The following is a 48,479-nucleotide window of genomic DNA, read 5'->3' on the forward strand; positions in this document are numbered from 1 at the left end:
AGGTCGGGTTCGCGGTCGTCGGCGCTGGCCGGGAGCACGTACTTGTAGGCCTGGATGCCCCCGGGTCGCCGGGTCAGTGGCAGGATGACCGATCCGTCGCTGCACGTGATGGGGCGCAGGTTGATGCGGGGATCGCCGGTCGGGGGCGCGCCGACGAGCTCGTCGAGCGTCACGCCGTGGACGCGGGCGAGCGGGAGGAGTTGCTCCAGCGTGGGGCGACGCAGGCCGGCTTCGAGCCTGGACAGGGTGCTGGCGGAGATGCCGGTCTCCGCGGCGAGGTCGGTGAGCGTGATGTCGCGGCGGAGCCGAAGGTGTTTCAGTCTTCCTCCGACAGCGTCCAGGGTGCGGTCCGGCTCATCCATGTCGCCAATTTTGCCATTCGGCAAGAAGTTTTGCGGATCGGTGGGTGAGCCGGTCACAGTCGCTACCGAGATGCGAAGGAGCAGGTAGATGACCGAGCAGCACGAGTTCGACAAGGGCTACTGGGATAGGCACTGGCACCAGGTGCACCATGATCATGCGGGTGCCGTCGGCGCGGCTCCCCCGCACCCGTACCTGGCCCGTGAGACCGCCGGCCTGACGCCCGGCACGGTGTTGGACGCCGGCTGCGGCACCGGCACGGAGGCGATCTGGCTCGCTTCGCACGGCTGGCAGGTCACCGCTGTCGACATCGCATCCGCCGCCCTCGCTCTCGCCGCCGGACGCGCGGCGGACGCCGGGGTGCCCGAGCGCGTGCGGTGGGTGGAGGCGGACCTGACGACCTGGGAGCCGGGGACGCAGTTCGATCTGGTGACGACGCACTACGCGCACCCGGCGATGCCGCACCTGGCCTTCTACGACCGCATCGCCGGGTGGGTGGCGCCGGGTGGCAGCCTGCTGATCGTCGGGCACCTGCACACCTCGGAAGCCACCGGGCACGGCCACCACCCACCGGAGGAGGCATCGGTCACCCTCGCGGACATCACCGCGGGCCTGGACAGCGCCACCTGGGAGATGGTCACCGCCGAGGAGCACCGCCGCTCGATGCCCGGCCGGGAAGTCCCGCTGCACGACGTGGTCGTCCGCGCCACCCGACGCCGCTGAACCCGCCGCTGCCGGCCGTCGGGCGAACCTGACCACCCGACGGCCGGCGGCACGCTCACACGTCGGGGTCGACGGCCGGGCAGCTGGCACCACGGGCGGGCACCACCTGATCGATCAGGTAGGCGTCGACGGCTCGTTGCACGCACGGGCTGCTGCTGTAACTGCCGTGCCCCCACCCCTGGTAGGTAAGCAGAGCGCCGTGCCTGCCCAACTGCCGGGCCACAGTGCGGGCCCAGTCGTACCCGCTCGCCGGGTCGTGCACCGTGGCGGCGATCAGCAGTGGCACGTCGGTGCGGACCCGCAGTCGGTGCTGCGGGTTGGCGACCGGCGACGGAGTGCCCAGGCAGGTGACGAGCGCGAACAGGGCCGGCGGATACCGCAGGTCCGGTGCGAGCAGGGCCGCCCGGCGCACGTGTGCGTCGTACTCCCGGTAGTCGCGGACGGGCAGGCTCCAGTCCTGGCAGAAGACCGCGAAGGGGTACGGCGCGACGGCGTCGACCGTCGTCGTGGCGTCGGCCGGGGGCGCGGTGGTCGGCGAGGCGGCCGCGTCCATCCTGCCGAGCCAGTCGGCCAGCCCGGGCCACCGCCACGTGTCGTAGAACCTCTTGTGGGTGAGCCGGGCCAACTCGAACGGGGTCAGCACCACGCCGGCCCGGTCCGGGTCGGTCAGCGTGCCGCTCTCGGCCCGGGCGCGCAGCCCGGCCCAGATCGCCCGTACGTCCCGTCCGTTGAGCCCACAGGCGGTGGACCGGTCACACCAGGCGACGAACTCGTCGAACGCGTTCTCCGCGGTGACCGCCTGGCTGTCGAGGAAGGCGCGAGTGCCGAGGCTGTGGTCCATCGAGGCCTCCAACACGACAGCTCGGACCCGGTTCGGGTACAGCTCCGCGTACCGCTGCCCGAGCAGCGTGCCGTACGAGCTGCCATGGAAGGTCAGCTGTCGCTCGCCGAGCGCGGCGCGGACCGCGTCCAGGTCCCGGGCGGCGCTGGTCGTGTCGACGTGGTCGTAGAGCGCCCCGGTGCGGGCCCGGCAGTCGGCGCGCAGCAGCGCGTTGTTGGCAACTGTCGCGTCGAACTGGGCCTGGTCGGCGATCAGCTGCGGCTGCCGGGCGAGCAGGTCCCGTGCGCAGATCACCGGGTGGCTGCCGCCGGTGCCGCGCGGGTCGAAGCTGACGATGTCGAACCGGCGGCGCAGGTCGGCACTGAACCGGGAGCTGCCGTTCACCACCCGGTCGACCCCGCTGTCGCCCGGCCCGCCGGGCCCGAAGACCAGCGCACCCTTGCGGGTGGCCTTGTCGGCGGCCCGGCGAGCCAACGCCAGGTCGAAGCGCTCACCTCGGGGCTGGTTCCAGTCCACCGGCAGCGACAGGGTGCCGCACTCGGCATCCGAGTCTGCGGCGCAGGGCCGCCAGTCGATCGTCGGGCCGGGCTGTGGTCGGGCGGCGGCGGGGCTCGCCGGGGTCAGGCCGGTGGCCGTGAGGGCCAGGGCCACCGCCCAGCCCACTGCGGATTTGCGTACGCGCAGCATGAGGTGCTGTCCTCTCCTCGAAGGAGCGTTACCGGTGAAGCTCGCCCACTGGGCGAGGTGATGCTGCTTCCACCCGGGCCGTCGAGTAGCCGCTCGACGGCCCGGGGCCTCCTGCTCTCAGCGGGTCACTCGACCTCGAGCAGGACACGCTCGAGCTTGGTCATCCGGGTTTCCATCCCGCCCAGCCGCCCGTCCATCGCCGCGAGCAGTCGGGCGTTCTCGGCCTGGGCCTGGGCTGCCGTCTCGGCCAGCCGGCGGTAGTCGTCCGCGCGGGCCAGTTCGAGCCGGGCCCGGCGGGTCTTGGCCAACTGGACGACGGTCACCGTGAACACGCTGATGATCAGGGCGAAGATGCCGATCGCGCCCACCACCTCGGTCCAGTCGTGCTCGCTCATCGGCCCGCTCCCGGCTGCTCGACCGAGCGGGGCACGGTCAGCGTCTCGACCGCCGCCGCGATGACCCCGGGGGTGAGTGTGAACGCGAACGGCTTCACCTCGTAGTAGTTCATGGCCTTCCCGTCCCTCGACAACTCCAGGTTGGCGGTGACCAAACCGGCCGCCGCCAGCTGCTCATAACCTTCCCTCGCACGTGCCAATGGAAGTTAGCAGGTAGAGGCGTGCGGCTGTGGGTGCCGGAAGCGGAATCAGGGGGATCTCAGGGTCACGGAAAGCGCCGGACAGACAGAACGCCGGGCCGGTGATGATCACCGGCCCGGCGTGCAATGTGCGTCGTACGTCAGCTCTTGAAGGCGTCCTTGATCTTCTCGCCGGCCTGCTTGAGCTTGGCCTTGGACTGGTCAGTGCGACCCTCGGCCTCGAGCTGCTCGTCGTCGGTGGCCCGACCGGCGCCTTCCTTCAGCTTGCCGGTCGCGTCCTCGGTGGCGTTGTTGATCTTATCGTCGATACCCATTGCCAACCTCCATTGCAAGCGTCGCTACAACACCAGCAATACCCCGGCTATCACCGGTCCAACCATTCCCCTCGTCACAGTCCGCGATCGGCGGTGGCCGAACGGAACCGTCGCAGCCGCAGACTGTTGGCCACTACGAAGACCGAGGACAGCGCCATCGTGGCACCGGCGATCATCGGGTTGAGCAGCCCGGCGGCGGCCAACGGCAGGGCCGCCACGTTGTAGCCGAAGGCCCAGAACAGGTTGCCCCGGATGATGCCGAGCGTGCGTCGGGACAACCGGATCGCATCCACAGCGGCGTCCAGGTCGCCCCGGACGAGAGTGAGGTCGGACGCCTCGATCGCCACGTCGGTGCCGGTGCCCATGGCCAGCCCGAGGTCGGCCTGGGCCAGCGCCGGGGCGTCGTTGACCCCGTCGCCGACCATCGCCACCGACCGCCCCTCGGCCTGGAGCCGCTTGACCACGTCGACCTTCCCGGCCGGCAGCACCTCGGCGATCACCTCGTCGATGCCCACCTCGGCGGCGACCGCCCGGGCCACTGTGGTGTTGTCCCCGGTCAGCAGGACCGGAGTGAGCCCCAGCGCGCGCAACCGGGCCACCGCCGCCCGACTGGTCGGCCGCACCACGTCGGCGACCGCGAGCACGCCCCGGGCCCGCCCGTCCCAGCCGGCGACGATCGCCGTACGGCCGGCGGCCTCCGCGTCGCGCACGGCCCACTCGACCTCCGGCGGTACGTCGATGTCGTGCTCGCGCAGCAGCCGGGCCCGACCGACCAGCACGACAGTTCCGTCGACAGTGCCGGTCACGCCCAGCCCTTCGAGGTTGCGGAAGCCGGTCACCGAAGGCAGGGCGCCGGCCTCGGCGGCACCCGCGGCGACGGCACGGGCGATCGGGTGCTCGGAGGCGGCCTCCACCGCACCGGCGAGCCGGAGCAGCTCGGCCCGGTCCTCCCCGCTCGCCGGCACCACGTCCACCAGCGTCATCCGGCCGGTCGTGACGGTGCCCGTCTTGTCCAGCACCACGGTGTCCACCCGGCGGGTCGACTCCAGGACCTCCGGCCCCTTGATGAGCACACCGAGCTGCGCGCCCCGGCCGGTGCCGACCAGCAGCGCGGTCGGCGTGGCCAGGCCCAGCGCGCACGGGCAGGCGATGATCAGGACGGCCACGGCAGCGGTGAACGCTGCGGTCGGGCCGGCTCCGGTGCCGAGCCACCAGCCGAGGGTGCCGACGGCCAGCGTGATGACGATCGGCACGAAGACGCCGGAGATCCGGTCCGCCAGCCGCTGCACGGCCGCCTTGCCGCTCTGCGCCTGCTCGACCAGATCGGCCATCCGGGCGAGCTGGGTGTCCGCGCCGACCCGGGTCGCGGTGACCACCAGTCGGCCGCCCGCGTTGATGGTGGCGCCGACCACGCCGTCGCCGGGGCCGACCTCGACCGGCACCGACTCACCGGTGAGCATGCTGGCGTCCACGGCGGAGGTGCCCTCGTCGACCACCCCGTCGGTGGCGATCTTCTCCCCGGGACGGACCACGAACCGGTCACCGACGACGAGCCGGTCCACCGGAATCAGGGTCTCCACCCCGTCCCGCAGCACCGCCACCTCCCTGGCCCCGAGTTCGAGCAGGGCGCGCAGGGCGGCACCGGCGGTCCGCTTGGAACGGGCCTCGAAATAGCGACCGGCCAGGATGAACACCGTCACCCCGGCGGCCGCCTCCAGGTAGATGTTGCCGGCACCGTCGGTGCGGGTGATGTCGAAGCGGAACGGGTGCGTCATCCCCGGCATCCCGGCGTCGCCGAGGAAGAGCGCCCAGAGCGACCAGCCGAACGCCGCCAGGGTGCCGAGCGACACCAGCGTGTCCATGGTCGCGGCGCCGTGCCGCAGATTGGTCCAGGCGGCCCGGTGGAACGGCAGCCCACCCCAGACCACCACCGGGGCGGCCAGGGTCAACGACAGCCACTGCCAGTAGTCGAACTGCCAGGCCGGGACCATCGCCAGCAGGACCACCGGCACGCTCAGTGCCACCGACACCCAGAGCCGGGTACGCGGGCCCTTCAGCGGGTCCACCGACTGCTCTTCGGCCGGCGCGCTGGGCAGTGCGGCCGTGTAGCCGGTCTTCTGCACGGTCTCGATCAGGTCGTCCGGCGTGACGGCGTCGGCGTACCGGACGGTCGCCTTCTCGGTGGCGTAGTTGACCGTGGCACTCACGCCGTCCATCCGGTTGAGCTTCTTCTCGATCCGGGCGGCGCAGGCTGCGCACGTCATCCCGCCGATCGCCAACTCGATCCGGTTCGGCGCCTCGGGCAGTGGTCTGCTGCTGGTGGTGGTCATCGTCTGGTCCCGTCAGTTGTGCCCGTGTCCGGGGGTGCCGTGGTCGGCGCCCCCGGTCGGTGCGGGTCCGCTCGGGTCGCCCCCGGTGGGTGGGGCGTCGGCCGCTGGAGTGCCGGCCGCTGGGGTGCCGGCGACGACGGTGAACTCGGCGGTGTGCACCGCCCCGCCGTGCCGGAAGTCGAGGTAGAGCCGGTAGCTGCCAGCCGACGGCACCTCGGCGAGGAAGGTGACCGCGGGGCCGGGCCGGGTCCGCCCGTCGCCGGGAGTCCCGTCCGGGTGCACGTGCAGGTACGCCAGGTCACCCCGGCGCAGGGCCACCAGGTGCCCGTACGCGCCCAGGTAGGGCTCCAGGTCGGTGACCGGCTGCCCGCCCCGACTCACCGTCAGGGTCAGCGGTGAGGTGCGGCCAGGCTGCGGCGAGCCGGTCAGGGTGACGGTGTAGCCGTCGACGGTGGTGCTGGTCGAGGGGGCGGGCAGCGGCCGTTCGGTCAGCTCACCGGGGACGGTCACGTCCACCCCCAGGGTCAGCGCCTCGCCTCCGGTCGGGGTGAAGTCGGCGAACGCCCGCCACAGCCCGGCACCGGCCAGCGGGGTGTCGACCCGCCAGGTGCCGTCCGCTGCCAGCTCGGGGTGCACGTGACGGAAGCCGGAGAGGTCCCGCCGGGCGACGATCAGGTGCATCTGCTTGTCGTGCGCCACGTCGTACCGGGTCACCGGTTGACCGTCCGGCCCGGCGATCCGGAAGGCGAACTCGTCCTCCGGGGCGTCGACCGGTTCGAGGGTGTAGCCCCGGTCGGACACGAGCAGGCCGCCGGGGAGCCGGTCGGTCGTCTCGTCGTGCTCGCCCGTCGCATGGGCGCCGTCGCCGTCGTGCCGGCCCTCGACCACCGGGGCGCGGTCGACGACCCGGCCGATCCCGTACGTCGTGCCGAAGACCGCCGCGAGGCCCACGGCGAACCCGGCCAGTCTCGTCACGGTGCGCATGCCCGCCCTCCGATCACGCGTCGACGAGGTCGTAGCCGGCCTCGTCGACGGCAGCCCGGACAACTGCCGGGTCCAGTGGCTGGTCGCTGCTGACGGTGACCCGGCCGGCCGCGAGGTCGACCTGGACGTCCTGCACGCCCGGGATCGCGCCGACCTCGGCGCTCACCGCGCTGACGCAGTGCCCACAGGTCATGCCCTGCACCTGGTACGTCGTGTTGACCATTGGAACGCCTCCCTGAACGGATTACCCGTACCCGGTGGGGGTATCCCACCCGAAGACGACCGTACCATACCCCCCAGGGGTACGCTATCCTGGTTCGCATGACCGCACCCACCCCGATCCGCGGGTACACCGCCAGCAAGGACCAGCTGCTCACGCGGCTCCGCCGCGTCGAAGGGCAGGTCCGCGGCATCGAGAAGATGGTCGACGACGACCGCTACTGCATCGACGTGCTCACCCAGATCTCCGCCATCCAGGCCGCACTCGACAAGGTGGCGCTGGGGCTGCTCGACGGGCATGCCCGGCACTGCATGCACGAGGGGGCGGCCGAGGGCCGGGCCGACGAGATGGCCACCGAGATGATGGCGGCGGTCGGCCGGCTGATGAAGCGCGGCTGACGCCCCTCAGTCCAGCGCCGGGTCGAGACGGACGCGGCGCAGCAACTGCGCGTTGAGCGCCACCACGATGGTGGACGCGGACATCAGCACCGCTGCCACCGCCGGGCTCAACGCCACGCCGGCCCAGGCCAGCACACCCGCCGCCAGCGGCAGCGCCACCACGTTGTAGCCCGCCGCCCAGGCCAGGTTCTGTCGCATCTTCCGGTACGAGCCCCGGGACAACCGGACCACGGCAGCCACCCCGCGCGGGTCCGAGGACGCCAGCACCACCCCGGCGGACTCGATCGCCACATCGGTGCCCGCGCCGATCGCGATACCGACGTCCGCTCGGGCCAACGCCGGAGCGTCGTTCACCCCGTCACCGACCATCGCCACGATCAACCCTCGCCGCTGGAGCTCCGCCACCCGGTCGTCCTTCTCCCCCGGCAGCACCTCGGCGAAGACCTCGTCGACACCGGGCCGGAAACCGACCTCGGCCGCGACCGCCTCGGCGACCGGGCGGGCGTCACCCGTGATCATGGCGATGGTTCGGACGCCCTCGGCACGCAGCTCGTCGACGGCCCGCCGGGCCTCCGGACGCACCTCGTCGGTCAACACGAACGCGCCGAGCACGGCGTCCGGCAGCCGCACCAGATGCAGCACCGCCGCACCCCGCGCCGACCACCGCTCGTTCGCCGTCACCAGCTCCGTCGGGAGCGACAGGCCCAGTTCCCGCAGCAGCGCCGGCCCGCCCACCGCGTACTCCGTACCGTCGATCGTCGCCTGCACACCGCGGCCCGGCAGCGACCGGAACCCGGCGGCCGGGACCGGGCCTGCGTGTCCGGCAGCCGCCACGATCGCTCGGGCCAACGGATGTTCACTGTCCGACTCGACACCCGCCGCGATCCGCAGCACCTCGTCCCGCCCGTTGCCCGGCACCGTCACCACGTCGGTGACCGCGTGCTCGCCCCGGGTCAGCGTGCCGGTCTTGTCGAAGAGAACCGCGCCGACCGTCCGCATCCGCTCCAACGCCAACCGGTCCTTGACCAGGATTCCGGACCGCGCGGCCAATGCGGTGGAGAGCGCGACGACCAGGGGGATGGCCAGACCCAGCGCGTGCGGGCAGGCGATCACCAGGACGGTGACCGCACGCACCACCGCCTCGTCGGGCTGACCGAGCGCGGTCCAGACCAGCACGGTCAGCACGGCGGTGCCGGTGGCCACGTAGAACAGCGCCGCGGCGAAACGGTCGGCCAGCAGTTGGGTCCGCCCACCGGAAGCCTGGGCCTGCGCGACCATGCGCTGGATCCCGGCGAGTGCGGTCTGCTCACCCAGCGCCTCCACACCGACCCGGATCGCCGAGTCGGTGGCGACGGTGCCGGCCACCACCCGATCACCCGTCGACCGGGCGACCGGCCGCGACTCCCCGGTGATCATCGATTCATCCAGCTCGGCGCCGCCATCGATGATCCGCCCGTCGGCCGGCACCCGCCCGCCCGGGCGGACCAGCACCACGTCACCGACCCGCAGACCGGTCACCGGCACCGCCTCGACCCGGCCATCCGCCGCCACCCGCTCGGCCTCGTCCGGTAGCAGCGCGGCCAGCGCCACGAGCGCTCCCCGGGCCTGCCCGATGGCCTTCATCTCCTGCCAGTGCCCGAGCAGCATGATGGTGACCAGCGCGGCCAACTCCCACCAGAAGTCCAGGTCGAAGACGCCCACGCTGGTCGCCAGGGACGCGGTGTACGCCACGGTGATCGCCATCGCGACCAGCAGCATCATCCCGGGCGCCCGGTCCCGCACCTCCCGGACCGCACCGACCAGGAACGGCCAGCCGCCCCACCAGAACACCGCCGAGCCGAGCACCGGACCCACCCAGGAGCGGCCGGGAACGTCCCAGCTCAGACCCAGCTGGTCCCAGACCAGGTGGCTGGCCAGGACCACCGGGATGGTGAGCGCAAGGCAGACCCAGAAGCGACGACGGAACATCGCCGGATCGTGCCCGGCGTGCTTGTCGTGCCCGGCGTGCTTGTCGTGCCCCGCTTGCTGCGGGGGCGCGGCCGGGGTGGCGTGCCGCTCATGGCCGGGATCGGGCGGTGATTGAGCGGGCATGTCTCCAACATGCCTGGCCGGGGACCGGCACGCGAGCGGTTCGGCGGCGACACTCCGTCACGACCTGCGTCCCCAAGCCGGGCTGGTTAGCATTCCCCACGATGACCCCCCGCATGCCGCTGCACGAACGGGCACCGGCGCCGCCACCCGGTGGCGTCGCTCCTGGCCGCCCGGGCCGGGCACTGACCATCCGTGATCGGATGGTCGTCGGTCAGCGATCCGCCGCGTCTCCCGCCGCGATTCCGCAGTGCGGATGAACCGACCGGCCCACTGACACGTACCCCGCACCGGATCGTTGGGAGTCTCGCCTTGGGTTCCGACCACACCCGCCCCGCTCCGTCCGCCCCGCCCCGGGTCCGGCGGATCCTCATCATGACGGTGGTGCCCCTCTTCGTCGCCACCGTGCTCGCAGCACTGCTGCTCTGGCCGCGCGGTGGGGCACCGGAGACCGACGGCGGGGCGGATGTGCCGCGCTTCCCCGGCACGGTGACCCGGGTGGTGACCGAACCATGCCCGCCGACACCGTCGAGCCCGGAGGGCACACCACGCGTCGGCGGCGGGCAGTGCGGCACTGTCGACGTCCGGGTGGACGATGGGCCGTCCGCCGGCCAGCAGGTGCAGACACCGGTGCCCGACGGGCCGGGCGCACCCCGGGTCGCGGTCGGCGACGAGGTCATCCTGGTCGAGCTGACCGATCCCACCGATCCCAGCACCAGCAACTGGAACATCTCCGAGCACCAGCGTGGCACCCCGATGCTGTGGTTGGCGGTGGTCTTCGCCGCGGCGATCGTCGCGTTCGGTAGGTGGCGGGGCCTGGCCGCGCTCGCCGGGTTGGCGGCCAGCTTCGCCATCCTGCTCACCTTCGTGCTGCCGGGCATCGGCGCCGGCAAGTCACCCCTGCTGGTGGCGGTGGTGGGTGCCGCCCTGATCATGTTCGTGGTGCTCTACCTGACGCACGGGGTCACCGCACAGACCTCGGTCGCGGTCCTCGGCACCCTGGGCAGCCTGGTGCTGACCGGCGTGCTCGCCACCATCGCGACGGCGGCAACCCACCTCACCGGCTTCGGCAGCGAGGACGCCACCACGCTGTCGATGTTCCAGGGCGACGTGGACCTGCACGGTCTGCTGCTCGCCGGGATCATCATCGGCTCGCTCGGGGTGCTCGACGACGTGACGGTCACCCAGGCGGCCACCGTCACCGAGTTGGCGCACGCCAACCCCGGCCTGACCCGGTTGCAGCTCTACCGGGCCGCGACCCGGGTCGGCCGCGCGCACATCGCCTCCACTGTCAACACCATCGTGCTGGCGTACGCGGGCGCGTCGCTGCCCCTGCTGCTCCTGCTCACCGCCGACGCGCGGCCGATCGGGCAGATCCTCACCAGCGAGTTCCTCGCGCAGGAGATCGTCCGCAGCGCGGTCGCCACCCTCGGCCTGATCGCCGCCGTGCCACTGACCACCGGGCTGGCCGCAGTGGTGACCGCGGCCGGGCGCACGGACGCCACACCGTCCACCGACGCTTCCGCCCCGCGACCTCAGCCGGACCGGGCGGAGGCACTGGCCGCACTCATCTCTCCGCGAGCGGGTCGCTCCGACGAGCCGGAACCGACGCGGACCCCACCCCCATCCACCGCCACCGACGGGTGGCCGGAGCCGAACAGGAGCACGGATACGGCATGGTGACACTCCTCAGCGTGACCAGATCGGGCGTCCACCCTGAGAACCACGTCACTGGTCACTCAACGCTATGGCGAAATGACGCTTTTGGTCGGCATCCAGGCGTAGCTCACACGGCCGACTCTCGGGTAACCTCGCTGCCGGTTACCGATGAAGGCGCGAAGCGGCGCCTGCGGTGCCACCGCCCAATCGCCAACCGGCGAATCGGGGACCCAGGTACGTGGGGTGAATCCGCGTCAGCGGTAGGGGCCACTTCCGCCCCGAACCCGTCAGCTAACCCGGTCGGCGGTCGACGGAAGGGAACATTGTGACGGCACCCCTACGCCGCTGGTTGACACCCGTGGTGGCCGTGATCGCCGCATTGACCGTGCTCGCCGGGCCCCTCCCGGCCCACGCCGCCCCGACGACCCCCACACCGTCCGGGCACGAGGAGGACGGCGAGCCGCAGCTGCTCACCGACGTCATCGAGCAGGCGAACCGCGACTACTCCGCCGCCAAGTCCCAACTGGACAAATCCAAGAAGCGGCAGTTGGAGCTGGCCCTGGAGGTCGACCGGGCCAAGGCCGACCTGGACGCGTTGACCCCACAGGTCGGGCTGATCGCCGCCCAGTCGTACCGGACCGGCCGGATCGGCGCGCTCGCGATGCTGCTGGAGAGCAAGGCTCCCGACGCCTTCGTCCAGCGCGCCGCGGTGCTCGACGAGATGAACATGGTCAATGAGAAGAAGCTCGCCGAGGTCAACACGGTGAAGGCCCGCGCCGAGCAGGCCAAGCTGGCCCTCGACGCGGAGGTCCGCGAGCAGCAGAAGCAGACCGCCCTGATGGCGAGGCGGAAGAGCGAGGCGGACAAGGCGCTCTCCCTCGTTGGCGGCAAGGGCTTCACCGGCGGCCTGGTGGACGCCACCTCGAAGGTGGCCAAGATCGGGCCGGGTCGCACCGCCGACGGTAACTGGAAGCCGCAGTCGTGCAGCGAGAATGACCCGACCACGTCCGGTTGCGTCACGCCCCGCACGCTGCACGCGTACAAGGAGGTCAAGGCGGCCGGCTACAACCGGTTCGTCGGCTGCTACCGATCCGGTGGGCCGTGGGAGCACCCGAAGGGCCGTGCCTGCGACTGGTCGCTGCAGAAGAGCGGCTTCGCCCCGTGGCACAACGATGACACCCGGAGGTACGGCAACAACGTCGCCGCCTTCCTCATCCGTAACGCCGACCGGCTGGGCATCTACTACGTGATCTGGAACCGGCAGATCTGGTTCCCGGCGACCGGCTGGAGTTCGTACAGCGGGCCGTCGAACCACACCGACCACGTCCACATGTCGCTGCTCTGACCCGCTGAACCCTCGCCGAGGGCCGTTCCGCGTCGCGCGGAGCGGCCCTCGTCGCGTCAGGCGGCGGCGGGCGCGGCCGGGTCGAGGGGCCCGGCCTCCTCGCCGAGCGTCGCGAAGCCGGCCGGCACGGCGGCCACCGGGCGGACCGCTCCGGCGGCGAGCCGGTACGACACACCGACCACCGCGCACCGCCCCTGCGCCACCTCGTCGGCCAGCACCGGCGACTGCCCGAGCAGCGTCTCGACGGTCTGTGCGATGTGGATGTCGACGATGCCGTCGATGTCCTGCACACCCTCGGTCTCGGCCCGGCGCAGGCTGGGCAGCACCGCGTCGACCACCGCCCGCAGGTGCCCCTGAGGTTGGGTGCCGGTCGTGGCGACCTCCCGGGCCGCCTGCACCGCACCGCACGAGTCGTGCCCGAGCACCACCACCAGCGGGGTGCCCAGCACTGTCACCGCGTACTCCACGCTGCCGAGCACCTCGGGGCCGGCGGTGTGGCCGGCGGTGCGGACCACGAACAGGTCGCCCAGCCCGCGGTCGAAGATGATCTCAGCGGCCAGGCGGGAGTCGGAGCAGCCGACGATCACCGCGAACGGGTGCTGCCCGTCGGCCACTGCGGCCCGATGCCCGGCGTCCTGGTTGGGGTGGCGGGGGGCGCCGCCGACGAAGCGCCGGTTGCCGGCGACCAACTCGGCGTACGCGCGGGCCGGCTCGCTCAGCGCCGGGGCGCGGTCGGTGGTCCGCTGCGGGCCCGGCTGTCCGCCGGGCGTTCCGGAATGACTCATCCCCGCACCTCGTCTCGACGCATCTGACCTGGTCAACCGGCTCTTGAGCCGGGCCGGCGGCGGGCGCTGGCTCGGCTTTTACGGTCACACGCACCGTAAGATGCGTCAAGGTATACGTGATATGGATTTCATACGTTGACCTCAGCTCGCCCCTGGGTAACGCACCTCGGGCAGGGCCGACGAGACTCCTCGAGGGCAGGGTCGGCATCCGGAGAGGCGGTCACACGATGACGAAGACGGCGGCGGGCGACACCGGTGGTGGGCGGAACTGGACGTTCCTCACCAATCACGGGCACGTTCTGCTGGCCATCGCCCGCGACCCCACCGCCCGGCTGCGGGATGTCGCCGCCGAGGTCGGCGTGACCGAACGTGCCGCGCAGGCGATCGTCGCCGACCTGGAGGCGGGCGGATACCTGCACCGCACCCGCGTCGGGCGGCGCAACGAGTACACCCTCAACCCGTCCGGTCGGTTCCGTCATCCCGCCGAGGCCGACCGCCAGGTCGGTGCCCTGCTCGCGCTGTTCGCCGATCCGTCCACCGCGGAGGTCGGCCCCCAGGCCTGACCCTCGGTCGCCGGGCCGCTGCCCGACCGGGCACAGCGGTAATCTCTGCGAGTGCGCGAATGCCCGCCGTTGAGCGCGACCACCCTGTCCCGTCGTCCCGTCACAGCGGTCCTCAGTGGAGCGCTGGCGGCTCTGCTCGGCGCCGGCCTGGTGGCACCCACCCCGGCAGCCGCGGCAGCGCCCTCCTGCGGCCCAGCCAGCGAGGAGAGCCTGACGGAGACGCCATGGGCGTTGCGCCGACTTGAGCCGTCCTCGGCGTGGCCACTGTCCCGGGGCGCCGGCGTCACGGTGGCGGTGATCGACTCCGGGGTCTCCGCGACCCATCCGCTGCTCAATGGTCAGGTGCTCGAAGGCCGCGACTTCAACGATCTGCCGGCCAACCAGGGCCAGTGCGACCTGGTCGGGCACGGCACGATGATCGCCGGCATCATCGCCGGCCGGGAGGGCACGGGCGTCCCGTTCAGCGGCATCGCCCCGGCTGCCCGCATCCTCCCCGTCCGGGTCCTGCCGGACCTCAAGGACACCAACGACCCCGACCTCCCCGGGCAGATCGCCGCGGCCATCGACTGGGCGGTCGAGCAGGGCGCCGACGTCATCAACCTGTCCCTGACCACCGTTCCCGGCCCCGAGCTGACAGCCGCCGTCGAGCGGGCCCTGGCCAAGCGGGTGGTGCTGGTCGCCGCCGCCGGCAACCGGCAGGAGGGCCAGCAGGACAGACCGGGTTACCCGGCCGCGTACCCCGGGGTGATCGCCGTCGGTGGGGTCGACGAGCAGGGCGGTCACGTGGGCAGCTCGATCAGCGGCGACTACGTCGACATCGCCGCACCGGGGTTGAACATCATCGGGCCGGCACCGCAGGGAGCCGGCTACCGCGGCGAGCCGAACGGCGGCACCAGCTACGCCGCCGCGTACGTCTCGGGGGCGGCCGCGCTGGTCCGGGCCGCATACCCGGACCTCAGTCCACAACAGATCGCCGAACGGCTGGAACGCACGGCCGACAACCCACCGGAAGGCCACAACGCCGACATCGGCTACGGCATGGTGAATCCATACCGTGCGGTGTCGAGCCTGCTGGGCACCCGGACGAACCCGCCCGCCGGCGCCCTCCCGATGCCCCCGGCGCAGGACGACCCGCTGGGCTGGCAACGCCCCGCCGCGATCTGGGCGGCGGCGGTCGGTGGCCTGCTCACCGTGCTGCTGCTGATCGCGCGACCGATCGTCACCCGTGGTCGCCGACGGGGCTGGCGCCCGGGCCGGCGCACCGACTCAGCGGCTGCCGGCTGACCGGCGCCGCCGCACCGAGGCCAGATACAGTGCGGCTCCGGCCCGGATCAACCGGACCGGAGCCGCCCCGCCGAATGCCTCAGCCCCACACCTTCGAGTTGCTCATCTCGGTGGTGAGGTAGTTTTCCCGGGCGATGCCGACGGCGCCGCCGATCTCGTTCAGGATGCGGTTGATGTCCTGGACCGCCGCGTCCCACTTGGCCTGGTGCTGCTCGTAGGCAACCCGGTCCTCGCCGTCCCAGTGGAGCTTGGTCAGCATCGACCGCAGCGTGTCGAGCTTCTCCTCGAGGGTCTTCGAGATGGCCTGCATCTGCTGGTTGCTGCTCTCGAGGACCGCATAGTCAACTTTGATCGTCACGATTTCCTCCTCTGCTGGCTGCGGATCACGGGTTGAGAGCAGAGTGGAACTTGTCCAGCATCTGCTGCTGCTCTTCGTCGTTGACCTGGTGCGTCGTACCCGACTTGTCGAGCAGATCGGCGATGTTGTCCATCGCCGTCAGCAGCTTGCTCGTGTCTTCGCTCCAGCGCGTCATCAGCGACTGGAAGCCCGTGGACGCCTGGCCCTTCCATGCCATCGCCAGGTCGTCGACCACGTTCCAGAGCTTCTTCAGCTCGCCGTCAACCTCGCTGCGCGTGGACCGCACGTCACTCGCGGCGGTATGCAGAGTCGCTGCTTCGACCTCGAACGCCATGCCTCACACCCTTCCGTCATGTTGTGGTGGCGGATTCGCCGCACCCCTCCCCCGCGGCAAGGCAGCAACACCCCACCGACGGACACTCCAGTGAAGACCGTAGCCGAAGCAGACCAGCCCTCGCAGCCCTGACCGGCGACGTCCGATGGATGGTGGTGAATCGGACCTGAGCGGCCGATCACCTCGCACCGGACGGCGGACACCGGTCAGGACGGCTCCGCCCAGGCGGTCTGGATCAGTTGCTGGCCATCACGCCGTCGGACGAGGGTGCCGCGACCAGGCGGCTGCGGGCTCGGCCGCAACGTTCCGAAGACCGCGCCCTCCTCCCGGTTGCCGGACATCAGCAGGCCCGGTGAGTCCAGTTCGCGCAACCGTTGCAGCACCGGCTCGTAGAGCGCCCGGGACACCCCGCCGACCCGACGTGTGATGACCAGGTGCAGACCGATGTCGCGTGCCTGCGGCAGCAGCTCCTGCAGGGCGCTGAGCGGATTGCTGCCACCGGAGGCGACCAGGTCGTAGTCGTCCACCAGGATGTACAGGTCGGGGCCCTTCCACCAACTGCGGTCGCGCAGCTGGGCGGTGGTCACGTCCGGGCCGGGCAGCCGGTTGGACAACGCGCTGCGGATCGAGCCGAGGCCCTGCGCGAACGCCTGGTTCGACGGGGCGTAGTCCAGCAGGTGATCACCCTCGACCGCACCCAGCAGACCACGCCGGTAGTCGGCGATCACCAGGCGGGCCTGCGCCGGCGTGTACCGCTCGGTGATGCCCCGGGCGATCAACCGCAGCAGGTTGGTCTTGCCGCACTCCGCGTCGCCGAAGACCGTCAGGTGCGGCTCGTTGACCAGGTCCAGGTAGACCGGCGCGAGTGCCGACTCGTTGACACCGATCGGCAGGCCAGGTGCCGACCGGTCGATGAGCCGGGCCAGCTCGGCCACCGGAAGCCTGCGCGGCAGCAGCCGCACCTTCGGCGCCGGACGCCCCGGCCAGTTGGCCGCCACGTGCCCCGCCAGGGACAGCGACGCCTCACTCAGGTCTTCGATGTCCCGACGACCGTCGATGCGCGAGATGGCCGTGAGGAAGTGCAGCTTGTCGCGCGTCAGACCGCGACCGGGCGACTTCTCCGGCACGTTCGTCGCTGCCCGACGATCGATCTCGGACTCCGACGCGTCACCGAGGCGCAGCTCCAACTTGGTGCCGAGCAGATCCCGCATGTTGATCCGGATCTCAGCCCAACGCACCGCCGTGAGCACCACGTGCACGCCGAAACCGAGCCCCCGGTTGGCCAGCGTGGTGATCGTCTGCTCCAGCTCCTCGTACTCCTGGCGCAGCGTGTTCCAGCCGTCCACCACCAGGAACACGTCGCCGAACGGGTCGTCCGCGAACTCACCGGCGGCCCGGCGACGACGGTAGCTGGCCACCGAGTCGATGCCGTGCTGGGCGAAACGCGTCTCCCGGTCGTCCAGGACGGCGACCACCTCGGCCACCGTCCGGCGGACCGCCTCGACGTCCCGACGACCGGCCACCCCCGCCATGTGCGGCAACCGGTCGAGACTGCGCAGCGCGCCCCCACCGAAGTCCAGGCAGAAGAACTGCACCTCACGCGGCGTGTGGGTGAGTGCCAACGAGGCGAGCAGCGTACGCAGCATGGTGCTCTTGCCACTCAGTGAGCGGCCGACGATGACCACGTTGCCGCCGGCGCCCGCCAGCTCGACCATCATCGGGTCACGGCGCTGCTCGTACGGTCGGTCCACCACCCCGACCGGTACGGTCAGCCGCCCCCGCCCGGGCCAGGACGCCGTGCACAGCCCGTAGGTCGGGTCGACCGCCAGCGCGCCGAGCAGCTCGCCGAGGCCCGGCGGATCGGCCAGCGGCGGCAGCCACACCTGGTGGGCGGGACGCCCTCGACCCTTGAGCTGGTCGATCAGCACGTCGAGCATCGCCACGGCCTTGCCGTCGGCCGGTTGCTCCGGCTCGGGCGTGGTGGCCACCGGCACCTGCGGGACCTGGGCCGGAACGAAGTCGAGGCCGTACGGCACGATCCGTCGCTGCACCAGCGCCTGCGACGCGGAGGCCTGCTGCCCCGGCGCCCGGTACGCCCCCGACACGTACGCGGCCCGGAACCGCAGCATCGTGCTCGTGTCGGTCTTCAGGTAACCGTGACCGGGCGCGTTCGGCAGCTCGTACGCGTCCGGGACACCGAGCACGATCCGGCTCTCCACAGCGGAGAAGGTACGCAGACCGATCCGGTACGACAGGTGAGTGTCCAGACCGCGGAGCTTGCCCTCTTCGAGTCGCTGGCTGGCCAGCAGCAGATGCACGCCGAGCGACCGGCCCAGTCGGCCGATCATCACGAACAGGTCGATGAAGTCGGGCTTGGCGGCGAGCAGCTCGCTGAACTCGTCACAGATGATCAACAGGCTGGGCATCGGGGCGAGCGGCTCGCCGGCCGCACGGGCCTTCTCGTACTCGAAGCGGGAGACGTAGTTGCCGGCCGCCCGCAGCAGCTCCTGCCGGCGCACCATCTCCCCGGCGAGCGCGTCGCGCATCCGGTCGACCAGCGGCAGCTCGTCGGCCAGGTTGGTGATGACCGCGCTGGTGTGCGGCAGCGCCTCCAACGAGGCGAACGTCGCGCCGCCCTTGAAGTCCACCAGGACGAAGTTCAGCTCCTCCGACGAGTGGGTCACCGCCAACGCGGCCACCACCGTCCGGAGCAGCTCGCTCTTGCCCGACCCGGTCGCACCGATCACCAGACCGTGCGGGCCCATGCCCTCGTGCGCCGACTCCTTGAAGTCCAGCTCGACCACGTTGCCGTCCGGGCCGACACCGAGCGGGATGCGCAGCCGGTCCCGGTGACCCCGCGGTCGCCAGGTGTTCTGGACGTCGACCGTCGCGGCGTCACCCACACCGAGCAGGTCCGGCAGCTCCATGCTGCGGGCCAGCGGCTCGTCGCTGCTGGTCTGCTGCTGGGAGAGCCGGTACGGGGCGATCTGCCGGGCCAGCCCTTCGGCGGCCTCGGCGCTGAGCTGGTCAGGTCGACCCAGCGGCGACGACGAGCTGCCCCGGACCAGGTCGAGCGAGCTGCCGTCAGCCACGTCGAGGCAGAGCAGCCAGCGGCCCGCGTCGCGCGGCACCGTCCCGGAAAGGTCGATCACGGTGGTGCCGAGCAACCCTGGCCCCACCAGTTGGCAGGTCGGTGAGACCTCCCCGCCGTCGATGACCACGACCAGGTGCGCGGCGGTGGTCAGCGGCTTGGCCTCGGGGGCGAACCGGGGTCGCCCCGCCAGCTCACCGGCGAGCGCGGCCTCGGCCTCGGCCAGGCTGGCGAAGACCAACCGGCGCGCGCCGGCGGCGTCCGTACGGGCGCTGTGGTGGGCGTGTGGCAGCCACTTGACCCAGCCCCAGGACGACTGTCGGTCCGGAGCGGCGACCACCGCGACCACCAGGTCGTCCGGTGCGTGGAAGGTGGCCAGCTGCCCGAGCGCGGCCCGGGTCAGGTTGAGCACGGGCTCGCGGTCGCCACGCAGCGCCACCCGGCTGAACGCGCGCACCGACAGGGCGGTCGGCAGCTCGGGCACTGTGGAGTGCGCGCGCACGAACCGGCGGAGCGCGATGGCGCTCATCGGCTCCAGGTCCTCCACCGGCTTCGTCTCCGGCGGGACGATCTCCACGGCCAGCCGCTGCGGGCCGAGGGCGATGCGGGTCTCGCCGAAGTCGTCCTCGGTGATCCGCCGCTCCCAGAGGCGGCGGGACGCCGCGATCGACCAGAGCGCGTCGGGCTCCGGGTGCCGCCAGGCCATCGCGGCCCGCTGCTGCTCAGCGGCCCGCCGGGTGCGCTTGCGCATCTGGGCCAGGTAACGCATGTAGTCGCGGCGGTCGGCGTTCAACTCGGCCTTGTCCTTGCCACCGCTGTTGGCGAGTGAACCGATCGCCATGCCGAGCATCGAGACGCCGAAGAGACCACCGGCGACGTACGTCATCATGCCGCCGCCCTTGCCGGCGTAGAGGAAGGCCATCGCACCGACCCCGCAGAACATCGGCAGGATCATGAGCAGCTGCCCCATGCCGCGGGGCGTCGGCTCCGGCAGCTCGGGAGGCGACTCCAGCAGCACCTCGCCGCGCGGTAGGGCGGGCCCCGGCTGACGCGGGAGCCTGCGGAACACGACAGTGCTCACGGCTGTCTCCTCCCCAGAAGCGGCCCTGATGACGTGCCGCCGCGGACCGGAGCCCGCGGGTGGGCATCGTACGTGCCCGCCATCGTAGGTAATCTGCCGTGGGCGCGGTGGACCCGGACGCAGCATCGCGGCCAGCCGATCACAGACGCACACCTGGAGGCCACTGTGGCGACGAACACGGCGACCGGTGGTCTGAGCCGGATCACCATCGTGGCTCCGCGTACCCGGATGGACCTGGCGCTGCCATCAGACGTTCCGATGGCGGACCTGCTTCCCACCCTGCTGCGCTACGCGGGTGAGGACATGGCCGACGAGGGCGCGCGGCAGGGTGGCTGGGCACTGTCCAGACTGGGCGGAGCGCCGCTGGACGGTGGGCGTACGGCTGCGCAGCTCAGCGTCCGTGACGGTGAGGTGCTCTACTTCAATCCGCGGTCCGCGGCCGCTCCGGAGATCGTCTTCGACGACGTGGTGGATGCGGTCGCCACCGCGACCAACCAGCGCCCCGGTGCCTGGCAGGTCGGTGCGACCCGATCCTTCGCGGTGGTCTTCGCGGCGGCGGCGCTCGGCGCCGGTGCGTTGGCCGCGCTCTTCGCCGGCCCGCCGCACCTGCCCGGCGCGGTGGCCGCCCTGCTGGTCGCGGTGGCGTTGCTGGTGGGTGCGGCGGTGCTGTCCAGGGCCGTCGGCGACAGTCAGACCGGCGCGGTACTGGCCATCGTCGGCCTGGTGCACGCCGCCGCCGGCGGTCTGCTGCTGCTCGCCGGTGATCGGCCGCTGACCGAGCTGGCCAGCCCGCACGTGCTGCTGGCGTCGACCGCTGCGGTGGTCGCCGGGGCGGTGGCCGTGATGGCGGTCGGTGACCGGTACCCCCTCTTCTTCGCCGCGATCGGGGTGGGGGCCGCGACCGGCCTGGGCGCACTGCTCTGCCTGGTCTTCGGCCTGGACGCGCCGGCGGCCGCGGCGGTGGTGGCCGCTGTGGCGTTCGGCGTCGTGCCGGCGCTGCCGATGATGGCCTACCGGCTGGCGAGACTGCCGGTGCCGTCGATCCCGACCGGCCCGGAGGACCTGAAGACCGACACCGAGTCGGTGGACGGCCGGCAGGTGCTCCAGCGCAGCGAACGCGCCGACCAGTTCATGACCGGTCTGCTGTGGACGGTGTCGCTGCTGGTGCTGGGCGCTCAGTTCGTGCTCGCCCTAGACGGGCGCCTGCCGGCGGTGCTGCTGTGCCTGGTGCTGGCCCTGCTGTCGCTGCTGCGGGCCCGACCGCTCCTGGGCCGCGCGCAGCGCACCCCGGTGCTGCTGGCGGGCACCGTCGGGCTGGGTCTGGCCGCTGCGGCCACCTTCGCCGACGGATCGCTGTCGGTCCGGCTCGGTCTGATCCTCGGCGGGCTGGTGCTGGCCGCCGTGGTCAGCCTGATCTACGGTCTGAGCGTCGCCGGCAAGCGCATCTCGCCGGTCTGGGGCCGCCTCCTCGACATCGCCGAGATCCTGCTGATCATCGCGCTGGTCCCGCTCGCCTTCTGGGTGTGCGGCCTCTACGGCTGGATCGTCAACCTCCGGCCCTGACCGCCCGCGCCGGTCCCTACGCTTGCGGGCGGGTGGAGACGCCCAGCGCGGATGCGACCGGCGCGGTGGCGTAGACGCCCGGACCATGCTGACCGTCCAGGGGTCGGGCGGACATGCCCGTCCGATGGGCGACGTCACGTACCACCTTGACCAGCGCCTCGACGTGGTTGTCCATTGCGGCGACCCGCAGCAGCGGCGCCGCCACCCGGCCGTCCACCGACACGGTCGCGGCAACCGTGTGCGACGGTGCCGAGGTCGCGGTGATCGCGTCGACGAGCGGACCGAGTGGCGCGTCCGAACGACCCCGCAGGGTCATGCACCGGTGGGTCCAACCGCCGCCGCGCAGCCCTCGCCAGGTCTCCGTCGGCGCCTCCGGGCCCAGATCCAGACCGGCGGCCGAGACGACGGCCGCGCGCAGCTCCTCGCGACCCAGCGGCCGATGCGCCAGACCCGCGCTGGTCAACGCCTTGCCGAGCCGACCGATCCCGGCGGCCACGGTCCGGTGTACGCCGGGCAGACCGCCACCCCTGCTCACCGCCTCGACCCGCGCGTCGCTGACGGTGAGCCGCAGCGCCACCCAGACGGTCCGGTGAGCCGCTGGCGGCGCACCGGGCGCCGGGTACCAGACCAGGGTGTGTGCGACGACCTGGGCCCGGGAGACCGGGGCGCTGAAGTCCGTGAGCACGCCCAAAGCCTGATCCACGGTGGAGGCGTGCGCCGAGCCGACCGTCGTACCGCTGGCGGACTGCAACGCGACAGCGGCGAACCACCCCTGAGCGTCCTGCCCGATGCCGAGCCGGGTGCCCCGGTCGGTCAACTCGATGAAACTCAACTCGGGGGCGAGCGCGACCAACCGCGGGTCGGTGGCCGTGCCGCCGGCCAGCGCCGCCGACGCGCGCTCACCGCGACGTCGCATCCGCCGGCGCAGGAGCAGATCCTCGAACCACCAGCGGCCACCCCTGCGGGCGAAGGTCGCCAGGACGACCAGCACCGCCGCGCCGCCCGCCACGGGAAGCACCCAACCGGGCCCGGCCGACGCGGCCCAGACGCCGACCACGCACAACTCCAACAACACGAGCTGCCCGACCAGCACCGGGCCGACCCGTCCACGGCCGGGCCGGTCGGTCGGCGGCGTCGACCGCGCCGCAACGGTGGACGGGTCCGTGGCCGCTCGGGCGGGTCGTGCCTGAACCTGCGTCATCGCTGACTGTCCCTCCTGCACGTACGACTCTGCGCCGGGTCGGTCCGGTGCCGGCCATGAACGGTGGTCCCGAGGAACCCCGGTCGGCCCCTTATCGTAGGGAAGCCCGCGACGGCACCCCGACCTGATCGTCGCGGATCCACCCCGCCGGAGGTAAGTCATGCGGACCCGCCGCGATCAGGTGCAGGCGTACCGCTTCGTCACCCGCCGGATCGTCTCCGCGTTGCTGTCGGGCGATCCGGAGACCACCAACCTGCCGATGCGGCGGCTCGGCATGGCCGTCTTCGGCAGTGTCATCACCGCAGCCGTCGTGCTCGGTGGCGTCGGCGCCTACGGCCAGCTGACCGGGAACACCGCGCCGCTGAACGACCAGGCCCTGGTCATCGAACGGGAAACCGGCGCGACGTACGTCTTCATGAGCGGGCAGCTGCATCCGACGCTCAACTACGCGTCGGCCCGCCTGATCCTCGACAAGCCCGACGCCGAGGTGCGGACGATGTCCCAGGCGGCACTGCGGGACCGTCCACGGGGGTTGACCCTCGGCATCGTCGGGGCGCCGGACGCTCTGCCGGACCGCAAGTCGCTGACCGGTCTGCCCTGGTCGGTCTGCGACGTGCCCGATCCGGTCGACCCGCAGCGCTCCCGCACCCGGGTGGTGATCGACCGGGCGCTGCCCGGCGGTGTGCCGCTGGGCGACCGGGCGGTGCTGGTCGTGGTGGACGATCAGAAGTACCTGGTCACCGACAACATCCGACTCCAGGTGCTCGGCGGTGACCAGACGATCACGGCGTTGAAGTTGCCCGGCGCCGCGCAGTTGCGGGTCGGACAGCAACTGCTCAACGCCGTACCGGCCGGGCCACCGCTGCGCAAGCCGTCGCTGGCCGGTGAGGGCGAGTCCAGCACCCGGATGGTGGCCGGCCGACCGGCCAAGATCGGTCAGGTGTTCAGCGCGGCCGGGCGGCACTACGTGCTCACCCGGGAGGGCCTCGCGTCGATCAGTGAGATCACCGCCCTCCTGATGGTCGGCGGCGGCGGTCAGATCACCGACATCACCCCCAATCAGGCGGGCGAGCTGTATGTCGAGCAGCGGGTCGAGGAGGAGGGGCTGCCGGAGACGATGCCCGCCTTCCACCCGGCCACGTCGGGTCGGACCGCCCTCTGCGCGACGTACCGGGCGAGCAGTTCCGGCGGCCCTCCCACCACGACCCTGGAGGTCTTCGACCGGGTGCCGAACGAGCTGACCGCGACCGATCCGGGCGCGGTGCCGGTGCCACAGACCAGACGGGACGCCGTACGCACCGCCGAGGCGGTCCTGCTGCCCGGCGGCAAGGGCGTCATCGCGCAGGCCTCGCCGGGTGCCGGGACCAGCGGTTCCGGTGCCGCCGGTTCGACGATCTACCTGATCAGCCCGCAGGGCATCCGCTACCCGCTCGGCTCGGCGGAGACGCTGGGGGTGCTCGGTTACGGCGGGGTCACTCCGCTCGCGGTGCCCGGTTCGCTGCTCGCACTGATCCCGACCGGGCCCACCCTGAAGCGTGAGGACGCGCTCTCGGTCTTCTCGCCCGACGGGTCGGCGGCGGCGGCATCTCCGGCCGGACCGGCGCCGTCTCCTCCGCCAAAGAGCACTACGTCGCCGACCGGTGGGGCGGTCGGCGCGACGCCGACGGCCTCGGGATCGACGGGAGCCGACGGCTGAGCAGCCGTGACGGGTCGCCCCGTGTCGCAGTGGTGGACTAACCTGAGTGTCGCTGACGGTTGTCAACCAGAACGACGGGGATGTTTGCCATGACCGGGCGTACGGAAGTCGACCTGCTGTCCCTTGAGGACTTCCACCTGCATCTGGCATCGCGGTTGAGCCAGGTGGAGTCGGTGCTGCGCAAGCTCAACACCGAGATGCAGTGCCGCCCACCCGCGTTGGGTTCGTTCTTCGACGCCACCGACAAGGCGCGCCGCTACAGCGAGGTCCACCAGTCCTATGTCGATCAGGCTGAGCGCGTGCGGCGGGCGGTGCTGGCGGCACAGCAGGCGACGAGCACGATCCTGAGCAACTACCGCACCGCCGAGGCACGAAACGCGGCCAACGCCACCGATGTCACCGCCGCGCTGACCGGGGTCGACCAGGCGTTGCAGCCGAAGGAGGACGGGCGTGTCTGACTCCACCCACCGCTACGAGGGCAGCAGCCACCAGGAGCTCTACGACGGCGTGATGGCCGGCCAGCCGGAGCAGATCGAGGGCGTGGCCGCCCAGTGGGCCGAGCTCAAGGGAATCCTGGACGGTCTCAGCCGGGAGCTGAGCGGCGACCTGGAGAAGCTCGGCAACACCTGGACGGGCTCGGCCGGTCGTGAGTTCCACCGGCGACTCAGCCTGATCGTCGCCCACTCCGACGCGCTGAGCGACGGGATGTCCGGCGTCAAGCAGGGGCTGACCATGATGGCCGACCATCTGCGCACGGCCCGCAAGCAGGCCGAGAGCCCGGAGGAGACCGACGACAACGACAAGGCGTTGTCCGGTGCGGCCAAGGGTGCCATCACCTTCGGTCTGCCGGGCGCCGTGGTCATGGGCCTCGCGGGTCACCAGCAGGACAAGGAAGAGCAGGAGAAGGCCCACCAGCGGATGGTGAAACTGGTGGCCAAACTGGCCGACGGTTACGAGATCTCCGCCTACGACCGCGTGGTCGACCCGCCCCTGCCGAAACCGGACACTCCCGACACGGTCAGCAAGGACCCGACGTCCCCTCGCAGCGTTCCGAGCATCGCCACGGCGACCGCCGGGCCCAGCAGCACCAACGTGACCGCGCGCACCGGCGACGCGACCATCGCGAGGCCCGACCGCGTCGCCGCGCCGCCGGTCACCGGCGGTGGCTCGTTCCCCGAGCAGAGTGTCCCCGGCACCGGTGGGGCGCCGACCGTCGGCAGCGGCACGATCGGCGTCGGCAGCGATGTCGATGTCCGCGGCACCTCACTCGCCGGGGCGGACCCGCTGGTCGGCGGCGCGTTGGTCGCTGGTGGTGCCGCCGGGCTGGCTGGTCTGTCCGGGCCGACCACCGTGACCGCTGGCGCCGGGACCGGCCCAGGTCTGCTCTACGGCGGACAGGGTGGGGCACCGGCCGGTGGGGTCCTCCGCACCGCCACCCTCGCCAGTTCGGGCAGCACGCCCACCACGTCGGCTCGTCCGACCGGTGCGGCCGCCCCGGCTGACAGTCGCTCCGCCAGCGGGATCGGGCGCAGCATCGACGGCCAGCGTGGCGGTCGTGCAGGCGCGACCGGCAGCGGCCGCGGAGCGGGCGGCAGCGGTTCCGGCGTGCTCGGAGGACGGGGTCGGCCTCAGGAGGACGACTCCGATGAGCGGCTGACCTGGTTGACGGAGGACGAGATGGTGTGGCGCGACGGCGACAACGCAGCGCCGCCCGTGCTCGGCGCCAGCGACTGACCGTTATCCGCCACGGGCGAGCAGGCGCCCCCGGCGCTGCCGGACGAACGACACAGGGTGCCCCCGACCGGACCAGCTCCGGCCGGGGGCGCCGCCTTTCCCGGGTCTCGATATTCGGCGTCCACAGTGCGCATGGTGGTGGCGGTCACGGCAGAACCGGCGGTCGCCGTGCTGCGGCGCGCCGGGTCGGGCGATAGGTTGGTCGGGTGTCGTCCGCAGCCTGTGTCCGCCCAGCCCGGTGGGCTGTGCTGCGGTCACTGCGCGAGATGACCCGACTGGCGATCACCGCACTGGTGCTCGCGGTCGGCCTCGGTGGCGCTCTCGTTGCGACCTCACCGCCCGCCCCGACGTCTGCGCGACCGAGTGCCGTGAGCAGCCGGGTGGCCACCGTCCGCCCCGATGCCGTGCCGGCCGCCGAGCGCGCGGGCCAGCCTGCCGCCCCGCCCGCCGGCGCGGTCGACACCATCGCCGCACCCGGTCCGGTCACTGCGGTCCCGGGGCACGCGCCGGCCATCGATCCCGGCCGTGGCACCGCGGCGCGGCGCGGCCCGCCCACCCGCTGATCCAGGCCCGGCTGTCCCCGGGGCCCGGTTGCGGGTGATCCGTCGCGGCGCCTGAGTTGCCGCTGACGGCACGATCCCACCTCCCGGCCGACCGGCCCCGTCGGGCTCCTCCTGACACCCGTCGATACCCGCCTTCGAGCGCGAGGTGCTGATCATGCAAACCGTCCTCTCCGCCGTCCTGCCCGACCTGTCCCGAGCCGCCGTCATCTGGCTGAGCCTGCTCGGGGTGGTCGCTGTCGCTGTCGCCGCTCTCCTGCTGCGGCCCGGTCGACTTCGCCTCGACCCGGTCGCCCGGATCCGTCGCGCGGCCATGCCGAGCCAACTCGAACACGCGCAGGAGGAACGGGAGCAGAGCCGCTACGCGCAGGAGGTTGCGGTGGCCGCGGAGCGGGCCACCACCACCGCGCAGCGCCGCCGGGCGGAGTGGGTGGCCGCGCAGGAGGCGGTGGAGGCAGCCTGGCAGACGTACGAGGCTGCCGAGGCTGCCGTGCGACGGCTCGCCGCCGCGGCCGCGATGCCGCTCCCGCACACCGCCCGGACCCCGGCGGAGTACGTGGACCGTGAGCGCTACCTGCACCGTGCCGCCCTCGATGCGTACTGGCGGCGGGAGTTGTCGGTGGAGCAGCTCAGTGAGGTCTTCGCGCACCGGGACGGCTGGGACCCGCGGCTGCACCCGGTCGAGCAGGAGCTGGTGCTGCAACGGGCGATCCGCGACAACCTGGCGGCCCGGCACGCCACCGCCCGTGAGCGGGAGCAGGTTGCCTGGCGGGCGGCCGAGTTGGCAGTGGCGGCGGCCCGCAGTCTGCGCGAGGAGGCCCACGCCGCGACTGGACGGCGGGTCGCGGAGTCGGCGTCGGTGTTGCCGCTCAGCGAGGTCGCCCGGCCGGCGGTCGACCAGACCCGGGAGAACAAGGTGATCGCTCGCGGTCGGGCGACGGTGCCCGCGTTCTGAGCCGTACGGCGTCGGGTGGGTTAGCGTGACGGCATGTCCCGACAGGCGTGGGTGCTCGTGGTGGTCGCCGGCATCCTGGCGATCGCCACTCTGGTCGGTGCCGTGGTGCTCGCGGTGCGGGTGGTGCGTACGCGACGAATGTTGACCGGGCTCGGTGCGGGCGGCAAGTTCGCCTTCTACGGGGCGCTGATCTACACGATCTTCCCGGTCGACGTGCTCCCGGACCCGATCTACCTGGATGACATGGGTGTCCTGGCCGCCGCGCTGATCTACCTCACCCGGCTGGTGCACCAACGACGGGCGGCCGGTCGACAACTGCCCGGTCAGCCGGACGCCCTGCCGGATCGGGACCACGCCCACCGTCGCGTGCCATGATCGGGGTCGGTTCGGCGGACAGGGGACGGGCATGGCGGGCGATCATCGACTGGATGTGCGCGATGAGCGCGTTGTCGCCTTCTGCGCGGAACGGCACCTCGCGACGCTGACCACCCTGCGCGCCGACGGCACCCCGCACGTCGTACCGGTAGGGGTCACCCTCGACCCGGCGGCCGGGCTGGCCCGGGTGATCACCTCCGGCGCGTCCCGCAAGGCCCGTCAGGTGGCCGCTGCGGGCCCGGCGGGCGCGGCAGTGGCCGTGTGCCACGTGGATGGCCGCCGCTGGCTGACCATCGAGGGCCGCGCGGTCCTGCGGTCGGATCCCGCCTCCGTGGCGGAGGCCGAGCGTCGCTATGCCGAGCGGTATCGGGCCCCCCGTCCGAATCCGGAGCGGGTCGTCATCGAGATCACCGTGACCCGGCTCCTGGGGAGCCTCTGACCCCGACCGTGTGACGGGTCGTCCGGAACGGGTCACGGTCAGCGCAGCCCGATTCGCCGGAATCCCTCCCGGCCGGCAGCCGTTGCACCTGATCGCGACGCCCGCAGCCGCGGCCGGTGGAATGCCGGCCGGAGCAGGGCTGTTACGTCCCCGGTACGCCAGTGGCCCAGACCGCCGCTGGTCGTCGCCCCCGTGATGAGCCGAGCGCCATTCCCGGTGCTGCGCCCTCCGCCTGTCGGAGGCGCCAACCCCCGAACGGAGACTCGACCATGAACCCGATCGTCCAGAAGAGTGGTCTGTCCGTCGTCGGCCTGCTCGTCGCCGGCGGCTGCGCCCTCGGCCCCGCGGTAGCCGCCCAGGCCGCCCCGGCGCCTTCCGCGTCGACCTCGTCGAGCCAGACGCAGCGCTCCGCCGAGCGGGTCCTCGGCATCGACTACCAGGCCCAGCCCAACTTCTACTACTGCGGCCCGGCCGCGACCCGGATCGCGTTGTCCGCCCAGGGCAAGGCGCTCTCCCAGGACGAGGTGGCCAAGCTGCTCGGCACCACCGAGGCCGGCACCCCCTCGGCCCTGGACACCACCCGGGTGCTGAACGAACTGACCGGTGGCAAGTACCGGACCACCGAGATTCGTGACTCCGTGGCCCGGCCCGACCAGGTCGAGCAGTTGCGCCGGGACGTACTGGCCGCGGTGGACGCCGGCCGGCCGGTGGTGGCCAACATCAAGGGCACGACCGTCGACACCGACGGCAACCCGCACTCGTACGAGGGTGGCCACTACCTGACGCTCGTCGGCTACCGCGACGGCGGGGACAGCATCCGGGTCGCCGACCCGGCCGACCCGACGCTGGGCGAGTACTGGATGAGCCTGCCGAAGGTCGCCAACTGGATCGCCGAGCGCGGTTACTCCTCCTGATCTGACGGTGTCACCGGGCCGGTCTCCCCTGCGGGGAGGCCGGCCCGTTCGCCATCCGCATCCGGGCGGCCAGGTGCGCGCGCCGACGAGCTCGCAGGGCCCGCGTCGGCCGGACGCGGTGCAGTTGTCGCCGGACCAGCGGGTGCACTGCCGCCTCACCGGCGCCGGCGGCCCGCCGCACGATCCGGTTGGCGTCGTCGGGTTCACAACCGCACGCCCGGAGCAGGTCGCTGGCCGCGGTACGCAGCCCGGTGACCAGCGACTCGCCGAACGATTTGACCCCGCTCGCAGCAGCGTGCCCGGCCAACTCGGCACACTCCTCGATCAATCGGAGAGTGCGTTGTGGGTCGTCGCCGACCCGGCACTCCGTACGCATCTCCGCCACCGCCTGACCCAACCGGGTCATCGCGTCCGGCAGCTGCGGCGGGATCGGCTCGTCGTACTGGAGGGCGGTCGACGACCAGCGGGCCAGGGCGCGGGTGTCCAGCAGCAGCCGTTCGAGGTGATCCGCGCTGCGGGCGTACCGGTGGTACTGCTCGCGGCGGTGCCAGCGGACCGGGGCGAGCGTCACCACCTCCTCCGCCCCGCTCAACGCGTCGTGCAGCCTGCTGACGTCGTCCTCGGTGCCCCGCAGCCGATCGAGGACGCGCAGCGTCCGGTCCCCGTCGCGGTCCCGCAACCCCTGCGCCAGCTCGGCGAGCTGCTCGCAGAGAACCGCGAAGATCGGCGCTGCGGCGCGGTCCAGGACCCGCATCGGGTTGACCGGCAGCAACAGCGCGACCACCACCAGACCGACCGCCCCGCCGACGAGCGCGTCGAAGATCCGGGGTAGCTCCAGGCCACGTTCCATCGGGGCCAGCGTGGCGATCAGCACGGCGGTACCGCCGGCCTGACCCACCAGCGGGCCGCCCCTCCCGGCCACCAGCAAGGCAACGGCGATGGCCAGGGCGACCACCACACCGGTCTGCCACGGACCATTGCCGAGCAGGAAACGCAGCGTGTCGCCGATGATGATGCCCAGGGCCACGCCACCCAGCAGCTCGAACGTGCGTCGAGCCCGCTGGCCGATGGCGGTGGCGATCGTACCGACGGCGGCTGCGGGCGCGAAGACGTGCGATCCCTGCCCGAGCAGCTTCTGGGCGAGCAGGGCGGCGATCGCTGCGGCCAGCCCCGCCTGGATGGAGATCACCAGTGTGACCTCCCACTGGCGGGCCCGGATCCTGCCGGCCTGCCCGCCCCGGTGTCGTGCCCGCTGGACGGCCTGACCGCTCCGCTCGGCAGCCTCGTCGAACCGCGACCGGGCGCGGTCGACGGGTGGGCGGTCGTCGGCCATGGCGGCGCTTACCCCGGCCACGGCGGGGCAGTCGTGCCGATCCGGCATCACCCCAACCACAGGCCCCACCCGGATCATGCAACGCATCGTCGTCCATGGGTTTGTGCAGCCCCGTGGGGGTACCTGGGCCTCACACCTCCCACCGATCCGCAACCGGTAAGGGGCCGTGACATGAGCAACCCGCAGAACGACGACGACCATGACGTCGTCGACATCCTGGTCGCCGACCATCGTGAGGTCGAGGCCCTCTTCGTCGAGTTGGAGACCGGACAGGGCACCCTCGAACACCGCCGCCAACTCGTCGACGTCGTGATCGCCGAACTCGTCCGCCACTCGGTCGCCGAGGAGGCGTACGTCTATCCGATCGCCCGCAAGGCGCTGCCCGACGGCAATGAGATCGCCGATCGCGAGATAGCGGAGCACACCGACGCCGAACGAACCATGAAGGAGCTGGAGTCCGTCGACCCGTCCGACCCGCGCTTCGACGAGTTGCTCGCCCACCTGGTGAGCACGATCCGCGAGCACGTACGCGAGGAGGAGAACGAACTTTTTCCCCGGCTGCGCGCGGCGACCGCCCGGGAGGAGCTGATCGAGGTCGCCGACAAGGTGACGGCGGTCAAGGAGATCGGCCCGACCCGCCCGCACCCGGGAAAACCGCACCACCCGCCGGCGAACAAGCTGCTCGCACCGGGCATCGGTCTGGTGGACCGGCTGCGCGACGCGTTGAGCGGCCGGCCCACCTCGACGGACGAGTTACGCGAGGAGCAGCAGCGCTGACCGGTGCGTCCACACAGAACGCTCCCGGGTCGCCGACGGCGCGGCGACCCGGGAGGCGTCTGGCGAATCAACGGACCTGGTCGCCCTCACCGGTGCGCGCCTGGGCCTGGTCGACACCCTTGTCGATCTTGTCGTCGTACTTGCCGCCGGTGCGCTTGTCGGCCATGTCGCCGGCCTTCTCCATGCCCTGGTCGACCTGCTTGTCGTGCTTGTCCGCGAAGTCCTTGGCCTTGTCCATGAAATCACCCACGGTGCTCCTCCTCAGGTCCGGTTGCTCCTGATTGCGTTCCCTTGGGCGGACAGCGCAAACGCCGTCGTCCCGGACGCGGTTGGCGAACATCCACCCGGGGCACACCGAGCGGCGTACGATCCGCGCGGGCAGCGGCCAGCGTGCAGTTGGAGCGATACGGGTGTCGGCGCAGGACCGGCTGGGTACCGACTCGCCGAGATCGAGGAGGCCGACATGGCGGCAGAGGATCCCGGAGCGACATCGGATCCCGGAGCGACAACGAGCGGCGCCGGCCCGCGCCAGTCGTGGGCGGCGCTGCCCTGGCTGGTCCGAACCGCGGTGTTGTGGAGCGCCTGCCTGGTGGTGATCGTCGCCGGGCTCTACCTGCTGGGCAAGATTGCCGTCCTGCTGGCGCCGCTGGCCATCGCGCTGGCCGCCACCATCTTCCTCACCGCGTTGCTCGACCCGGTGCTGCTCCTGCTGCGTCGGCTGCATCTGCCGTCGGCACTGGCCGCGCTGTGCACCGTACTTCTGCTGCTCGGCATCCTGGTCGGCGTCGGCGCGTTGGTGTGGAACCTGACCGCCAGTCAGTTCGACCAGCTCAGTCAGGAGTTGACGCAGGGCGTCGAGCGCAGTCGGGACTTCGTGACGTCGACGCTGCCGGTGACCGAGGCGCAGCTGGACCGGCTGGTGGACCAGGCCCGGCAGGGGTTGAGCGGCAGCTCGCCGGACCCGGTGGCGGGCGCCCGGACGGCCACCGAGGTGTTCGGTTCCGCACTGCTCGCCCTGGTGCTGCTCTTCTTCCTGCTCAAGGATGGCCGGTCGATGTGGCACTGGCTGGTGTCCCGGATGTCCGGCGCGACCCAGCCCGTGATGGCCGAGGCCGGCCGGGCCGGGTGGCAGACCCTTGGTGCGTACAGCCGGGGCACCATGTTGATCGCCGCGATCGACGCGCTCGGCATCGGGCTGGCTCTGGTGGTGCTGCGGGTGCCGCTGGCCCTGCCGTTGGCTCTGATCACCTTCCTCGGCGGGTTCGTGCCGATCATCGGGGCGACGGTGGCCGGTGCGGTGGCGGTGCTGGTGGCGTTGGCCGCGAACGGCCCCACCACCGCTCTGCTCACCCTCGCCGCGGTGATCGCGGTGCAGCAGATCGAGGGCAACCTGCTGGAGCCGCTGGTGATGAAACGGCAGGTACGGCTGCACCCGGCGGTGATCCTGGTGGCGGTCACGGCCGGCACGCTGATCGCCGGGATCGCGGGCGCCTTCGTCAGTGTCCCGATCACCGCCGTCCTCTGGCGCGTCATCGACACCGTCCAACAGCGCCGCGCTACCTCGGCTCTCGTGCCGGCGGAGTGATCACCGGCTGAGATGTGTGGTGAACCAGGTGCCAGCCTGGTCGGCGACCTGCTCCAGGGTGCCGGGCTCCTCGAAGAGGTGGGTGGCACCGGGGATCACCCGCAGCTCGCCGACCTCCCCCAACTCGGCCAGCGCCCGCTCGTTGAGCGTGATCACTTCCTCGTCCAGGCCGCCGACCAGGAGCAACGTGGGCGTACGCACCTGCGCCAGCGCTTCCTCGGCCAGATCCGGTCGGCCGCCCCGGCTGACCACGGCACCCACCCGATCCGCCCGGGACGACGCCGCGACGAGTGCGGCGGCGGCCCCAGTGCTTGCGCCGAACAGCCCGATGGGCACGTCACCGGCGGGGCGTTCCACTGCCAACCAGTCGACGATCCCGGCCAGCCGACTGGCCAGCAGCCCGATGTCGAACCGGAGTTCCGCGGTGCGCGCGTCCACCTCGTCCTCGGTCGGCGTGAGCAGGTCCACCAGCACCGTGCCGAGCCCCCGACCGTTCAGCGCACGGGCCACCGCCACGTTGCGCGGGCTGTGCCGGGAGCTGCCGCTGCCATGTGCGAACAGCACGACACCGACCGGCTGAGCGGGCAGCATCAGATCAGCGGGGAGTTGGGCATCGCCAACCGGAATGGCCACCGTGCTGCGTTGCTCGTCCATGCCCCACCTCCGTGAGTTCGCCTACGGGCCGGGTACCCCGCCGGCCGCGCCGCACGCACGCCGACGGCCGCGCCGGCGGGCCGCGTTTGCCCAAAGGGGCGCCGGGTACGCGACGAGTGACCGCAGACCGTGTCGGCGCAGCCGCGCCCCGACGGATCGCGAGGATCGCCATGGCCAAGCAGCAGATTTCCGAGCAGCAGCAGATGACCGAGCGGGCCCAGCGCGAACAGGACGCCGAGCGCAACCAGGACTTCGGGGACCAGGCCGCTTCGGCCCGGCTGCCCGACGATCCCAAGGCGGCTGCGCCCCGGGACGCGATCGGACGCCCGTCAACCGGCGAGCCGGTCTGACGTAGGTGCTGACCGGCGAGCCGGTCTGACAACTGGTGCGAGGCGGTTGGGGCGGGAGCGAATCCCGCCCCGACCGTCACTGCTCGCGCTCGGGCAGCCGCAGCAGCGGTGACCGGCCCGGTGGCTGCTCGGGCGCGGGGCCGGACGGCTCCGCCGGGGGCACCGGCACTGTCACCGGCTCGTCGCAGGTGACCCGTAGCACCTGGTCGTGGTGGCGTAGTTCCACCACGTCGTCCGGGCCGCCGTGGCGGAGCGAGTATGTCGTCTGGTGTGGTCGGACATCCACCCGCAGCGACAGCCCCCGCCACTGCAGGGAGAATTCCAACCGGCTGAGTCGGCTGGAGAGCCGGGGGGCGAAGGACAGCTCGCCGTGGTGGTCGCGCAGGCCGCCGAACCCGCTGACCAGGGCGAGCCACGCGCCGGCCAACGACGCCATGTGTACGCCGTCGCGGGTGTTCTCGTTGAGGTCGTGCAGGTCCATCAGCGCGGCTTCGCGCAGGTAGGTGTGCGCCAGCTCCGGGTGGCCCACCTCGGCGGCGAGCACCGCCTGGGTGCAGGCCGACAACGACGAGTCGCGTACGGTGCGGCGCTCGTAGTAGAGGAAGTTGCGCACCTTCTGCTCGGGGGTGAACGCGTCTCCCCGCCAGTGCATCGCGAGGACCAGGTCGGCCTGCTTGACCACCTGCTTTCGGTACAGCTCGAAGTACGGGTAGTGCAACAGCAGCGGATACTTCTCCGCCGGCGTGTGGGTGAAGTCCCATTCCTGGAGCCGGGTGAAGCCCTCCACCTGCTGGTGGACCCCAAGCTCCTCGTCGTACGGAACGTGCATCGAGGTGGCCGCGTCCCGCCAGCTCGCGGCCTCCTCGTCGGTGACTCCGAGGTGGAAGGCGTCATCCCGGTAGCGCATCACCACCTCGGCGGCGGCGAGCAGGTTCCGCTGTGCCATCAGGTTGGTGTAGACGTTGTCGTTCTTCACTGCCGTGTATTCGTCCGGGCCGGTGACGCCGTCGATGTGGAACTGCCCGTGCCGGTCGTGGTGGCCGATCGAGCGCCACAGCCGGGCGGTCTCGACCAGGAGTTCCAGCCCGATCTCCCGTTCCATCTGGGTGTCCCCGGTGACCATCACGTAGCGGCGCATGGCATCGGCGATGTCGGCGGCGATGTGGAAGGCCGCCGTGCCGGCCGGCCAGTAGCCCGACGATTCCGGCCCCTCGATGGTCCGCCAGGGGAAGGCGGCACCCTTGAGGTTGAGCGTCTCGGCACGCTCCCTCGCCGAATCCAACGTGCTGTGCCGCCATTGGAGAGCGCTGCGCACCGCGCTGGGCTGGGTGTACGTGAGCACCGGCAGGACGAACATCTCGGTGTCCCAGAACGCGTGCCCGTCGTAACCGGGGCCGGTCAACCCCTTCGCCGAGATCGGCCGCTGCTCGGCGCGGGCACCGGCCTGGAGCACGTGGAAGAGACCGAACCGGACCGCCTGCTGCACCTCCGGGTCGCCCTCGACCAGCACGTCGGACGCGTCCCAGAACGCGTCGAGGTAGTTTCGCTGCTCGCGGTGCAGGCCGTCCCAGCCGTCCAGCCGGGCCCCGGCCAGCGCCGCGCCGACCTGGTCGCGCAGTGCGGGCAGCGACCGCCGGCTCGACCAGCTGTACGTCAGGTACTTGACCACCCGCAGCTTCTCGCCGGGCTTGAGCACGCAGGCGATGGTGGTGCGGACCCAGTCCTGGTAGCCCTCGGACTCGATGGTGGTGTGGTCCGGGCCGTGGACCTCGTGCTCCATGGCGGCGGCGACCCGCAGCCCGGAGACCTTGGTGCGGTGGATCAGCTGCCCACCGTCCGGGGTGGTCAGCTCCTCCTCGGCCTGCAGGGGTGACTCCAGCACCGCCGCCACCCGGGGGTCCTTGCTCTGCGCGGGCAGCGACTCGTTGGCCACCAACTCGGACTGCACGATCAGCCGCAGCGGACCGTCGACGGCCTCCACCTCGTAGCTGATGGCGGCGACCGACCGCTGGGTGAAGGAGACCAGCCGGGTGCTGCGAACCTTGACCTCCCGGCCGGCCGGCGAGCGCCAGTGCAGCTCCCGGTGCAGGGTGCCGGCTCGCAGGTCGAGGATCCGCTCGTGGGCCAGCAGTTCCCCGTAGCGCACGTCGAGCGGCTCGTCGTCGACGAGCAGTCGGATCAGTTTGCCGTTGGTGACGTTGACGATGGTCTGCCCGGACTCGGGGAAGCCGTAGCCCGCCTCCGCGTACGGCAGTGGTCGCAGCTCGTAGAACGAGTTGAGGTAGGTGCCGGGCAGGCCGTGCGGCTCACCCTCGTCGAGGTTGCCGCGCAGGCCGACGTGCCCGTTGGAGAGCGCGAAGACCGACTCCGACTGGGCCAGCACGTCCATGTCGAGCCGGGTCTCCCGGACGTGCCACGGCTCGACCGGATAGGCCCGCTCCCGGATCACGCGGAGCCTCGTTCATCGGCGGGGTGGGCGGTGGCGGCACGGCCCGGCGCCGACGGGTCGGCGACGGCGAGCAGCTCGGCGAGGTCCTGGACCACGATGTCGGCGCCGTGCGCGAGCAACTCGTCGGCCTGCCCGACCCGGTCGACGCCGACCACGTAGCCGAAGCCACCGGCACGGCCGGCGGCCACCCCGGAGAGCGCGTCCTCGAAGACGGCGGCCCGTGTCGGGTCGACGCCGAGCAGTGTGGCCCCGGCGAGGAAGGTGTCGGGGTGCGGTTTGCCACGCAGCCCCTGGGCGCGGGCGACCAGGCCGTCGACCCGGGCCTCCAGCAGCGGTTCCAGCCCGGCGGCGGCGACCACCTCGCCACCGTTGGCGCTGGCCGTCACCACGGCCCGGCGCAGCCCGGCGGCCCTCGCCGCCTCCAGGTAGTGCACCGAGCCCGGGTAGACCTCGACGCCGGCGGTGCGGAGGCGTTCCAGCAGCAGGACGTTCTTGCGGTTGCCCACGCCGTTGACGGTGTCGGCGTCCGGCGGGTCGTCCGGGGTGCCCTCGGGGAGGACTATGCCGCGGGAGGCGAGGAACGAGCGGACGCCGTCGGCGCGGGGCCGCCCGTCGACGTAGCGGTTGTAGTCCGGGCCCGGGTCGAACGGTTGGAAGGGCTCGCCGGAGATGGTGGCTCGCTGCCGGAGAAACTCGTCGAAGGTCTGCTTCCAGGCGGCGTTGTGCACGCGGGCGGTCTGCGTCAGCACACCGTCCAGATCGAAGAGACAGGCGGTCACGTGAGCAGGTAGGCCCAGCACGGTACGAATCTATCCACCCCGCTGGGCCCGCAAACCCGTTTCGGTCGCCCCGGCGCGCCTCAGTTGGGCCGCAGCGTCCAGATCACGGTCATCGCCGAGGTCGGCTTGCCCTCCTCGGTCGCGATCTCCACCTCGACCGGGAACTCCGGCCGCTGACCGGACTCCAGCTCCTCGATCACCTCGAGCGCCGGCCGCCCGAGCCGCGCGGTGGCCAGCATCGGGCCCATGGCGAGCTTGCGGTAGGCGATGTCGGCCCGGACGGCGAGCGGCACGGCCCGGTCGAGCAGCTGCCCGAAGGCGGCCAGCACGACCGCGCCGGAGGCCGTCTCGCCGAGGGTGAACATGGCACCGGCGTGCGGGCCGCCGATGTGGTTGTGGGTGGCTGGCGAGTCGGGCAGCCGGACGACCGCCCGCACCCCGCCCTTTGCCTCGGGTGCCACCTCGACGAACTCGATACCGAGCGTACGAGCGAAGGGCACCGCTTCCAGGATGCCGGCCGCCACCTGGCGGGAGTCGATGGTCATGTCCTGACGTTACTCGCCGGTAACCAGGCCGGCAACCAGGGTCTTTCCCCGCTCGACCGGTGCTCAGAGGTTGGCGATCGTCCGCAGGATCTCCGCGTAGAAGTTGCCGTCGATGCTGCGGAAGAAGGCGAAATCCTGGCCCGGGTCACCGAAGAACGGGCGCAGCGTCCACGCCAACTGGGTGCCGACGAAACCGAAGAGCAGGATCCAGATGTAGAGCAGGGTCATGCTGGCCGGCCGCTGCGACGGGTCGCCGCGCCGGACGGGCGGGCTGCCCCACGGGCGTTGCCCCACCGGGGCGCCCGGAGGGAACGAGACGCCCGCCGGCTGGCCGGCCCACTGCGCCGGAACGTGCGCCGGAACCGGCGCGGCGGTCGCTGCGCCGTTCGACGTCGACTCGGCAACCGCGGCCCCGACCGGCACGGCCACCGGCTCGGCACCCTGACCGGCGGCCGGGGTCGCTCCGGCGGGCACGGCGGCCGGCACAGCCTGGACCGGGGCCGGGGCGGCCTGGACCGCGACCGGCGCGTTCGCCTGGGCGTTGGCGGCCTCCGGCGCGAGCAGGCCGTGGTCGTTGAGCACCTGCATCCCGCCGGTCAGGAAGCGCAACCCGACCACTGCCGACAGGGTCAGGATCGCCACGTTGAGCAGCTTGAAGAACCCGTAGTCGGGCGCGGTGATCAGGAAGAAGAGGCTGATCGGCGCGAACGCCACGGCGAGCATCGAGGTGACCGTGATCGCCACCATCACCAGCGCCAACGACTGACGCACCGACAGCCGGGCGCCGAAGACCAGGTTGAACAGGTAGAGCGTGGGCAGGCAGATGGCCAGCGTGACCAGGAACAGCAGCGGCAGCTTCAACGCGGAGGTCAGCGCCATCAGCGGGCTGTGGAAGGCGCCCAGCACCGCGCCGTAACAGGCCAACGCGATGGCGGAACTGCTCAGCATGCGAACGGTCAGCGCGTTGAGGTCACGCTCGGCCACGATCTGCTGCCAGATGCTCCCGCGATCGCGCAGGATGCGCTCGATGACGAGCGGGCTGGGACGGTCACCCGACACGGGTGCACCCCTCTCGGAGGTCTTTCACTGTGGACTGGGTGCGCAGACGGTAGGACACCGGACGGTGGGCCCGCCACCCCGCTCCGGCGAGTCGTCAGCGCCAACCCACGTCGATCCGGGCGCCACGCTCGTCGAAGAAGTGCAGCGCGTCCATCCGGACCGAGACGGCGAGCGGATGACCGGCGCTGACTGCCGGGTACGGCGCCAGCCGCACCGCCAGCTCCGCCGGGCGGCGGTGGTGCCGGCCCGGGTCGGGAAGCACGCTGGTCTGGGTGCCGCCGCCACTCGAGGCCTCCTGCGGCTCCACCGGCTTGCCGGTGAGGCGCTGCATCACCGAGCCGAACCGACGCAGGCCGCGCTGACCGACCGGCGGCGATTCGACCGGCGCACCCATCTCGTCGACCACGACCGCTGTCGCACCGATGTCGAGGAACGCCAGCGACTCGTGCCCGTGGTGCTCCAGGTAGCGGATCCGCCCCCGCAGCACGTCGCCGGGGCTGTCCGGGGCGACCGGGGTGAGTGCCTCGGCCCGCATGCCGACCACGATCCGCTCACCGTGGTAGTGCGCCACCGCCCGACTGCGAATGTCGTTCCAGGGCAGGTAGAGCGACTGGTCACCGAGGTTCAGCGTGACGTACCGGTCGAGGTGGACGTAGACCGACGCCTCCAGCAGGTTCATCCGTGGGCTGCCCAGGAAGGCGGCCACGTAGAGCGTCGCCGGCCGGCCGTACACCTGGGTGGGTGTGCCGACGTCCTGGAGCACGCCGCGGCGCATGATGGCGACCCGGTCGGCCATGGTGAGCGCCTCGGCCTGGTCGTGGGTGACGTAGACGGTGGTGACCCCCAGCTCCCGGGTCAGGCCAGAGATCTCCGCGCGCAGCTCGGCGCGCAGGCCGCTGTCCAGATTCGAGAGCGGCTCGTCCATCAGGAACAGGCCGGGCCGCCGGACGATCGCCCGACCCATCGCCACCCGCTGCCGCTGGCCGCCGGAGAGCTGGCCCGGCTTACGGGCCAGCACGTCGCCGATGCCCAGCGCGCTGGCCACGTCGCTGACCCGCTCGTCCCGCGGCTCCTGCTCGATTCCCGCGAGGCGCAGTGGGAAGGCGATGTTGTCGCCGACGCTCATGTGCGGGTAGAGCGCGAAGTCCTGGAAGACCATTGCGATCTTGCGGTCGCGCGGAGGCAGGTCGTTCGCCAACTCCCCGTCGAGCAGCACCGCGCCCTGGGTCGGATCCTCCAACCCGGCGATCATCCGCAGCACCGTCGACTTGCCGCAGCCGGACGGCCCCAGAAGCACCATGAACTCGCCGTCGTTCACATCAAGATTGATGCTGTCGACTGCCAGCGTGCCGTCCCTGAAGACCTTGCTCACGTCCTTGAGCGTGACGGTGCTCACCGTCGTCCCCCCCAGCTCGTCTGCCGAACCCCACAAGACTGTGACCAGGATCATTGGATCCGCACATCGGGTAAACGTCTCATGTTCGACGGATGACGCCGCAATTACACGACAAAGGAGACGGACAGCGCGGTCAGCAGCGCGAAGATCGCGCGCTGGGCTCCCCCAGGAAAACCTCACGCACCACCCGTTCCGCCGCGTGCCCGTCGTCCAATGTGCAGAACCGGCCGCGGAAATGCTCACGGGCCTTGGTCGCCGCGTCGGAGCGCACCGCGTCGGTGCGGAACAGGTCGACCAGGTCGGCGAAGGTGGTGACCACCGCGCCCGGTGGTTCGGCAGTCACGTCGAAGTAGACCCCTCGGGCCAGCCGGTACGCCTCCCAGTCCGGGGTATAGAGCACGATCGGCCGGTCCAGCACCGCATAGTCGAACATCGCCGACGAATAGTCGGTGATCAACACGTCGGCTATCAGGTAGAGATCCTCCACCCGTTGGTGGCCACTCACATCGCGAACCCGTTCCCAGTCCACCGGCCGACCGGGGCGACGGTCACGGTCGTGGAAATAGTGGCTGCGCATCAGCAGCCGGCCCGAGTCACCCAGCGCCCGCACGAACCGGTCCGGGTCGAACGGCGGCCGGTAGCCGGGAAGATGCTCCCGGTGTGTCGGGGCGTACAGCACGACCTGCTCGTCGGGGCCGACGCCGAACTCCGCGCGCAGCCGACGCACCTCGTCCGGACCGGCCGTCACCAGGCGGTCGTTGCGCGGGTAACCCACCTCCAGAGTCGTGTACGTGGCCGGGTACGCCCGGTCCCACATCTGGGTGGAGAAGCTGTTCGCGCTGACGCTGTAGTCCCAACGGTCCACCCGGCGCAGCAGCCCGGCGAAGTCCATCCGACCCGCGCCGATCGGGTAGCGCTGCTGGTCCAGCCCCATCACCTTGACCGGAGTGCCGTGGTGGGTCTGCAGGTGCACCTGCTCCGGCCGCTTGCGGACGAAGTCCGGAAAGTTGACGTTGTTGACCAGCCACCGGGCGCGGGCGAGGACCCGGTAGTACGCCGGCGTGCCAGCGACCACGTACTCCACCCCGGCCGGCACGCTGTCCACCCGGTCCCGCCGCACGATCCACACTCCGCGCACCCCCGGCGCCAACGTCCGGGCAGCTTCGTAGATCGCCGCCGGGTTGCAGGAGTAACCCCGGAACCAGTAGGCGGCGTACACCGCGAGCGTCGGGTCGACCGGCCGACGCAACTCGGCCCGGTAGTACTCGCGCAGCAACCCGTCGCGGGTCAGCCGGGCACCGCGGCGCGCGACCGGGCCGACCCGACGCCGGGCGGTGCGGGTCTGCCGACGGGCGGCGTCGCGGGCCCGGCTGGCGGCCCGCAACGCGCTGAAGGTGCGCCAGCGGCCGGACGCGACGAGCCGGTGTTTGATCCCTTCCACCCCGTCCGGCACCGGATAACCGCCGGCCGGCAGCCAGCGCTCGTAGTCGGCGGTGATCTGCGCGAAGAACGCCGGTCGCAGCTCCGGGGCGATCCGCTGGCCGTTGCCCAGCACGGTCAGGTAATGCCAGATCATCCGCTCGAAGACCGCCGGCCGCAGGGCGTCCGTCGCCGAGCCCCACGCGTCCATCAGGTGGAAGACCCGGTGCCACTGTGGGAAGACCTCGAAGTGCCGGTCACCCCGGGTCCGGGTGATCGCGCCGGCGCGGCGTTGCCGGTAGTTGACGCACACCCGATCGAGTACGCCGATCCGCTGCGCCGCCATCAGCACCGGATAGCTGAACGAGACGTCCTCGTACCAGCCCGGCGCGAAGCGCAGCCCCAGGCCGGCCAGGAACTCCCGGCGGACCAGCCGGTTCCACGCGGTGTGCAGCAGGTGCATCACCTCCGGCCGGTCCCGCAACCGGAAGGTGTCCGCGCCGGGCGACTCCGGGAACACCTCGGCCATCGCGCTGCGGGTCGCGGTGTCGTTCCAGTGGGTGCGGACGTGGTCGACCAGCAGCACGTCGGGGCGGGTCGCCCGCAACCGCTCGGCGACCTCGGTCAGGCACTCCGGCGCCAGCCAGTCGTCGCCGTCGAGGAACCACACGTACTCGCCGACGGCCCGGTCCAACCCGATGTTGCGGGCTGGACCGAGGCCGACGTTCTCCGACAGCCGAACCGAGCGGACCCGCTGGTCGCGGGCCGCGTACTCGTCGATGATCTCGCCGCTGGCGTCCGGCGAGCAGTCGTCGACGGCGATCACCTCGATGTCGGTCTCCGGCTGACCGAGGACCGAGTCCAGACATTCACGCAGGTATCCCTGCACACGGAAGGCCGGCACCACGAAGCTGATCAGGGTCATCCGGCCGTCCCTCCGTCAGTGCGGCGCGGCACCTCCAGCGCCCACCGGCGCGACCGACGCCCGCGCGCTACGGGCCGGTCGCACGAACCAGGCCAGGACGACGCTCACCACGAAAACCACGAGAAGGTACGCACCGAGTGTAGCCAGCCCGATACCCACGATGCCGGCAATCGCCGCGAGGGCCAGCAGCGCCGAGCGCCCCTCCCAGCCCAGCGTGAACGCGTGCAGCGGCGGTGCCGCCTGCCGCTTCTCCAGCCGGGCCGTCAGGTCGTAGTGGTGCACGGTGAGCACGAAGACGTACCCGAAGATCAGCCAACCCGGTGCCTCACCGACCACCCCGACCGCGATGGCGAACAGGTACTCGGCGGCCCGCAAGGCCGCGGGCACCAGCCAGTCCAGCGGACCGTTGTGCGCGGCCCCCGCGCCCAGGCCGCCGACCAGCAACACCAGCAGGGCCACCGGCACCGCCCAGCGCAGCCCGTCCGGCGAGTCGCCCCACAGCGCCGCGACCAGCAGCACCGCCGGGCCGAGCGCGGCGATCACCGCCAGGGTCAGCGGCCCCATCGGGCGGACCACCGGCAGCCAGCGGGCCAGCGGGCCGTCGTCGCGGTGCAGGGTGGCGTCGACCGTGTCCAGCACCGGCACCCTCATCCAGCGGGCCCGCAACGTCCGCAGCGCCCCGGTGTACGCGAACGCCAGCACACCCCAGACCAGCACCGCGATCAGGCTGACCAGCGGGTTGAACAGCGCAACGGTCAGCGCGATCAGCGCCCACCGCTCGCCGATGGGGAAGACGACGGTCCGCTTCAGCCAGTACGACAGCGACCCGGTGTCCGCCTGCACACGGGTCGACGCCGCGTTGAGCCGGTCACCGATCCCGCCGCTGGCACCCGCCGCAGCTCTCGGTCGACGGGCCGCCTCGTCGTGCAGCACCCCGTACCAGGTGTCGGTCATGTGCCGGACGGTCTGCAACGTCATCGCGGCGATCGCGAGCGCCCAGCCGTTGCCCAGCCCGGCGTGGCTCACCCCGAAGCCCAGGCCGGCGTAGACCAGGTATTCCTTCGCCCGGTCCGCCATCGTGTCCAGCCAGCCACCCCAGGCGCTGAAGTGCCGGGTGTAGCGGGCCAACTGGCCGTCCACGCAGTCCAGCACGAAGCCGAGGTAGAGCAGCACCGCGCCGCCGACCAGCGCGGGTCGCCCACCGACCCCGAACAGCACCGCCGCGGCCAGCGCGAACAGCACCGAGATCGCCGTCACCCCGGTCGGGGTGAGCCGGAACCGGGCCGCCCACCGGACCACGTACGGGGACCAGGTGCTGACGAAGTAGGTGGAGAAGAAGTCGTCCTTCTCCTTCACCGACAGCCGCAACTCGGCCCGGTCCTCGTCGACAGCGGTCACCGCCGCCTCGGCAGCGGTCAGCTCGTCCTCGTCCTCGACCCGGCGGGCGACGAGCAGGCGTACCCGCTGGGCGAAGATCAGCGTGCCGAGCGCCGCGAGACCCGCGAAGAGCCGGTCCACGGCGGACCCGGGGCCACCCGCCGCGGCGCGGGCGGCTGCGGCGAGGGTCGGCAGGTCGTCCACGCCGACCCGCAGCGCGCCGCCGAACACGCCGGTGGCGTCCCCGTCGAGGGCGTCCAGGGCGCCGGCGTCGACCACCTGGCCGCGTTCCTCCCGCACGGCAGTGCGCCCGGGCACCGGCGGGTCGCCCAGCACCAGCGCCACCGTGGGCCCCACCGGGCTGGTGGCCAGGTGCCGCAGCACGGCGGTGTGCGCCACCAGGTCGGTGCCGGTGACCAGCACGGGGGCGGTGGAGGTGGCGACCAGCGCGGTCAACTCGTCGAGGGTGGCGGCGAAGCGCACCTCGTCGGCACCGGCCCGGCGCAACTGGGCGGCCAGACGGTCGGCCAGCGGCTCACCGGTCGCGGTGGTCAGGCCCGCTGCCGGCGACCCGGCGGCGAGCACGATCGCGAGCGTCACCGCGGGACCGCGGCGTGGTACGCGTCGAGCGCCTCGGCGATGGTGCCGTCGAGCGTCAACCGGCCCGCGTCGAGGTGCAACCCCCGACGACAGAACCGGGCCAGGTCCTTTTCGTTGTGTGACACCAACACCAGCGTGCGCCCCTCCCCGAGCAGACGATCAATCGTCGCGTAACACTTCTTGCGGAACTCCGCGTCCCCGACCGCGGTCACCTCGTCCATCAGCAGGATCGGGTGCGGCAGGTGCGAGATGATCGCGAAGCCGAGTCGCACCTTCATGCCCGACGAGTAGTGCCGGACCGACGTGTCGATGGCCCGCTCCACCTGCTCACCGGCGAACTCGACGATCTCGTCGAAGTGCCGCTTCAGGTAGCCCGTCGACAGCCCGTGCAGGCCACCGACCAGGTGCAGGTTCTCCCGCCCGGTCAGGTCGTTGGAGAAACCGGCGGACAACTCGAGCAGCGGTGCCACCGCGCCGTGCACCCGGATGTCGCCCTCGTCGGGGATGAGCACCCCGGCGATCAGCCGCAGCAGGGTGCTCTTGCCGGTGCCGTTGCGGCCGATCACGCCGACCGTCTCGCCGGGTTCGATGGTGAACGACACGTCCCGCAACGGCCAGAACTGGCCGGGCAGGGCACCACGCGCACCCCGGTGGATGAACAGCTCCCGCAGGCGCAGCTGACGGCGACGGTTCCGCACGAACCGGATGCCCAGGCCGTCGGCCTCGATGATCGGGGTGGCCACGTCAGAGTTCCTTGAGCACTGCGGGTTCCAACCGGCGGAACGACCACCAGCCGGCGGCCAGCACCAGCAGGCTGCCGACGACGGTGGTGGCGAGCAGCCGGGCGTCCGGGAACTCGTCCGGGTACCAGATCGCGTGATGCAACTGGAAGATCCCGACCAGGGGGTTCAGCTCGTACACCACCTTCAGCCAGCCGGGCAGGCCGGACTCGCGGACCAGGCTGAGCGGATAGATGATCGGCGTGGCGTAGAAGAGCACCCGGATGATCAGCCGCATCAACCGTTCCACGTCGCGCATCAGCACGTTCCAGGCGGACAGCAGCAGGGCGAGCCCGGTCAACAGGACAGCCTGGACGGCCACCGCGAGCGGCAGGGAGAGCAGCGACCAGCCGGGGTGGATCCGACCGTGAACCGCGTAGATCACCGCGATGGCGATCAGGATCGGCAGGCCGGCCGCGTACTCGGCGAACCGGCCGGTGACCCGGCCGATCGGGAAGATCTGACGCGGCACGTTCATCGTGGTGATCAACCGGGACTGGCCGGTCAGCGCGTTCGTGGCCTCGCTCAGGGCCGAGCTGGCCCACATCCAGGCGAAGATGCCGGTGATCAGGAACAGCGGGTACGACCCCGCCGCCTCGCCGAGATGCCGGCCGGTGTCGCGGGAGTAGAGCACCCCGAACACGAACCAGTAGATGGCGCCCATGCCGAGCGGCTCGATCAACGACCAGAAGTAGCCCAGCACCGACTGCTGGTACTTGACCGCCAGGTCCCGCCTGACCAGGATGCGCAGCGAGTTGCGGTGCGACCACAACGCCGCGACGCCAGAGGTCACCGCGAGCCTCCCGCCTCCTGAAACGGACGACAGGTTAGCAGTCGGTGAACGAATGCCCCGAATCGACCGGACTCAGCACTCGATCACATTGACGGCCAGACCGCCACGCGCCGTCTCCTTGTACTTGACCTTCATGTCGGCGCCCGTCTCCCGCATGGTCTTGATGACCTTGTCCAGCGACACCTTGTGCACACCGTCGCCGCGCAGCGCCAGCCGGGCGGCCGTGATCGCCTTGATGCTAGCCACCGCGTTCCGCTCGATGCAGGGGATCTGCACCAGGCCACCCACCGGATCACAGGTCAACCCGAGGTTGTGCTCCATCCCGATCTCGGCCGCGTTCTCCACCTGCTCCGGGGTGCCACCGAGCACCTCGGCCAGCCCCGCCGCCGCCATCGAGCACGCCGAACCGACCTCACCCTGGCAGCCCACCTCCGCACCCGAGATCGAGGCATTCTCCTTGAACAACACCCCGATCGCGCCGGCCGTCAGCAGGAACCGCACCACACCGTCGTCGGACGCCCCCGGCACGAACCGGGCGTAGTAGTGCAGCACCGCCGGAATGATCCCGGCCGCCCCGTTGGTCGGCGCGGTGACCACCCGGCCACCGGCGGCGTTCTCCTCGTTGACCGCCAGGGCGAACAGCGTCACCCAGTCCATCGCGTGCAGCGGGTCGGGCGTCCCGGCGTCCGCCTCCAGGCCGCGCCGCAGCTCCGCCGCGCGCCGCCGGACCTTCAACCCCCCAGGGAGTACGCCGTCGCGCTCACAGCCGCGCTCCACGCACTCCCGCATCACCCGCCAGATCTCCAGCAGGCCCGCTCGGATGTCCGCCTCGCTGCGCCAGGAACGCTCGTTGGCCAGCATCACCTCGCTGATCGACAGCCCGGTGCGGGTGGTGACCTCCAACAGTTGCGCCCCGGTCAGGAACGGGTACCGAACCACTGTGCTGTCCGGCTTGATCCGGTCCGCGCCGGCCGCGGCCTCGTCCACCACGAACCCGCCACCGACGGAGTAGTAGGTGCGACTGCGCAGCTCGGCGCCGGCCCCGTCGTACGCCGCGAAGGTCATCCCGTTCGGGTGGTACGGCAGCGACCGGCGACGGTGCAGCGTCAGATCCCGGTCCGGGTCAAAGTCGATCTCGTGGGCGGCCAGAATGTTGATCCGCCGCTCGGCCCGGATCCGCTCGACCCGAGGACCGACGGTGTCCGTGTCGACAGTCTCCGGCGACTCACCGGACAACCCCAGCAGCACCGCCGGGCCACTGCCGTGCCCGTGCCCCGTGGCACCCAGCGAGCCGAACAGCTCAGCCTGCACCCGTGCGACGTCGCTGAGCAGCCCGTCGGCCTTGAGCCCGCCAACGAACGTACGCGCGGCCCGCATCGGCCCCACGGTGTGCGAGCTGGACGGCCCGATACCAACGCTGAAGAGGTCGAAAACACTGATCATGGCCGCGCTTCCTCGCCGTCGTCCCGGCGTACGGGACCCGGCCGGGTCGTGACCGCCGGTCTGACGGCCCCGCTCGTGACCGCCCGGGGTATGGGTGCCGGTCACCCGGGGTGTGGGTGGCCGATCTGCCAGCCTACCCGCCCAGCTCAACGCCCACCCGGCCGCTGGGAGGCGAGCACCTGACCGCCGTCTCGCGGCCATTGCAAGATCACGCTCGATCCATGTTGCAGTGGTCTGGGCCCTTCCCCGAGGCCACCCCGTGAACGAGCGCGATCTTCACCGGTCCCGCCGTGCGCGGCGCTCGGGCGCGGCGCGGGCGGGTCGCGGGGAGGCATCAGCGAGGGGCTGCCCGGGTAAAGCACCTACGGGTCCACGGGCCACCGCTCATCCTCGGGACCGAGGGCGAGGTGGCCACCCCCTTCTACCGTGGATTGCAGACGCGGCGCACTGCCGCAGAGTGGGAGTACGACGATGAGTCGCAAACTGGTCCGGCCCCGCGAGGGGCGCATGCTCGCCGGTGTCTGCGCCGGCCTCGGTCGGCGGTTCGGCATGTCCGCCGGGATGGTCCGGCTGCTGTTCCTGCTGTCCCTGCTGCTGCCCGGCACCCAGGTGATCGTCTACCTGGTCCTCTGGGTTCTCATGCCGAACGAGGATCGCTACCTGGCCTCCACCCAGCACTGACCCCCACCCCTCAAGCGCGCCGCGCGTGCGGGAGGCCACTACAACCCTGTTGTAGTGG

45 protein-coding genes and 1 riboswitch (1 of these 46 cut by a window edge) are annotated in these 48,479 nt (G+C 71.7%); of the genes, 19 read left to right on the forward strand and 26 right to left on the reverse strand.

The window, feature by feature from the left end; all coding sequences use genetic code 11:
- Positions 1-362, reverse strand: partial view of a helix-turn-helix domain-containing protein gene (locus KBX34_RS14520; protein WP_210925411.1) — the 5' portion only. Its footprint begins 223 nt before the window's first position; only the first 362 of its 585 coding nucleotides appear in the window; it begins with the start codon at positions 360-362; the stop codon falls past the left edge of the window.
- Positions 363-450: 88 nt separating this feature from the next.
- Between KBX34_RS14520 and KBX34_RS14525 the strand changes: the two genes are divergently transcribed.
- Positions 451-1,083, forward strand: coding sequence for a bifunctional 2-polyprenyl-6-hydroxyphenol methylase/3-demethylubiquinol 3-O-methyltransferase UbiG (locus KBX34_RS14525; RefSeq protein WP_210925413.1), 633 nt, complete (start codon positions 451-453; stop codon positions 1,081-1,083).
- A gap of 55 nt (positions 1,084-1,138) precedes the next feature.
- On the opposite strand, the gene KBX34_RS14530 is transcribed toward KBX34_RS14525, so the two are convergent.
- The 6 genes from KBX34_RS14530 to KBX34_RS14560 form a co-directional block, all read right to left on the reverse strand.
- A complete protein-coding gene (locus tag KBX34_RS14530) occupies positions 1,139-2,611 on the reverse strand; it encodes an alpha/beta hydrolase (protein ID WP_210792475.1) in 1,473 nt (490 codons plus the stop codon).
- A gap of 125 nt (positions 2,612-2,736) precedes the next feature.
- Positions 2,737-3,006, reverse strand: a complete 270-nt coding sequence (locus KBX34_RS14535; protein WP_210925415.1) for a hypothetical protein — start codon at positions 3,004-3,006, stop codon at positions 2,737-2,739.
- A 340-nt stretch (positions 3,007-3,346) separates the two neighbouring features.
- On the reverse strand, positions 3,347-3,520 hold the full coding sequence (locus KBX34_RS14545) for a CsbD family protein (protein ID WP_088951272.1): 174 nt from the start codon (positions 3,518-3,520) through the stop codon (positions 3,347-3,349).
- Between the two features lie 74 nt (positions 3,521-3,594).
- The gene (locus tag KBX34_RS14550) at positions 3,595-5,850 is read right to left on the reverse strand and encodes a cation-translocating P-type ATPase (protein WP_210925416.1); all 2,256 of its coding nucleotides are present in this window, start codon (positions 5,848-5,850) and stop codon (positions 3,595-3,597) included.
- Between the two features lie 12 nt (positions 5,851-5,862).
- Complete coding sequence (locus KBX34_RS14555) at positions 5,863-6,834, reverse strand: hypothetical protein (RefSeq protein WP_210925418.1); 972 nt, start codon at positions 6,832-6,834, stop codon at positions 5,863-5,865.
- Between the two features lie 13 nt (positions 6,835-6,847).
- The gene (locus tag KBX34_RS14560) at positions 6,848-7,057 is read right to left on the reverse strand and encodes a heavy-metal-associated domain-containing protein (protein WP_088951269.1); all 210 of its coding nucleotides are present in this window, start codon (positions 7,055-7,057) and stop codon (positions 6,848-6,850) included.
- A gap of 98 nt (positions 7,058-7,155) precedes the next feature.
- Between KBX34_RS14560 and KBX34_RS14565 the strand changes: the two genes are divergently transcribed.
- On the forward strand, positions 7,156-7,452 hold the full coding sequence (locus KBX34_RS14565) for a metal-sensitive transcriptional regulator (protein ID WP_088951268.1): 297 nt from the start codon (positions 7,156-7,158) through the stop codon (positions 7,450-7,452).
- A gap of 6 nt (positions 7,453-7,458) precedes the next feature.
- Here the strand turns inward: KBX34_RS14565 and KBX34_RS14570 are convergent, their stop codons facing one another.
- Positions 7,459-9,543 (reverse strand): copper-translocating P-type ATPase, encoded by a 2,085-nt coding sequence (locus tag KBX34_RS14570; RefSeq protein ID WP_247671821.1) that lies wholly within the window; start codon positions 9,541-9,543, stop codon positions 7,459-7,461.
- A 309-nt stretch (positions 9,544-9,852) separates the two neighbouring features.
- Between KBX34_RS14570 and KBX34_RS14575 the strand changes: the two genes are divergently transcribed.
- Together KBX34_RS14575 and KBX34_RS14580 are read left to right on the forward strand one after the other, a co-directional pair.
- Positions 9,853-11,223, forward strand: a complete 1,371-nt coding sequence (locus KBX34_RS14575) for a YibE/F family protein (RefSeq protein ID WP_210792478.1) — start codon at positions 9,853-9,855, stop codon at positions 11,221-11,223.
- Positions 11,224-11,389: 166 nt separating this feature from the next.
- Positions 11,390-11,520, forward strand: a riboswitch (cyclic di-AMP (ydaO/yuaA leader).
- A 4-nt stretch (positions 11,521-11,524) separates the two neighbouring features.
- Entirely contained in the window at positions 11,525-12,544 is a 1,020-nt protein-coding gene (locus KBX34_RS14580) for a hypothetical protein (RefSeq protein WP_210925420.1), read from the forward strand.
- Positions 12,545-12,600: 56 nt separating this feature from the next.
- Here KBX34_RS14580 and KBX34_RS14585 read toward each other — a convergent pair whose 3' ends face one another.
- Positions 12,601-13,329 (reverse strand): carbonic anhydrase, encoded by a 729-nt coding sequence (locus KBX34_RS14585; protein WP_099850111.1) that lies wholly within the window; start codon positions 13,327-13,329, stop codon positions 12,601-12,603.
- Between the two features lie 227 nt (positions 13,330-13,556).
- Here KBX34_RS14585 and KBX34_RS14590 point away from each other — a divergent pair, with 227 nt between their 5' ends.
- Together KBX34_RS14590 and mycP are read left to right on the forward strand one after the other, a co-directional pair.
- Positions 13,557-13,892 carry a MarR family winged helix-turn-helix transcriptional regulator gene (locus KBX34_RS14590; RefSeq protein WP_088951263.1) on the forward strand — a complete coding sequence of 112 codons (336 nt, stop codon included), beginning with the start codon at positions 13,557-13,559 and terminating at the stop codon, positions 13,890-13,892.
- Between the two features lie 51 nt (positions 13,893-13,943).
- Positions 13,944-15,176: a type VII secretion-associated serine protease mycosin gene (gene mycP / locus KBX34_RS14595; protein ID WP_307871400.1), complete on the forward strand. Its 1,233-nt coding sequence runs from the start codon at positions 13,944-13,946 to the stop codon at positions 15,174-15,176.
- 79 nt (positions 15,177-15,255) lie between these two features.
- Here the strand turns inward: mycP and KBX34_RS14600 are convergent, their stop codons facing one another.
- The 3 genes from KBX34_RS14600 to eccCa all read right to left on the reverse strand — a co-directional run bounded on the left by KBX34_RS14600 (position 15,256) and on the right by eccCa (position 20,040).
- Positions 15,256-15,534, reverse strand: a complete 279-nt coding sequence (locus KBX34_RS14600; RefSeq protein ID WP_088951261.1) for a WXG100 family type VII secretion target — start codon at positions 15,532-15,534, stop codon at positions 15,256-15,258.
- A gap of 25 nt (positions 15,535-15,559) precedes the next feature.
- Positions 15,560-15,868, reverse strand: coding sequence for a WXG100 family type VII secretion target (locus KBX34_RS14605; protein ID WP_088951260.1), 309 nt, complete (start codon positions 15,866-15,868; stop codon positions 15,560-15,562).
- Between the two features lie 206 nt (positions 15,869-16,074).
- Positions 16,075-20,040: a type VII secretion protein EccCa gene (eccCa, locus tag KBX34_RS14610; protein ID WP_210925422.1), complete on the reverse strand. Its 3,966-nt coding sequence runs from the start codon at positions 20,038-20,040 to the stop codon at positions 16,075-16,077.
- A gap of 165 nt (positions 20,041-20,205) precedes the next feature.
- Between eccCa and eccD the strand changes: the two genes are divergently transcribed.
- A complete protein-coding gene (gene eccD, locus KBX34_RS14615; protein ID WP_210925424.1) occupies positions 20,206-21,603 on the forward strand; it encodes a type VII secretion integral membrane protein EccD in 1,398 nt (465 codons plus the stop codon).
- Between the two features lie 16 nt (positions 21,604-21,619).
- On the opposite strand, the gene KBX34_RS14620 is transcribed toward eccD, so the two are convergent.
- Positions 21,620-22,804 carry a type VII secretion protein EccE gene (locus tag KBX34_RS14620; protein WP_210925426.1) on the reverse strand — a complete coding sequence of 395 codons (1,185 nt, stop codon included), beginning with the start codon at positions 22,802-22,804 and terminating at the stop codon, positions 21,620-21,622.
- Between the two features lie 160 nt (positions 22,805-22,964).
- On the opposite strand from KBX34_RS14620, the gene eccB reads away from it, so the two are divergent.
- From eccB to KBX34_RS14660, 8 genes are all read left to right on the forward strand, one after another.
- Entirely contained in the window at positions 22,965-24,500 is a 1,536-nt protein-coding gene (gene eccB, locus KBX34_RS14625) for a type VII secretion protein EccB (RefSeq protein WP_210925428.1), read from the forward strand.
- An 89-nt stretch (positions 24,501-24,589) separates the two neighbouring features.
- A complete protein-coding gene (locus KBX34_RS14630; RefSeq protein WP_088951255.1) occupies positions 24,590-24,958 on the forward strand; it encodes a hypothetical protein in 369 nt (122 codons plus the stop codon).
- Positions 24,951-26,234 carry a WXG100 family type VII secretion target gene (locus tag KBX34_RS14635; protein ID WP_210925429.1) on the forward strand — a complete coding sequence of 428 codons (1,284 nt, stop codon included), beginning with the start codon at positions 24,951-24,953 and terminating at the stop codon, positions 26,232-26,234. The genes KBX34_RS14630 and KBX34_RS14635 overlap by 8 nt, the downstream gene beginning before the upstream one ends.
- A gap of 206 nt (positions 26,235-26,440) precedes the next feature.
- A complete protein-coding gene (locus tag KBX34_RS14640) occupies positions 26,441-26,797 on the forward strand; it encodes a hypothetical protein (RefSeq protein WP_210925431.1) in 357 nt (118 codons plus the stop codon).
- Between the two features lie 154 nt (positions 26,798-26,951).
- Positions 26,952-27,749 carry a hypothetical protein gene (locus KBX34_RS14645; protein WP_210925433.1) on the forward strand — a complete coding sequence of 266 codons (798 nt, stop codon included), beginning with the start codon at positions 26,952-26,954 and terminating at the stop codon, positions 27,747-27,749.
- A gap of 33 nt (positions 27,750-27,782) precedes the next feature.
- Positions 27,783-28,124, forward strand: a complete 342-nt coding sequence (locus tag KBX34_RS14650) for a YkvA family protein (RefSeq protein ID WP_088951252.1) — start codon at positions 27,783-27,785, stop codon at positions 28,122-28,124.
- 31 nt (positions 28,125-28,155) lie between these two features.
- On the forward strand, positions 28,156-28,563 hold the full coding sequence (locus KBX34_RS14655) for a pyridoxamine 5'-phosphate oxidase family protein (protein WP_210925435.1): 408 nt from the start codon (positions 28,156-28,158) through the stop codon (positions 28,561-28,563).
- Between the two features lie 269 nt (positions 28,564-28,832).
- Positions 28,833-29,477: a C39 family peptidase gene (locus tag KBX34_RS14660; RefSeq protein WP_099850094.1), complete on the forward strand. Its 645-nt coding sequence runs from the start codon at positions 28,833-28,835 to the stop codon at positions 29,475-29,477.
- Positions 29,478-29,487: 10 nt separating this feature from the next.
- Here the strand turns inward: KBX34_RS14660 and KBX34_RS14665 are convergent, their stop codons facing one another.
- A complete protein-coding gene (locus tag KBX34_RS14665) occupies positions 29,488-30,858 on the reverse strand; it encodes an FUSC family protein (protein ID WP_247671822.1) in 1,371 nt (456 codons plus the stop codon).
- Between the two features lie 123 nt (positions 30,859-30,981).
- On the opposite strand from KBX34_RS14665, the gene KBX34_RS14670 reads away from it, so the two are divergent.
- Positions 30,982-31,587 (forward strand): hemerythrin domain-containing protein, encoded by a 606-nt coding sequence (locus KBX34_RS14670; RefSeq protein ID WP_210792489.1) that lies wholly within the window; start codon positions 30,982-30,984, stop codon positions 31,585-31,587.
- Between the two features lie 67 nt (positions 31,588-31,654).
- Here the strand turns inward: KBX34_RS14670 and KBX34_RS14675 are convergent, their stop codons facing one another.
- Complete coding sequence (locus tag KBX34_RS14675; protein WP_218908168.1) at positions 31,655-31,825, reverse strand: antitoxin; 171 nt, start codon at positions 31,823-31,825, stop codon at positions 31,655-31,657.
- Between the two features lie 225 nt (positions 31,826-32,050).
- Between KBX34_RS14675 and KBX34_RS14680 the strand changes: the two genes are divergently transcribed.
- The gene (locus KBX34_RS14680; protein ID WP_210792490.1) at positions 32,051-33,172 is read left to right on the forward strand and encodes an AI-2E family transporter; all 1,122 of its coding nucleotides are present in this window, start codon (positions 32,051-32,053) and stop codon (positions 33,170-33,172) included.
- On the opposite strand, the gene KBX34_RS14685 is transcribed toward KBX34_RS14680, so the two are convergent.
- Complete coding sequence (locus KBX34_RS14685; protein ID WP_210925436.1) at positions 33,173-33,826, reverse strand: dienelactone hydrolase family protein; 654 nt, start codon at positions 33,824-33,826, stop codon at positions 33,173-33,175.
- A 170-nt stretch (positions 33,827-33,996) separates the two neighbouring features.
- Here KBX34_RS14685 and KBX34_RS14690 point away from each other — a divergent pair, with 170 nt between their 5' ends.
- Positions 33,997-34,176, forward strand: a complete 180-nt coding sequence (locus KBX34_RS14690; protein ID WP_088951245.1) for a hypothetical protein — start codon at positions 33,997-33,999, stop codon at positions 34,174-34,176.
- A gap of 76 nt (positions 34,177-34,252) precedes the next feature.
- Here the strand turns inward: KBX34_RS14690 and KBX34_RS14695 are convergent, their stop codons facing one another.
- The 10 genes from KBX34_RS14695 to KBX34_RS14740 form a co-directional block, all read right to left on the reverse strand.
- On the reverse strand, positions 34,253-36,625 hold the full coding sequence (locus tag KBX34_RS14695; RefSeq protein WP_210925437.1) for a glycoside hydrolase family 65 protein: 2,373 nt from the start codon (positions 36,623-36,625) through the stop codon (positions 34,253-34,255).
- Positions 36,622-37,425, reverse strand: a complete 804-nt coding sequence (locus tag KBX34_RS14700) for a beta-phosphoglucomutase family hydrolase (protein ID WP_210792493.1) — start codon at positions 37,423-37,425, stop codon at positions 36,622-36,624. The genes KBX34_RS14695 and KBX34_RS14700 overlap by 4 nt, the downstream gene beginning before the upstream one ends.
- A gap of 59 nt (positions 37,426-37,484) precedes the next feature.
- Complete coding sequence (locus KBX34_RS14705) at positions 37,485-37,949, reverse strand: DUF4442 domain-containing protein (RefSeq protein ID WP_210792494.1); 465 nt, start codon at positions 37,947-37,949, stop codon at positions 37,485-37,487.
- A 63-nt stretch (positions 37,950-38,012) separates the two neighbouring features.
- The gene (locus tag KBX34_RS14710) at positions 38,013-39,008 is read right to left on the reverse strand and encodes a hypothetical protein (RefSeq protein WP_210792495.1); all 996 of its coding nucleotides are present in this window, start codon (positions 39,006-39,008) and stop codon (positions 38,013-38,015) included.
- A gap of 94 nt (positions 39,009-39,102) precedes the next feature.
- Positions 39,103-40,404, reverse strand: coding sequence for an ABC transporter ATP-binding protein (locus KBX34_RS14715; RefSeq protein WP_088952167.1), 1,302 nt, complete (start codon positions 40,402-40,404; stop codon positions 39,103-39,105).
- Between the two features lie 133 nt (positions 40,405-40,537).
- Entirely contained in the window at positions 40,538-42,748 is a 2,211-nt protein-coding gene (locus KBX34_RS14720; RefSeq protein ID WP_210925438.1) for a bifunctional glycosyltransferase family 2 protein/CDP-glycerol:glycerophosphate glycerophosphotransferase, read from the reverse strand.
- Between the two features lie 15 nt (positions 42,749-42,763).
- Positions 42,764-44,725, reverse strand: coding sequence for a DUF5941 domain-containing protein (locus tag KBX34_RS14725; protein WP_210925439.1), 1,962 nt, complete (start codon positions 44,723-44,725; stop codon positions 42,764-42,766).
- Positions 44,722-45,468, reverse strand: a complete 747-nt coding sequence (locus KBX34_RS14730) for an ABC transporter ATP-binding protein (protein WP_210925441.1) — start codon at positions 45,466-45,468, stop codon at positions 44,722-44,724. Before KBX34_RS14730 ends, KBX34_RS14725 begins: the two co-directional genes overlap by 4 nt.
- A gap of 1 nt (position 45,469) precedes the next feature.
- Positions 45,470-46,297: an ABC transporter permease gene (locus KBX34_RS14735; protein WP_210925443.1), complete on the reverse strand. Its 828-nt coding sequence runs from the start codon at positions 46,295-46,297 to the stop codon at positions 45,470-45,472.
- A gap of 72 nt (positions 46,298-46,369) precedes the next feature.
- Positions 46,370-47,740 carry an L-serine ammonia-lyase gene (locus tag KBX34_RS14740; protein ID WP_210792499.1) on the reverse strand — a complete coding sequence of 457 codons (1,371 nt, stop codon included), beginning with the start codon at positions 47,738-47,740 and terminating at the stop codon, positions 46,370-46,372.
- 471 nt (positions 47,741-48,211) lie between these two features.
- On the opposite strand from KBX34_RS14740, the gene KBX34_RS14745 reads away from it, so the two are divergent.
- On the forward strand, positions 48,212-48,421 hold the full coding sequence (locus KBX34_RS14745) for a PspC domain-containing protein (protein WP_088951236.1): 210 nt from the start codon (positions 48,212-48,214) through the stop codon (positions 48,419-48,421).
- Positions 48,422-48,479: the final 58 nt, after the last annotated feature.

It is taken from the genome of Micromonospora sp. M61 (genome assembly GCF_018070245.1).
Lineage (GTDB): Bacteria > Actinomycetota > Actinomycetes > Mycobacteriales > Micromonosporaceae > Micromonospora > Micromonospora zamorensis.

Bases quoted from the DNA above. Each gene is read 5' to 3' on its own strand.
- KBX34_RS14720 (WP_210925438.1), bottom strand. From the start codon at position 42,748: ATGACCCTGATCAGCTTCGTGGTGCCGGCCTTCCGTGTGCAGGGATAC.
- KBX34_RS14645 (WP_210925433.1), top strand. From the start codon at position 26,952: ATGCAAACCGTCCTCTCCGCCGTCCTGCCCGACCTGTCCCGAGCCGCC.
- KBX34_RS14555 (WP_210925418.1), bottom strand. From the start codon at position 6,834: ATGCGCACCGTGACGAGACTGGCCGGGTTCGCCGTGGGCCTCGCGGCG.
- KBX34_RS14605 (WP_088951260.1), bottom strand. From the start codon at position 15,868: ATGGCGTTCGAGGTCGAAGCAGCGACTCTGCATACCGCCGCGAGTGAC.
- KBX34_RS14650 (WP_088951252.1), top strand. From the start codon at position 27,783: ATGTCCCGACAGGCGTGGGTGCTCGTGGTGGTCGCCGGCATCCTGGCG.
- KBX34_RS14630 (WP_088951255.1), top strand. From the start codon at position 24,590: ATGACCGGGCGTACGGAAGTCGACCTGCTGTCCCTTGAGGACTTCCAC.
- KBX34_RS14585 (WP_099850111.1), bottom strand. From the start codon at position 13,329: ATGAGTCATTCCGGAACGCCCGGCGGACAGCCGGGCCCGCAGCGGACC.
- KBX34_RS14550 (WP_210925416.1), bottom strand. From the start codon at position 5,850: ATGACCACCACCAGCAGCAGACCACTGCCCGAGGCGCCGAACCGGATC.
- KBX34_RS14680 (WP_210792490.1), top strand. From the start codon at position 32,051: ATGGCGGCAGAGGATCCCGGAGCGACATCGGATCCCGGAGCGACAACG.
- KBX34_RS14745 (WP_088951236.1), top strand. From the start codon at position 48,212: ATGAGTCGCAAACTGGTCCGGCCCCGCGAGGGGCGCATGCTCGCCGGT.
- KBX34_RS14690 (WP_088951245.1), top strand. From the start codon at position 33,997: ATGGCCAAGCAGCAGATTTCCGAGCAGCAGCAGATGACCGAGCGGGCC.
- KBX34_RS14525 (WP_210925413.1), top strand. From the start codon at position 451: ATGACCGAGCAGCACGAGTTCGACAAGGGCTACTGGGATAGGCACTGG.
- KBX34_RS14590 (WP_088951263.1), top strand. From the start codon at position 13,557: ATGACGAAGACGGCGGCGGGCGACACCGGTGGTGGGCGGAACTGGACG.
- KBX34_RS14570 (WP_247671821.1), bottom strand. From the start codon at position 9,543: ATGCCCGCTCAATCACCGCCCGATCCCGGCCATGAGCGGCACGCCACC.
- KBX34_RS14705 (WP_210792494.1), bottom strand. From the start codon at position 37,949: ATGACCATCGACTCCCGCCAGGTGGCGGCCGGCATCCTGGAAGCGGTG.
- KBX34_RS14685 (WP_210925436.1), bottom strand. From the start codon at position 33,826: ATGGACGAGCAACGCAGCACGGTGGCCATTCCGGTTGGCGATGCCCAA.
- KBX34_RS14545 (WP_088951272.1), bottom strand. From the start codon at position 3,520: ATGGGTATCGACGATAAGATCAACAACGCCACCGAGGACGCGACCGGC.
- KBX34_RS14560 (WP_088951269.1), bottom strand. From the start codon at position 7,057: ATGGTCAACACGACGTACCAGGTGCAGGGCATGACCTGTGGGCACTGC.
- eccB (WP_210925428.1), top strand. From the start codon at position 22,965: ATGCGGACCCGCCGCGATCAGGTGCAGGCGTACCGCTTCGTCACCCGC.
- KBX34_RS14535 (WP_210925415.1), bottom strand. From the start codon at position 3,006: ATGAGCGAGCACGACTGGACCGAGGTGGTGGGCGCGATCGGCATCTTC.
- KBX34_RS14660 (WP_099850094.1), top strand. From the start codon at position 28,833: ATGAACCCGATCGTCCAGAAGAGTGGTCTGTCCGTCGTCGGCCTGCTC.
- KBX34_RS14530 (WP_210792475.1), bottom strand. From the start codon at position 2,611: ATGCTGCGCGTACGCAAATCCGCAGTGGGCTGGGCGGTGGCCCTGGCC.
- KBX34_RS14665 (WP_247671822.1), bottom strand. From the start codon at position 30,858: ATGCCGGATCGGCACGACTGCCCCGCCGTGGCCGGGGTAAGCGCCGCC.
- KBX34_RS14675 (WP_218908168.1), bottom strand. From the start codon at position 31,825: ATGGACAAGGCCAAGGACTTCGCGGACAAGCACGACAAGCAGGTCGAC.
- KBX34_RS14670 (WP_210792489.1), top strand. From the start codon at position 30,982: ATGAGCAACCCGCAGAACGACGACGACCATGACGTCGTCGACATCCTG.
- KBX34_RS14655 (WP_210925435.1), top strand. From the start codon at position 28,156: ATGGCGGGCGATCATCGACTGGATGTGCGCGATGAGCGCGTTGTCGCC.
- KBX34_RS14565 (WP_088951268.1), top strand. From the start codon at position 7,156: ATGACCGCACCCACCCCGATCCGCGGGTACACCGCCAGCAAGGACCAG.
- KBX34_RS14740 (WP_210792499.1), bottom strand. From the start codon at position 47,740: ATGATCAGTGTTTTCGACCTCTTCAGCGTTGGTATCGGGCCGTCCAGC.
- KBX34_RS14620 (WP_210925426.1), bottom strand. From the start codon at position 22,804: ATGACGCAGGTTCAGGCACGACCCGCCCGAGCGGCCACGGACCCGTCC.